The organism is Maridesulfovibrio pacificus (SeqCode) (assembly GCF_048612815.1).
Classification (GTDB): domain Bacteria; phylum Desulfobacterota; class Desulfovibrionia; order Desulfovibrionales; family Desulfovibrionaceae; genus Maridesulfovibrio; species Maridesulfovibrio pacificus.
In genome coordinates, this window is the sequence record NZ_JBLZNE010000001.1 from 3,685,377 (window position 1) to 3,742,401 (window position 57,025).

At 48.9% G+C, this 57,025-nt stretch carries 55 protein-coding genes and 3 pseudogenes (2 of these 58 only partly in view); 30 read left to right on the top strand and 28 right to left on the bottom strand.

Annotation, left to right across the window (positions count from 1 at the left end):
- From ACNI23_RS17085 to ACNI23_RS17095, 3 genes are all read right to left on the bottom strand, one after another.
- Positions 1 to 19, bottom strand: the 5' portion of a protein-coding gene (locus tag ACNI23_RS17085; protein ID WP_420250488.1) for a tyrosine-type recombinase/integrase. Its footprint begins 1,295 nt before the window's first position; only the first 19 of its 1,314 coding nucleotides appear in the window; the start codon lies at positions 17 to 19; its stop codon lies off the left edge, out of view.
- A gap of 504 nt (positions 20 to 523) precedes the next feature.
- Positions 524 to 1,147: a response regulator gene (locus tag ACNI23_RS17090; RefSeq protein WP_420250489.1), complete on the bottom strand. Its 624-nt coding sequence runs from the start codon at positions 1,145 to 1,147 to the stop codon at positions 524 to 526.
- On the bottom strand, positions 1,137 to 3,068 hold the full coding sequence (locus ACNI23_RS17095) for a sensor histidine kinase (RefSeq protein WP_420250490.1): 1,932 nt from the start codon (positions 3,066 to 3,068) through the stop codon (positions 1,137 to 1,139). Before ACNI23_RS17095 ends, ACNI23_RS17090 begins: the two co-directional genes overlap by 11 nt.
- Before the next feature lie 308 nt (positions 3,069 to 3,376).
- Between ACNI23_RS17095 and ACNI23_RS17100 the strand changes: the two genes are divergently transcribed.
- Entirely contained in the window at positions 3,377 to 3,880 is a 504-nt protein-coding gene (locus tag ACNI23_RS17100; protein WP_420250577.1) for a C40 family peptidase, read from the top strand.
- 23 nt (positions 3,881 to 3,903) lie between these two features.
- On the opposite strand, the gene ACNI23_RS17105 is transcribed toward ACNI23_RS17100, so the two are convergent.
- The 8 genes from ACNI23_RS17105 to ACNI23_RS17140 all read right to left on the bottom strand — a co-directional run bounded on the left by ACNI23_RS17105 (position 3,904) and on the right by ACNI23_RS17140 (position 11,574).
- Positions 3,904 to 5,109 carry a tetratricopeptide repeat protein gene (locus ACNI23_RS17105; protein ID WP_420250491.1) on the bottom strand — a complete coding sequence of 402 codons (1,206 nt, stop codon included), beginning with the start codon at positions 5,107 to 5,109 and terminating at the stop codon, positions 3,904 to 3,906.
- A gap of 30 nt (positions 5,110 to 5,139) precedes the next feature.
- Positions 5,140 to 6,474, bottom strand: a complete 1,335-nt coding sequence (locus tag ACNI23_RS17110; RefSeq protein ID WP_420250492.1) for a hypothetical protein — start codon at positions 6,472 to 6,474, stop codon at positions 5,140 to 5,142.
- 38 nt (positions 6,475 to 6,512) lie between these two features.
- Positions 6,513 to 7,451 carry an LURP-one-related family protein gene (locus ACNI23_RS17115; RefSeq protein ID WP_420250493.1) on the bottom strand — a complete coding sequence of 313 codons (939 nt, stop codon included), beginning with the start codon at positions 7,449 to 7,451 and terminating at the stop codon, positions 6,513 to 6,515.
- 279 nt (positions 7,452 to 7,730) lie between these two features.
- Complete coding sequence (locus ACNI23_RS17120) at positions 7,731 to 9,794, bottom strand: AsmA family protein (RefSeq protein WP_420250494.1); 2,064 nt, start codon at positions 9,792 to 9,794, stop codon at positions 7,731 to 7,733.
- Positions 9,795 to 9,832: 38 nt separating this feature from the next.
- Entirely contained in the window at positions 9,833 to 10,177 is a 345-nt protein-coding gene (locus tag ACNI23_RS17125) for a hypothetical protein (protein WP_420250495.1), read from the bottom strand.
- 84 nt (positions 10,178 to 10,261) lie between these two features.
- On the bottom strand, positions 10,262 to 10,621 hold the full coding sequence (locus ACNI23_RS17130) for a DUF805 domain-containing protein (RefSeq protein ID WP_420250496.1): 360 nt from the start codon (positions 10,619 to 10,621) through the stop codon (positions 10,262 to 10,264).
- Positions 10,622 to 10,749: 128 nt separating this feature from the next.
- The gene (locus ACNI23_RS17135; RefSeq protein ID WP_420250497.1) at positions 10,750 to 11,130 is read right to left on the bottom strand and encodes a septal ring lytic transglycosylase RlpA family protein; all 381 of its coding nucleotides are present in this window, start codon (positions 11,128 to 11,130) and stop codon (positions 10,750 to 10,752) included.
- A 78-nt stretch (positions 11,131 to 11,208) separates the two neighbouring features.
- Complete coding sequence (locus ACNI23_RS17140; protein ID WP_420250498.1) at positions 11,209 to 11,574, bottom strand: hypothetical protein; 366 nt, start codon at positions 11,572 to 11,574, stop codon at positions 11,209 to 11,211.
- A gap of 1,501 nt (positions 11,575 to 13,075) precedes the next feature.
- Between ACNI23_RS17140 and ACNI23_RS17145 the strand changes: the two genes are divergently transcribed.
- From ACNI23_RS17145 to ACNI23_RS17195, 11 genes are all read left to right on the top strand, one after another.
- A complete protein-coding gene (locus ACNI23_RS17145) occupies positions 13,076 to 14,212 on the top strand; it encodes an MFS transporter (RefSeq protein ID WP_420250578.1) in 1,137 nt (378 codons plus the stop codon).
- A gap of 274 nt (positions 14,213 to 14,486) precedes the next feature.
- On the top strand, positions 14,487 to 15,827 hold the full coding sequence (locus ACNI23_RS17150) for a Na(+)-translocating NADH-quinone reductase subunit A (protein WP_420250499.1): 1,341 nt from the start codon (positions 14,487 to 14,489) through the stop codon (positions 15,825 to 15,827).
- 5 nt (positions 15,828 to 15,832) lie between these two features.
- Positions 15,833 to 17,032: an NADH:ubiquinone reductase (Na(+)-transporting) subunit B gene (locus tag ACNI23_RS17155; RefSeq protein WP_420250500.1), complete on the top strand. Its 1,200-nt coding sequence runs from the start codon at positions 15,833 to 15,835 to the stop codon at positions 17,030 to 17,032.
- Positions 17,025 to 17,804 (top strand): Na(+)-translocating NADH-quinone reductase subunit C, encoded by a 780-nt coding sequence (locus ACNI23_RS17160; RefSeq protein ID WP_420250501.1) that lies wholly within the window; start codon positions 17,025 to 17,027, stop codon positions 17,802 to 17,804. Before ACNI23_RS17155 ends, ACNI23_RS17160 begins: the two co-directional genes overlap by 8 nt.
- Complete coding sequence (locus tag ACNI23_RS17165; RefSeq protein ID WP_420250502.1) at positions 17,797 to 18,414, top strand: NADH:ubiquinone reductase (Na(+)-transporting) subunit D; 618 nt, start codon at positions 17,797 to 17,799, stop codon at positions 18,412 to 18,414. The genes ACNI23_RS17160 and ACNI23_RS17165 overlap by 8 nt, the downstream gene beginning before the upstream one ends.
- Positions 18,415 to 18,428: 14 nt before the next feature.
- Complete coding sequence (gene nqrE / locus ACNI23_RS17170; protein WP_420250503.1) at positions 18,429 to 19,037, top strand: NADH:ubiquinone reductase (Na(+)-transporting) subunit E; 609 nt, start codon at positions 18,429 to 18,431, stop codon at positions 19,035 to 19,037.
- A 60-nt stretch (positions 19,038 to 19,097) separates the two neighbouring features.
- A complete protein-coding gene (nqrF, locus tag ACNI23_RS17175) occupies positions 19,098 to 20,324 on the top strand; it encodes an NADH:ubiquinone reductase (Na(+)-transporting) subunit F (RefSeq protein ID WP_420250504.1) in 1,227 nt (408 codons plus the stop codon).
- A gap of 92 nt (positions 20,325 to 20,416) precedes the next feature.
- On the top strand, positions 20,417 to 21,463 hold the full coding sequence (locus ACNI23_RS17180; protein ID WP_420250505.1) for an FAD:protein FMN transferase: 1,047 nt from the start codon (positions 20,417 to 20,419) through the stop codon (positions 21,461 to 21,463).
- A gap of 11 nt (positions 21,464 to 21,474) precedes the next feature.
- Entirely contained in the window at positions 21,475 to 21,678 is a 204-nt protein-coding gene (locus ACNI23_RS17185) for a hypothetical protein (RefSeq protein WP_420250506.1), read from the top strand.
- A gap of 20 nt (positions 21,679 to 21,698) precedes the next feature.
- Positions 21,699 to 22,160 (top strand): ferritin family protein, encoded by a 462-nt coding sequence (locus ACNI23_RS17190; RefSeq protein ID WP_420250507.1) that lies wholly within the window; start codon positions 21,699 to 21,701, stop codon positions 22,158 to 22,160.
- Between the two features lie 149 nt (positions 22,161 to 22,309).
- The gene (locus ACNI23_RS17195; protein WP_420250508.1) at positions 22,310 to 23,209 is read left to right on the top strand and encodes a TIGR02285 family protein; all 900 of its coding nucleotides are present in this window, start codon (positions 22,310 to 22,312) and stop codon (positions 23,207 to 23,209) included.
- Positions 23,210 to 23,317: 108 nt separating this feature from the next.
- Here ACNI23_RS17195 and ACNI23_RS17200 read toward each other — a convergent pair whose 3' ends face one another.
- The 6 genes from ACNI23_RS17200 to ACNI23_RS17225 all read right to left on the bottom strand — a co-directional run bounded on the left by ACNI23_RS17200 (position 23,318) and on the right by ACNI23_RS17225 (position 31,372).
- Complete coding sequence (locus tag ACNI23_RS17200; RefSeq protein ID WP_420250509.1) at positions 23,318 to 26,314, bottom strand: hypothetical protein; 2,997 nt, start codon at positions 26,312 to 26,314, stop codon at positions 23,318 to 23,320.
- Positions 26,315 to 26,374: 60 nt separating this feature from the next.
- Positions 26,375 to 27,316, bottom strand: coding sequence for a glycerophosphodiester phosphodiesterase (locus ACNI23_RS17205; RefSeq protein WP_420250510.1), 942 nt, complete (start codon positions 27,314 to 27,316; stop codon positions 26,375 to 26,377).
- Positions 27,317 to 27,425: 109 nt separating this feature from the next.
- Positions 27,426 to 28,706 carry a TRAP transporter large permease gene (locus ACNI23_RS17210; protein WP_420250511.1) on the bottom strand — a complete coding sequence of 427 codons (1,281 nt, stop codon included), beginning with the start codon at positions 28,704 to 28,706 and terminating at the stop codon, positions 27,426 to 27,428.
- A 3-nt stretch (positions 28,707 to 28,709) separates the two neighbouring features.
- On the bottom strand, positions 28,710 to 29,207 hold the full coding sequence (locus ACNI23_RS17215; RefSeq protein ID WP_420250512.1) for a TRAP transporter small permease: 498 nt from the start codon (positions 29,205 to 29,207) through the stop codon (positions 28,710 to 28,712).
- A 59-nt stretch (positions 29,208 to 29,266) separates the two neighbouring features.
- A complete protein-coding gene (locus tag ACNI23_RS17220) occupies positions 29,267 to 30,268 on the bottom strand; it encodes a C4-dicarboxylate TRAP transporter substrate-binding protein (RefSeq protein ID WP_420250513.1) in 1,002 nt (333 codons plus the stop codon).
- Between the two features lie 66 nt (positions 30,269 to 30,334).
- On the bottom strand, positions 30,335 to 31,372 hold the full coding sequence (locus ACNI23_RS17225) for a LacI family DNA-binding transcriptional regulator (RefSeq protein WP_420250514.1): 1,038 nt from the start codon (positions 31,370 to 31,372) through the stop codon (positions 30,335 to 30,337).
- A gap of 207 nt (positions 31,373 to 31,579) precedes the next feature.
- On the opposite strand from ACNI23_RS17225, the gene ACNI23_RS17230 reads away from it, so the two are divergent.
- Positions 31,580 to 32,869 carry an MBL fold metallo-hydrolase gene (locus ACNI23_RS17230; RefSeq protein ID WP_420250515.1) on the top strand — a complete coding sequence of 430 codons (1,290 nt, stop codon included), beginning with the start codon at positions 31,580 to 31,582 and terminating at the stop codon, positions 32,867 to 32,869.
- A 35-nt stretch (positions 32,870 to 32,904) separates the two neighbouring features.
- On the opposite strand, the gene ACNI23_RS17235 is transcribed toward ACNI23_RS17230, so the two are convergent.
- From ACNI23_RS17235 to ACNI23_RS17275, 9 genes are all read right to left on the bottom strand, one after another.
- Entirely contained in the window at positions 32,905 to 33,432 is a 528-nt protein-coding gene (locus tag ACNI23_RS17235; RefSeq protein ID WP_420250516.1) for a TonB family protein, read from the bottom strand.
- Complete coding sequence (locus ACNI23_RS17240; RefSeq protein WP_420250517.1) at positions 33,429 to 33,863, bottom strand: ExbD/TolR family protein; 435 nt, start codon at positions 33,861 to 33,863, stop codon at positions 33,429 to 33,431. Before ACNI23_RS17240 ends, ACNI23_RS17235 begins: the two co-directional genes overlap by 4 nt.
- Before the next feature lie 12 nt (positions 33,864 to 33,875).
- Positions 33,876 to 34,466, bottom strand: a complete 591-nt coding sequence (locus ACNI23_RS17245) for a MotA/TolQ/ExbB proton channel family protein (protein ID WP_420250518.1) — start codon at positions 34,464 to 34,466, stop codon at positions 33,876 to 33,878.
- Positions 34,463 to 36,289, bottom strand: a complete 1,827-nt coding sequence (locus ACNI23_RS17250) for a CobW family GTP-binding protein (protein ID WP_420250519.1) — start codon at positions 36,287 to 36,289, stop codon at positions 34,463 to 34,465. The genes ACNI23_RS17245 and ACNI23_RS17250 overlap by 4 nt, the downstream gene beginning before the upstream one ends.
- A gap of 71 nt (positions 36,290 to 36,360) precedes the next feature.
- Complete coding sequence (locus tag ACNI23_RS17255) at positions 36,361 to 37,530, bottom strand: MBL fold metallo-hydrolase (RefSeq protein WP_012765949.1); 1,170 nt, start codon at positions 37,528 to 37,530, stop codon at positions 36,361 to 36,363.
- A 24-nt stretch (positions 37,531 to 37,554) separates the two neighbouring features.
- Positions 37,555 to 38,958, bottom strand: a complete 1,404-nt coding sequence (locus ACNI23_RS17260; protein WP_420250520.1) for a hypothetical protein — start codon at positions 38,956 to 38,958, stop codon at positions 37,555 to 37,557.
- A gap of 87 nt (positions 38,959 to 39,045) precedes the next feature.
- Complete coding sequence (locus tag ACNI23_RS17265) at positions 39,046 to 39,240, bottom strand: hypothetical protein (RefSeq protein WP_420250521.1); 195 nt, start codon at positions 39,238 to 39,240, stop codon at positions 39,046 to 39,048.
- Positions 39,241 to 39,259: 19 nt separating this feature from the next.
- On the bottom strand, positions 39,260 to 39,937 hold the full coding sequence (locus ACNI23_RS17270; protein WP_012765952.1) for a FadR/GntR family transcriptional regulator: 678 nt from the start codon (positions 39,935 to 39,937) through the stop codon (positions 39,260 to 39,262).
- A 292-nt stretch (positions 39,938 to 40,229) separates the two neighbouring features.
- Positions 40,230 to 41,507 (bottom strand): diguanylate cyclase, encoded by a 1,278-nt coding sequence (locus ACNI23_RS17275; RefSeq protein ID WP_420250522.1) that lies wholly within the window; start codon positions 41,505 to 41,507, stop codon positions 40,230 to 40,232.
- 277 nt (positions 41,508 to 41,784) lie between these two features.
- Here ACNI23_RS17275 and fdhF point away from each other — a divergent pair, with 277 nt between their 5' ends.
- The 12 genes from fdhF to ACNI23_RS17335 all read left to right on the top strand — a co-directional run bounded on the left by fdhF (position 41,785) and on the right by ACNI23_RS17335 (position 51,566).
- A complete protein-coding gene (gene fdhF, locus ACNI23_RS17280) occupies positions 41,785 to 43,902 on the top strand; it encodes a formate dehydrogenase subunit alpha (protein ID WP_490722702.1) in 2,118 nt (705 codons plus the stop codon).
- Positions 43,887 to 44,489, top strand: coding sequence for a 4Fe-4S dicluster domain-containing protein (locus ACNI23_RS17285; RefSeq protein ID WP_420250524.1), 603 nt, complete (start codon positions 43,887 to 43,889; stop codon positions 44,487 to 44,489). Before fdhF ends, ACNI23_RS17285 begins: the two co-directional genes overlap by 16 nt.
- Positions 44,489 to 45,877 carry a [Fe-Fe] hydrogenase large subunit C-terminal domain-containing protein gene (locus ACNI23_RS17290; protein WP_420250525.1) on the top strand — a complete coding sequence of 463 codons (1,389 nt, stop codon included), beginning with the start codon at positions 44,489 to 44,491 and terminating at the stop codon, positions 45,875 to 45,877. Before ACNI23_RS17285 ends, ACNI23_RS17290 begins: the two co-directional genes overlap by 1 nt.
- 2 nt (positions 45,878 to 45,879) lie before the next feature.
- Positions 45,880 to 46,389, top strand: a complete 510-nt coding sequence (locus tag ACNI23_RS17295; RefSeq protein WP_420250526.1) for a 4Fe-4S dicluster domain-containing protein — start codon at positions 45,880 to 45,882, stop codon at positions 46,387 to 46,389.
- A 112-nt stretch (positions 46,390 to 46,501) separates the two neighbouring features.
- A complete protein-coding gene (locus ACNI23_RS17300) occupies positions 46,502 to 47,644 on the top strand; it encodes a PAS domain-containing sensor histidine kinase (protein WP_420250527.1) in 1,143 nt (380 codons plus the stop codon).
- A complete protein-coding gene (locus ACNI23_RS17305) occupies positions 47,619 to 47,870 on the top strand; it encodes a response regulator (RefSeq protein WP_420250528.1) in 252 nt (83 codons plus the stop codon). Before ACNI23_RS17300 ends, ACNI23_RS17305 begins: the two co-directional genes overlap by 26 nt.
- A gap of 177 nt (positions 47,871 to 48,047) precedes the next feature.
- On the top strand, positions 48,048 to 48,953 hold the full coding sequence (locus ACNI23_RS17310) for a sigma 54-interacting transcriptional regulator (RefSeq protein WP_420250529.1): 906 nt from the start codon (positions 48,048 to 48,050) through the stop codon (positions 48,951 to 48,953).
- A complete protein-coding gene (locus ACNI23_RS17315; RefSeq protein ID WP_420250530.1) occupies positions 48,902 to 49,066 on the top strand; it encodes a helix-turn-helix domain-containing protein in 165 nt (54 codons plus the stop codon). The genes ACNI23_RS17310 and ACNI23_RS17315 overlap by 52 nt, the downstream gene beginning before the upstream one ends.
- 35 nt (positions 49,067 to 49,101) lie before the next feature.
- Positions 49,102 to 50,511 (top strand): [FeFe] hydrogenase H-cluster radical SAM maturase HydG, encoded by a 1,410-nt coding sequence (hydG, locus tag ACNI23_RS17320; protein WP_420250531.1) that lies wholly within the window; start codon positions 49,102 to 49,104, stop codon positions 50,509 to 50,511.
- 36 nt (positions 50,512 to 50,547) lie between these two features.
- Positions 50,548 to 50,976, top strand: coding sequence for a radical SAM protein (locus ACNI23_RS17325; RefSeq protein ID WP_420250532.1), 429 nt, complete (start codon positions 50,548 to 50,550; stop codon positions 50,974 to 50,976).
- A 1-nt stretch (position 50,977) separates the two neighbouring features.
- A complete protein-coding gene (locus ACNI23_RS17330) occupies positions 50,978 to 51,244 on the top strand; it encodes a biotin synthase BioB (RefSeq protein WP_420250533.1) in 267 nt (88 codons plus the stop codon).
- Positions 51,245 to 51,275: 31 nt separating this feature from the next.
- On the top strand, positions 51,276 to 51,566 hold the full coding sequence (locus ACNI23_RS17335; protein ID WP_420250535.1) for a hypothetical protein: 291 nt from the start codon (positions 51,276 to 51,278) through the stop codon (positions 51,564 to 51,566).
- Between the two features lie 100 nt (positions 51,567 to 51,666).
- Here ACNI23_RS17335 and ACNI23_RS17340 read toward each other — a convergent pair whose 3' ends face one another.
- Both ACNI23_RS17340 and ACNI23_RS17345 read right to left on the bottom strand, forming a co-directional pair.
- Complete coding sequence (locus ACNI23_RS17340) at positions 51,667 to 52,128, bottom strand: tRNA-dihydrouridine synthase (RefSeq protein WP_420250536.1); 462 nt, start codon at positions 52,126 to 52,128, stop codon at positions 51,667 to 51,669.
- Between the two features lie 68 nt (positions 52,129 to 52,196).
- Positions 52,197 to 52,643: pseudogene (locus ACNI23_RS17345) on the bottom strand (tRNA-dihydrouridine synthase); the annotation flags it as partial.
- 366 nt (positions 52,644 to 53,009) lie between these two features.
- On the opposite strand from ACNI23_RS17345, the gene ACNI23_RS17350 reads away from it, so the two are divergent.
- The 5 genes and pseudogenes from ACNI23_RS17350 to ACNI23_RS17370 form a co-directional block, all read left to right on the top strand.
- Positions 53,010 to 53,333 (top strand): c-type cytochrome, encoded by a 324-nt coding sequence (locus tag ACNI23_RS17350; RefSeq protein WP_420250537.1) that lies wholly within the window; start codon positions 53,010 to 53,012, stop codon positions 53,331 to 53,333.
- Positions 53,334 to 53,415: 82 nt separating this feature from the next.
- Positions 53,416 to 55,627, top strand: a pseudogene (locus tag ACNI23_RS17355) (molybdopterin-dependent oxidoreductase).
- Positions 55,624 to 56,381, top strand: a pseudogene (locus ACNI23_RS17360) (4Fe-4S dicluster domain-containing protein). Before ACNI23_RS17355 ends, ACNI23_RS17360 begins: the two co-directional pseudogenes overlap by 4 nt.
- A complete protein-coding gene (locus tag ACNI23_RS17365; protein WP_420250538.1) occupies positions 56,381 to 56,653 on the top strand; it encodes a hypothetical protein in 273 nt (90 codons plus the stop codon). The pseudogene ACNI23_RS17360 and the gene ACNI23_RS17365 overlap by 1 nt, the downstream one beginning before the upstream one ends.
- Positions 56,617 to 57,025: the 5' portion of a cytochrome b/b6 domain-containing protein gene (locus tag ACNI23_RS17370; protein ID WP_420250539.1), read on the top strand. It continues 74 nt past the right edge of the window; the window shows 409 of its 483 coding nt (coding positions 1-409); the start codon lies at positions 56,617 to 56,619; its stop codon lies beyond the right edge, outside the window. Before ACNI23_RS17365 ends, ACNI23_RS17370 begins: the two co-directional genes overlap by 37 nt.

The window sequence follows — 57,025 nt, forward strand, 5'->3', positions numbered from 1 at the left end:
GTTTGGCTGTAAAAATCATCTTAAACCCCCTCAAAATTTGGTGACGGTTTTGGTGACGGTATGGCAGCGAATTTACCCTGAATGACCTCTACGTCACTGGAGTATTATTTTACGGATTTGAAAGAGATAAATCAAGTATTCAAAAGGTTTTAAGTGTGCGTGTAGGTACACTCTGTGATGGGGTGTGAAAGTATGGAGTTCTTCATTCGTAACCAGCAGGTCGTCGGTTCAATTCCGATCGTTGGCTCCAGTTAAATCAATGGTTTACGTCTTATGGATGTAGGCCCTTTTTTCATTTCTGCTACCCTATTGCCCAAAAGGTAGCCGGGTGTAATTTTATTTTTGTGCGGGTAGCTTTTATTGCGTTTGAAGTGCCCTTATAGATGCCCGGCGTGGCTTGCGGGAGGGCTACAGTGCGTCCGAGACTTAAAATAATTGCAGATGGAAAAAGATTCAGCCTGTGCGCTCGTACCCTGCACAGCCAATAGAAACAATACTTCGTAAATGGTTACAGCAAATCAAATCATGAAGCTGAAATAGCGTATTTGCGTAATTCCTTTCTTCCATTCAAATCAAATTTCCTAGCCATTCGATTGCAGTATGTCTCTATAGTTCGGCGGCTCAGTCCCAGTTCGTCCGCAATCTCAGTATTTCCGAATCCCTGTCCCATCAAGGTGAAAATCTGTCTTTCCCGATCACTCAAGGACTCTTCTAATTTTTCCTCTTTCTCGCTTTGGTCCAAGCAGTGCACAACACAGGGACTGAGGTATCTTTTTCCTGCGGCTACAGTACTTATAGCTTCAAATAGTACATCCGCGTCTTCCTGTTTGGATACGTAGCCAAGAGCCCCGCAGCGAAATGCGCGATCGATCAGTCCGGCCTCTTCGTGCATTGAATAGACCAGTGCTGCGATATCAAGCCGCTCAAGATCAGGAAGCAATTCCAGTCCGCTTCCATCCTTAAGAGAGAGGTCGAGCAGGGCGATATCAAAATTCTGATTATTTAATACCTTCCGGGCCTCGGCGAGACTATTAACTTCTGCTGCTATCCGATGCTGACGTGTGCCCAGAAGAATTCCCAGCCCTTTTCGGATAGCAGGATGATCGTCAATGAGAATAAATTTTAGGGCGGAAGGATTATCTTTCATTGTCCACTTCTTTGTTTTTGTTTGATTTAATGCAGGGGGCTGTGCATCTGACAACGGTACCGCCTAAGGGGCCTTTTCCTATTGTCAGTTGTGCACCTATGACCTTTGCTCTGTGGTGCATGATACTTGTCCCAAGTCCACCGTCTTCATTTTTCGAAGCTCTTCGTCCTACCCCATCGTCAGTTACTGTCAGGGTAATGCTGTCGGCTTTGCAACAATTTAACTGAACGTGAATATTTTTGGCCTCTGCGTGTTTCGCTGCATTGGTCAGAGCCTCCTGAGCGACACGATACAAGGCAGTGATGTTTTCATTCATACATTCGTCGCATGGGCAATTCTGGTTGAAAGTGACCCGTATGCCTGTAGCCTTGGCTATGCTGCGGACCAAAGCCTCAAGCGAAGGTCCGGAATTCCCATGTTCAACAGGCCATAGTCCCCGGGCTATTTTATAGGCCTCCCGAGTTGAGGTCTTTAGTATTTCCGCCAATTCCGCTAATTCTGGGCCATCTTTATCTTCTACATGCCCATGTGACATAGCTGTTGCACGTAATCGGGCTCCAGTTAATTGTTGGCAAAGGCTGTCATGCAACTCGTGGCTGAGTTGACGGCGTTCTTCTTCGCTGATGCTGACAATTTTTTTCTCCAGCCTGTTTCTTTCTTCCATTTCTGCATTCAGTGACTGGTTTTTCTGCTCTAATTCAATGGAAAGGCGCTCAACAGAACTAAACGCATTGGAGAAGAGTTTGGATAATACCAGCGATTGAGAAAGTATAAATAAGCAAACAGCAGGCTCGACCAAATATACGGATTTTATGATTCCCATATGGACCAAAGGATCGTTAATACCTGCGATAAATTGGATAATTAATCCGGTTAACAGGATTCTTGCGCCGGTCCGCTTCCGTTTCACACACAGGAAAACCCGGTGCAGGTAATATGCAGCATAGAGAAAAGTCTGCAGCAGACAGACTGCAATAAACCAGTACAGTGGTAGGCCGGGAGCAAAGATAAGCAATACCGAGAAAATAACGATTCTGGCATCCAGTAAGTAGACGGGGAAAGAATGAAATTCATTCGGGTATATAGTCTTCAGAAAACGGTATAGTAGTGATGCCCAGCATACAAAGCAGGTTAGCGAGAAAATTTCCATGGACACCGAATTCCATCCGGGGAGCAGAAGGGAAATAACCCAGCGGGATGAGTTTGAGGTTACGCTGTAGCCGACTACCAACAAGCAGTATATACCGAAGTATAAGGGTGCTACGTCGCGTTTACGCCAGAAGTAAAGTACAAGATGATACACCCCCATAACCAGCATGCATCCGGCGAAAAACAATGAAATGGCCCAATCCCGTGTCTGCATCGCTTCTAACGGTCCGGGACTGGCAATGAGGATCGGTTCTCCAATCCCCCCTCTGCGAAAATGATAATTGGAGACCTGAAGAATCAGGTCGACAGGCTGTCCCCGCAGATGTACTTCCGCCAGTTTTAGTGAACGGGCAGGAGTTTCAGTTTCAGCCGATTTTCCCGGCAGTCCACTTTGTGCTATCAGCTTGCCATTGGCCCATAATTTATAAGCCTCGTGGATGTCGAAAATACGAAGAGTCAATCGCTCAACAGATTGATCCGTCAACAATCTCAGCCGGTATGTGGCCTGCCCGGTACTGCCAAGACGTTCTCCATCAATACTATGTCCACGCCATGTTCCGGGTAGAGTAAATAGTCCGGACAGTTCGGGTGATTTACTTCCTGAACTGAATTTCTCCGGCGTAAGTAGCCTGTCCCAATAAAATTCCCATTCTCCGTTAAGGGCGAATATCCGGCCTTTTGAAAAATCCTGCCCACGCAGGTCGATTACGCCACGCTTCGCGTAAGGTTTGTTTTCAGGTCTATCGACAGCGCAGCCTGTTAAACTCAGCACTAGCGCGACTATTAAAAAATATACGATCTTATGGTGTTTCAATTTTAGAATAGGAAACAAACTTTTTTTCACAACATGATACCCTGAATGGATTGCTAATGACTGAGTCTTGGAACAGCATTTCTTGTAAAGGTGACCATACAAAAGCAGAGCTTAACAGACAACTTCTATATAAAAGCAGGACAACGTCCGTACTTTGACGGACAGACACGTGCACAGTTCTATGTTATTTATTTATTCTGTTTTGATAAACTGAAAATCCTTAATTTCTGTTTGGAGATTTTATAATGAAGCTCCCATTAGTGTTTATGCTTCTGCTGTTCGTAGTAAGTGGTTGTGCCACTACGTCTGATCCATCGCCCAAACGTCAGGCATATGAATCAGCAAAAATCGTTTCAGCAACCAAGATAGGGCGGGCAAGCAAAGTCACTAGGACGTCAAAAGGCTCCAGCATCGTCAGCACAGCCAGATCCCTTCTCGGTATACCCTATCAATGGGGAGGCCGTTCTCCTGAAACCGGCTTCGATTGTTCGGGTTTCGTCTGGTACGTGTTCAATCAGTACGGGATCAACTTACCTCGTTCCTCATCGCAATTATTGTCTGTAGGTAGACCGGTTAATAAATCTTCTGTTCGTCCCGGTGATATTCTTATTTACAAGGTAAGCAAGAAAGGTAAATCTCTTCACGCTGCGATTGCTACAGGAAGCGGTACCTTTGTTCATTCACCCAGTTCTGGTAAGACAGTAAGCGAGGTGTCGATGTCGGGACCGTATTGGCGTGGACGTCTTATCGGAGTTAGACGCGTTCTTTAGACAACCTGACACGAGATGATTCCTCAATTTCCTAGGGCGTTAATCCTTTTCGTGATTTCAGAAACATCCTGCTGTAATTGGGACTCTTCGGGAGTGTTTTCTATCATTTCCTTTGCGAGCGACAAGGCGGATTTATATTCCTGCAAAGCTGCTCCGGTTCTGCCACTGGCTTCATGAATTTTTCCTATTTTGTAGTGTGTAACGATAGGATCACGTCGAAAATTATAATTATCAGGAACGGATTCCACCAACTGCTTTTCGATACCCAGAGCCCGCTCGTAAGCGGCTATTGCGTCATCGAATTGCCCTAACTGCGCATGCGCTTTGCCGAGATTTCGAAGCACAGACGACAATTCCCATTGATACTTGATGCTTGTGGGGTCGTCATGCAGCAAAGAATTGAGCAGATCAAGACTTGTGTGAAAAGTTGTAATGGAGTCAGCCCACTGACCTACCAGATCATATTGCTCTCCAAGAAGCTTGTAGCTGAGAAAAACAGCTTCCTTTCCTTTATTTGCGTCCAGTGAGAGAACAGCCTCTCGTGCCGCCATTTCATAACTGCGGGCTGTTTCAGCCTTATCAGCCAACCCAAGTTTATTAAGCAGACATCCATGTCTGTACCAAAGAAGGCATAGATTCCGGCGGACATCAATGTTTTCAGGGAAAACAGAGAATGACTTTTCACAATACTCAACACCCTGTTCATACGCTGTAGCAGCTTTCTCTGCCTTGCCCAACCAGACATACAGGTCCCCAAGCTTCAAATTTCCCACTACAATGCTCTGCAGCAACCACACATCGGCAGGATTATTGTTATGAAGTTTCTCTAATATACTGGTGCTTCTTACGTATGCGAAATGAGCCTTAACGCCTTTCTCCATGCGAACATAAAGGTCTCCGAGCCGCTCATTGATTACTGCCAGATCTTTTTGTGCCTGAAGATCTGAAGGATTATCATCTGCACGGGCTTGGAATATTTTTTCCGCAGTAGAGTAATTCACATAGGCCGTATCTACATCACCATTCAGGAAAGCTTCGTTAGCATTACGGCTTAATTCAACAGCCTGATCTCTGGAATTTGGTGTAGAATCGGCCAAGGATGTTCCCATCATGCCAAATGATAAAATCAACAGAAGAACCATAAATTTCAATGCGGCTTGCCACATACTCACCTGAACCACACTTACAATGATAGCCGGCTTGCTATCGTGCATCGCAACGGGCTTCAAAATAGTCACTCCTGATAATTGTTGATTCAATTAATTGTAGAGATTGCGAAGCGGCAATATTCCGGCTTCACGGGCTCCATTTATACTGATGTAGGTGACAGCCGAGGGTTCGTCTTTATATTCATTGATCGTTTTGAGGCCGGACCCCTGAGCCTGATCAAGGTCAGCACATGCAAGCAGAGTGGTTTCGATGGGGATAATCGGAGCGTCTTTTTCCGCGTTGCTGGAAACTCCAACCATCATATGACTTGGTAGGAGAATCAGATAGGCATTCAAGCCGATTTTTCTAAAAATAGAGGCAAGCAGCACAGCCCCGTCTGCACAATTTGCCTGTGCTCCACGAGTAGAATCTCCCACAAGGCGTACATGTTGCGCAGCTACCACAGCAGATTCCACAGACGTCGTCGAGATGGAGCTATACCTGAACCCTTTGTCTTTCAGAACTTTCCAGATCGCTTCCATTTGGAGAGCCACGTCCATTTCGTCTCCCTGGTAGCCTATAAATGCGTCTACATATCCTTTGCGCAGAGCCTCACTGAGTATTTCGTCTATGATGGGATCTCCCTCGTTAACGTAGGCAGCAAACATCTCTGACCAATCCTCAAAGTTTTTGCCTTCGTTAGTGTATAGTCCAAAAAAACAGTCATTTACTGAACGAACAATAACGGTTTGTGTATGCTCGCCGACTTCCTGGCCATTGACGAACACTCTTGCGGTAACGTCCTCAGGGTAGGGCTGGCGAATGGAGAGTAATTTTTCATATTCGTAGCGTAGATGCGGGCTTATTTCATATACCTTGTCTGCATCGGGAAGAGTCACTGTCATCTTCGAGGGGCGAATGAGTTTGGTGCTCGTAATTTCCACAGTTACCCTGTCTCCGGGATTCACTGCACGGATGAAAACAGAGGCCATAGCTAATGGTGAGCCGAATGTATTTTCTTTACGATTGACCCCGATATTTTCCGGATCAAGGGTGGATAGGGCGATAATAGCTGCAGGAAAGATCTGATCATCTAGCCCGAAAGCAAGAAGCCAGTCCCCCGGTGCAAAGCCTTCATCTTCATTGCCGGTTTCCGGCTGAGGTTCAGGCGTGGTTGCAGCATCTACCTCTTTATCATCAGTTTGAGCTGTTGGAGTTTCAGTCTGTCTGGATGATCTGGTTAAGTCAGTATCGGTGAACAATTCACCTGCAACGGTTTTATGTCCATCGGTTTCCCTTTGGTTGCTGACATCCCAGCCTGCCATCGCCTCACTGGAAATGAAGAGCAGCAACCCGATCAGCATGGCACACATTGCCGCACTGATTTGGCTATTATGATTTACGACTTTGTTCGATTGCCGAAGGTTGTTGAAGAGAAACCCCATTTTACACTCCATCAATTAAAATCATATCAATGCGCGATCTAATCATCTGCCAGCGTAACGACCGTCTCTACCTTGTCTCTCTGCGCTTGACGGGCGACCATCACAGCCATCCCAGCCATGAGCGGCAGGTATTCTGGAGCTCTGGACGATATAATAAAGTTATCGAAAATTACGTTGCCTAAATCAATATTCAGCTTTCTGGCAACGGTCCCAATTTGCTTACCATCAAGCTTTACCTGATAGTTGGAACCAAGGGTTGCGTTCATGCTGCGCAACTCCAACAGGCCGAGGGCAGTGTCGCCGACAAAATGGACATGATGAAAGATGAATCGTTTCTTGAGCCGACCTATTATATGGCCTTTTTCAAATAGATCGTACGTAGGCATGAAATGGAAAATTCGCTTGGTCAAACCGAAAAGTTCTTCTTCGCTGCCGGGCTTTGTGATGGAAAAGGTTTTACAGGGGACCAGTGCTTTTACTTCCAGCATTTCATTTTCATCTACATCGAACAGGGTAAACTCCTGTCCTTTCCAGCTGAAATCTTCATCAAAAATATAAATTTTTTCATCCTGATCGATACCGAGCGGGGTTATATCCACCTCTCCCGTATTGACAAACTCCTGAACTCGTTTTGCCAATTCGGGAAGAATACAGGCACTGACAAATGAATAGCGGATGACGTCTTCTAAGGTTTCAGGTTCCGGCTGGGAATCCAATCGCCATTTATCTTCTTCGCCAAACCTTATAAATGATGGCCTGTCGCTGAAGGCTACGTTGATGCTTCCTTTTCCGAACGTGTCGATATAAATGTATTCTCCATACACGTTTGGACCAAAGATAATTACCTTATTTCTAATACTTTTTATTTTACCGATCCAAGGCTTGCCGAGAATCGTCTCCAGCCCTTCAAAGGCGTTAAAAACGGCATCCAGCCCGACTTCTTTCGGGTTGGTAACCATTTTAACAGTATCATTCATGGAGTTATAAATGCTTGCGCAAGCAAATTGCAGACAGGTGAAAGATGTAATGAGTAGAAGTGTTGCATATGTGGTGTACAGAGTCATCTCTGAGTCTGTATCGACAATAAATGCAAGATAGAAATAGTAACAACAGAAGATAAAAGATCCAAAGGTAGCGGCCCACAACAATATTTTAATTAGAATTGATTTTAATAAATGCATGGCTTGTTAGCTGTCTGCAGCAGGTTTAATTGTTTTTTTTAATTTTTAATGTTTTCCAGGGACCACATGCTATAATCAAAACAAATCTCCAAATAAATCATCACCTTCGTCGTCATAATCATCTGAATCATCAGATCCGGCTTCGTCTGCGTATGACTCATCTTCGTCCATATCCCCCAACAGCGAATCGGCAAGTGTATCCAGTCCGACACTGATACCGGCAGTCACCAGCAACTGGGCCATTGCATCCTCGTCCAGACCGATGGAAGGATCATTTAGTTTTCCCTTCACATGCAAGGGGAGAGGGATGTCCTTGACGGTTTCCAGAATTTCGCCCTCGAGTCCGTCAAGAGAGCCCACTACGGTGACCATTGCCTTATAATCAATTCTGTCATCAGGAAGATCAGCCCAGCCGGCTCCAGTGGATTCCACCAGTGGGGAATCAAACAACAGATCATTATTAATGATATGCCCGTTCTTCAGTGTCGCTGAAGCTTCAAGGCTTGAAAAATTGAAGTTGCCTGTTTCGTTTCCTTCTTCATCTGCCCCCATAATTTTGTTCCAGCTATCACGGATCATCTTGGCAACATCTACGCCTAGAACCGCTCCTTCTGTAACAGCAAAGGCAGCAGTTCCACTCACGGTTTTCTTAATTCCATCAGGTGTTAATCCTGATCCTGTAAGGTTATATTTAATAGAGGCGGTGCCGCTTATCACATCCTTACTGAGCAGGTCATGCAGCAAAGATCGGGTATCAAGTTTCTGCAATGTGCCGCTTCCGCTCCAAAGGGGAGTTTCGCTATTTGCGTCAAGCCGGGTTTGGGCTTCAAATTTTCCGTTATAGAGATTTAAAAATGGAGCCACGGACAGAACTCCGTCATGAGCATCGACCTTGATGAAAATGTCTGTGGTTCGAATATTCTTTACTTTAAAACGACCTATTTTAAACTGAGCATCCAGAATCAGATTACGAAGTGCATCCAGATTCGGTTCCGTCACAGGTTGGGCAGAATCAGGGGATTCAGTTTCCTGTTCAGGCTTGTTCCCTGATTCCGGTTTTGTTTGCGAAGGCAGGTAACGGTCGGCATCAAAGGCATCAACCATAGCGTTTATGGAAATCTGAGGTGTGGCGAAATCAACAATTTTCCCATTAGCTGTAAGCGTGCTGTCGTCGAGTCTGAGTGTTAGGGCTTTCAATTCAGCAGAATTGTCCGTTCCACCAAATTCTATTTCAGCTGAAAACCGTTTCAACGCGTCGGAATCCGACATGTCGGAAATGTTTGCTCCAAATTTTGTTATTAATTCGCGTAGAGATGTTTCCGCCAATTGTACGCTTCCGGAGAAAGAAGGGGGCCCGTTCTGAGCTACGGCATGAACCTGCCCTGTAATACTCAGGGCAAGAACTGACAAAGCAAGGTTATCAACGGCCACTGTTTTTGCTGCAGGGTTTAATTGGATATTGCCTGAAAGCTGTGGCTGGAGAGTAATATTCGGCTGATCCAATTTGAATTCAAATCCGAGTTCGAATGGAAAGCTGGAAGTTCCCTGAATAGCGCCTAATTTTAGGTTGAGATTGCCGATGGATGTCTTGGAATCTTTCTGTAAATCCGTGTAAAGCAGGTTGGCGTTGGTAATCTCGACGCCTTGAACAGAAATATCTTCAAAGTTCAAAACGCTGCCACCGTTTTCAGGATCTGCGGGAAGATCAGCAGAAGCAATATCTGCTTCTTTACTGTTACCAGCCAGATCATCCCAATTGGAGATTCCCTGCGAATTTTTCACAAGGTGCAAAGAAAGGCCATCCAATATGACTTTGCCGACAGACACCTTACCGGACAGGAGCGGTATCAAACGCAGAGAAATTTCCGCATTCTCTATGCGGGCCATATCATGGTCAGGAAATCCCGGAGCATTACCCAAAGCTACGGCTCCGACTTTAAAACCGATATACGGATAAAAACTCAGTCCGATGTCGCCATTAAAAGTTAACTCACGTTCGGTTTTTTGCCGGATCAGTTGGACTATTTCATCCTTGTATTCATTGGGATCAACTATGAGCGTGACCAGTAAGATACCAGCTAGGCAAAGGGTCACAACAGCGGCGCAAGCAGCCAGTATGATTTTGACGATTTTCTTCATAGCCCGGAATTCCTTCTTGCATTGAAATGAAGGGAACCCTAATCGAAACGACCGGTTCCATCAGTAAAGAGCGTGAGTGAATCAAATTCTCTAAAATCAAGTTCCATGAGAGCCAATTCCTGACCTTCGTCATCAATGAGAGCTAAATCCAAATCTTTGGGGGCGCCGGATACGGATATTTTCAACCCCTCACCGGGGCGCAACACATCATCGTCCAGCAGATTGTCACCCCACCATTTCTCTTCAGCGGAAGACATGTAAACCGCGCGTATTTCGAAATTAGTTTCATTAAAAATAACGATATCCTTTGCTAGAGCTGCCCCCGTCAACAGTACGGAAAAAGCCAATGTCGCGGTCAGGGTAATCCACTGCCTGTTCTTCACGATCTTTTCCTCAATATCTGTTTTGTGTGCTGGTTTTAAAAGATTGGCTGTTACTGATGATTGTCATGGCACTATTGGGTGCTTTTAAACAGAATCAACAAGCCGATTGTTCTTGCTTGGGCGGACATACCAGTAGAGCAGCAACAATGCTCCAATTACGGTAAATGTAAGCAGGAACCACCAGCCGGAACGCCCGACATCATGCAGGCGCCGAACGCTGACAGCCATGGTAGGAATAACGGTGATAAAAATGACTATATTTGAGGCAAGCAATGACCGGGTCAGGGGATCGGTACTGCCGGAAATAGCTGTGTCGATTGTGTAGGCGATCATGGAAAGAATCCATGTAAAGAGCACCCAGTACCAAAACTCCGGCCTAGCTGCACGACCCTTAAATGTCGCATATTTCCGTATGCATATCTTAACAGCTTCCATGAATTCCATTCTATAAATCTCCTTGGATTTGCATCTCTACTTATTAAAAATCAAAAACAGTGTCTGTCCGCCAAACTGCGTACAGGGTAGGCTTACTTTCTGCTTTTTCATGATCTTTGGATTTCCGAGGGGGAGAGCTAATCAAGAACAACAACGGTAACAGAAAGGATTCCTGCAGCCGTGTTGCCAATCGAACTGAAAGCAGCGCGCGAGAGGTCAATGATGCGTCCTTTCGTGAAAGGACCGCGATCATTTATCCGTACGATGACGCTTTTCCCATTTGCCACATTTGTTACCCGTACCCGTGTTCCGAAAGGCAATTTTCGGTGTGCGCCAGTCATCGCTTTTTTATCGTACAGTTCTCCGCTGGCCGTCGATCGTCCTTGAAATTTATCAGCGTAGTATGAAGCTTTCCCTGACTGAGTATAGCTTGATGATTTTTTTGCCTGTACCGGAGCTGAAGCGCAGCCGAAACAGATCAAGCTCAACACGACAAGAATTGCTGGGAGTATTCGCATTAGATAATCCTTATTGAGATTATTGCTTGTAGGAAGAATAGTAGGGGCTCCCTACTATCCCTCCGTAGCGAGTAATTGTTATTCGTTGAGTGAGTCTTTAAGGATTTCGTTGACTTCCGGAAGGTTTGCTTCAAATTCCTGTTTTTCGCCGGTCTTTGTGTCAACAAATACCCATTGAATTCTGTCCTGGCCGTCACCGATTTCTTGGCAGGTAAATGTAAGTCCTACCATGTCTTCACCTTGGGCATCGTTGGAAATAGTGATGTGGTAGCATGAGTTATTGTCGCACATGCCCCCTAAGTAATAGTTGCCGAAATTAGGATCTTGAGCGGGGGGACTGATCCAGAGTCCTTCCTTTCCCTGACACAGACTGTTGGCTTGGGCGACAGAAACAAAGAGTATGCATACCAGTATTGCCGAAAATATTGTTGTAAAAAATTTCATCATATCTCCTTACTGCAATTCAAGGTTATGGACCCGCCACTCCAAGTCCAAATAAAGGTTATGAATCTTTTCCAAAAAACAACCTAATCTTCCAGTGGCCTTATAGAGGACTAATAGATTACAATTCTGCTTCTGTCTGTCCGTCAAAAGACGTACATTTGACTATGGTCCTGCTACAAGATCGTGAACACACGGTTATGCCGTGGTCCTTACTTTCACAGGAGAACCGAATGACCAAATCAAAACGTCATCTAAACGTTAAAGGCTGATGGTCAGTTTGATGTTGCTCAAGCAACATCAAAACCTGAGTGATGAGTGGGGTGTAGAGGTCTGGACGCAGAACACTTCACAAGGAGGAAAGGAGGCTTCGTTTTTTCTGTCCGCAAAGTGTACGCAAATCTGCGTACAAAACTCGGTAGTTTTAGGTAGTTTTCGGCAGGTTTGAAATTGATCTGAAACAGCGGTAGCAAGATAAATAAAGGGTTTAAGGACGTTATCGGCTGTGAATTTTCGGAAAAGTTGTGCAATGAAAACGTAGATAGACGCGCGAAGGATTGGTGACGGGCAAAAGTGGGAAATAGCCGGAATTCAGCATAGTTGTATATATGACTGAACTCCGGCCACTTTCTTTTTTAATATTTCCTTTCATGTCTTGAGGAAATTTATCCGTAGACTGTCTTTGAAAGATAATAAAGAAGCACAGAAATCTGTTTTCAACCAAATAAATGTAATCCGATGTTTGGTAACATTTTGTTACTCGAATAACGTCGGTATTCTTTTAGCTGATTCCATCTGACTTTTGGGTATTATGAATCCTTGCCAGTTTAAGGCACAGGTATATATTTATCGTATTTTAAATGGTTTATGCCAACCTCCAATTGTCACATGGTTGTTTGAAAAACATCCCCACGATGTTTTCAATAAAAAACCACCCAATACAGGATACGTGTTTAATAGCAAATAATAAGCCAAAGAGTAATAATCTTTTATGTCGGCAGTTTGCCTATTTGAGAAAAAGTTTCTAGTGGTTCATGATTGAACCACTAACATTAAGTTGTTTGTGATTTATTGGACAATTAAGCCTGATTTTGATCCATCACCCCTTTATTTCAGCATGTTGTGAAAGTAGAAGGACCTTCTGACACACTGTAAATGTTAAATAGTCATAATGACACTCATGTTCATGGTGATTTGAATTGAAGAGGGTTGCTTAAGCATGTTACTACGGGTGGAATAATTATAAAATTCATGTTTTACAGTTAATTATGATTATTTATTTACGGTGCTCAAGGGTAAATGTTTAGGTTGAGTCTCATTCCTTAGGTGTGTTGCATTCAATCGAACCACTGGTGCGAAAAGGAACCAGCTTGCATTAATGTTGGCCCGGTAGTTTATTGTTATGTGAGAATCTTATGGCAGATGCTGTATGGTGAGGAAGACCATTATGAATTTGAGGCTTAAGGTATTGAGTGAATCCATTGATACAAAGCAGGGGACCGTTATGGCGGTTCTTGCTACTGCTTTTTTTTCAACTTTCGGGGTTGGAGCATATACTTTTTCTTTGTCTTTGAGCACAGAGTCTATTGGATTATCCGCATCCTGGCTTGGTCTTGCCTTCTCCGGATATTTTTTGGCCCGTCTTGTTCTTGCGCCACTGGCAGGGTGTAGTGCGGATTATTTTGGCCCAATCCCTCTGCTGCGATGGGCTTGCGGGGTCGGAACTGCTGTTCCGTGTCTTTATCATTTTTTCCCAATGGTGGAATCACTTGGCATAATTCAGATTTGTCTTGGATTCTGCGCGGGTATAGTTAAGCCGGTGAGTATGTCCCTACTTGGTCAGTGCGCTGGGCAAAAGGAGAGAGGACGCTTTTTTGCCCTATATAATACATGTTTATACTCTGCATTCATCATTGGTCCAATTGCCGGAGGAGCCGGGATCGGGCTTCAAGGGAAGCTGGGATTTCTATCCTTGATGTGGCCCGCGCTGGGGATGGGATTATCATTTGTAGCGCTTTTAATGAGCAAGGCCGAAAACACTCCAGTTTCGACTGAAAAACAAAAAGAAAACGAAGGATTGCCGTGGCGTAAAGCCGGTTTTATTTCTCTTCTTCTGGCCGTGTTGGGTAGAACGGCAGGAGCTTCCGTTGTAATTACTTTTCTGCCCCGGTTGATCAATGAACATTTTGGCTTAAGCGGATATTTTGCCGGGTTTCTCTTCGCTCTTCCTAATCTGGCTATCATTTTGGCAATGCCCGTAACAGGACGCTGGGCTGATTCGCGTGACCGTGCCGGGTTGACTTTTTTGGGCATGGGATTTTGTGCCGCCTGCCTTTTTGGTCTGGGACAGCCTGTTTCGTTGTGGATTTTTTGTCTGCTTGTTGCGGGTATGGGATTCGGGTCAGCATTGTCGCTTCCGGCTTCCATGTCTTTGGCTGCTGACATGGGAGGAGCGAAAGGGCGCGTTATGGGTGTTTTTTTGGGAGTATCTAATCTCGGTTTTGTTCTTGGGCCGGGGATAGCCGGATTTGCTGCCGAGGCTGGCGGCATGGCCGATGCTTTTGAGCTAACAGCCCTGTTTGGTGGATTATGTCTGCTGCCCACGTTTATTTCCATGAGTAAAAGGCTATATGCTGTTTGATTTTAACGTATTGATGCTATTTTAAAGAGGTATGCAGTAAATTTTACTAACTGGTTGACCTTGTTTATTTCTTTAGATATGGAATAAGTCCAATACAAAAACTTCGTGCGTAATTCCCCACACTTTCCGAGAAATCTACTCGGAACGCATTGAAGCTTAATTTAGTCCCCACACCACCCATCAAGGAGACGTCTTGGCGCATGCGCTGAGACGGGTTGTACTGTTGCACCCGTTTTTAAGTCCGTTAACCCTTTAGGGACAAGGTGTATTCTCCATGATAAAACTCAAAAAAGGACTCGATATTCCTATCTCGGGCGAGCCCGCACTGGATATTTTCGAAGAAAAATCTCCCAGTACCGTGGCTGTCCTCGGTGGCGACTATGTCGGAATGAAACCGAGCATGGCCGTTGCGGAGGGAGATACGGTCAAGCTGGGACAGCCCATCTTTGCGGATAAAAAGATTGACGGCGTCGTCTTTACCGCACCGGGAGCCGGAAAGGTCCTTGCTGTTAACAGAGGTGAGCGCAGAATTTTACAGTCTGTGGTCATCGAGCTTGATGACGCTGCCGGCGAAGTGGAGTTCCCGGCATATGATTCAGACAAGCTGCTCGGTCTGGACCGGGAAAAGGTTGTCGATAATCTAGTGAAATCCGGTCTTTGGACCGCGTTTCGTACGCGTCCGTTCAGCAAGACTCCGGCCCCGGAATCCGAACCGCGTTCAATCTTTGTCACAGCTATGGATACCAATCCTCTGGCTATGGACCCCGCTCCCGTTATTTGGAAAGAATCCGACGCCTGGTTGGATGGTTTGCGTGTACTTACCTGCCTTAACGATACAATTAATGTCTGCGTTACCGGCGGAACTGCGCTGCCCCTGATTCAGGAAGTGAAGATGCATATGTTCTCGGGGCCGCATCCTGCCGGTCTTCCCGGAACCCATATTCATTTCGTTGATCCCGTAGGCCCTTCCAAGACGGTTTGGCACATCGGCTATCAGGATGTCATTGCCATAGGTAAGCTCTTTACCTCAGGCAGGCTTTCCACCGAACGTTATGTCGCTCTCTCCGGGCCGATGGTTAACCGCCCGCGAATCATCAAGACCCGTTTAGGCGCGAATCTTGATGAAATGCTGGCCGGTGAACTTAAGGGCGGGGCTGTCCGGGCCATTTCCGGTTCAATTCTGACCGGGACAAAAGCAGAGGGCCCGCTGGCCTTTTTAGGCCGTTTCCACAATCAGGTCTCAGCCCTTACCGAAGGCGGGGAAAGTGAACTCTTGGGCTGGTTGGCTCCGGGATGCGATAAATTCTCCGTCAAATCCGTATTTGCCTCGGCTTTCAGTAAAAAGAAAAAGCGTTTTGATATGAATACGCTTTTGGGAGGCAGCCACCGCGCCATCTTCCCCACCGGCGCTTATGAGCAGGTAATGCCGCTGGACATCCTGCCGACTTATCTGGTCCGGGCTATGGCAGTCATGGATACGGATGAAGCACAGGCTCTCGGGTGTCTGGAGCTGGATGAGGAAGACCTCGCCCTGTTGTCCTTCGTGGATTGCGGCAAGAATGATTTCGGGCTCATGCTGCGCGAAGTCCTCACTCAAATTGAGAAGGAAGGGTAAGGCATATGAGAAAACTGCTTGATAAAATGCATGGTGCCGTCACCGGGGATGGGAAATACAAGAAGTATTATCCGGTCTACGAGATGGTGGACACCTTTTTATATTCGCCGACCGAAACCAGTTCCGGATCGCCCCACGTGCGCGATGCCATTGATCTGAAAAGGGTCATGATTACCGTGGTTTTTGCTCTGATTCCCTGTTTTTACATGGCAATGTGGAACACCGGGTATCAGGCTAACGCCGCTCTGGCTTCCATGGGACTAGAAGCGGGTACCGGCTGGCGCTGGAGCGTCATGAGCGGACTCGGATTGAGTGCCAATCCTGAAAGTTTCGGGGCCAACATCATGTTGGGTGCTCTTTACTTCTTCCCCATTTATATTGTCTGCAATATCGCAGGTGGATTCTGGGAAACCCTGTTTGCGGTTATTCGTAAACATGAAATCAACGAAGGCTTTCTGGTCACCGGTTCGCTTATTCCGTTGATTGTTCCTCCGCATATTCCGCTCTGGCAGGTCGCTCTGGCAACCAGTTTCGGTGTGGTTATCGGTAAGGAAATCTTTGGTGGAACAGGCAAGAACATCCTCAACCCGGCTCTTCTGGCCCGCGCCTTTCTCTTCTTCGCTTATCCGGCGCATATCTCAGGTAACAGTGTCTGGGTTCCGGTCGACGGATTTTCCGGTGCCACTCCGTTGGCTCTGGCTGCCGAAGGTGGAATAAATGCGGTAGTTGCCAAATATTCATGGTGGGACTGCTTCATCGGAACCATTCCGGGATCTTTGGGCGAAACTTCAACCCTTGCCTGTCTGATCGGCGGGGCCGTGTTGGTCTTCACCGGAATTGCTTCATGGCGGATTATGGTTTCACTGCTGGGCGGGGCCTTTGCAGTTGCGATCATTTTCAATGCCGTAAGCAGCGGTTCCAATCCCATGATGACTATCAGCCCGCTCTGGCATCTGGTCATGGGTGGATTGGCTTTCGGAATGGTCTATATGGCCACTGACCCGGTTTCATCGTCAATGACTCATAAAGGGCAATTCTATTACGGTGCCCTTATTGGAATCATGATTGTCCTGATCCGTACGGTCAACCCGGCCTATCCAGAAGGAGTCATGCTGGCGATTCTGTTCGGTAACGTGTGTGCCCCATTCATAGACAACCTCGTGATGCGGGCCAACATCAAGCGAAGGACGGTGCGCAGTGTCTAACGATTCCACAAAGAAAGTATTTACTGTGGCGTTTTCCCTGTGCCTGGTCTGCTCGCTGCTTGTCTCGACTGCAGCGGTTGGGCTGAAATCAATTCAGGAAGATAATAAGGTCAAGGAACGCAAGGAAAATATTCTCAAGGCTGCGGGCATCTACAATGAAGATGTATCCGTGGATGAACTTTATAAACAGATTGTGCCCAAGGTTGTTGATCTTGCCACAGGCGAATACGTGGAGACTGATGCCGCGGCCTATGATCAGCGTAAAGCGGCCAAGGACCCGGCTTCAAGTGTAGCCATTCCTTCTGAAAAGGATCTGGCCGGTATCGGACATCGGGCAAAGTACGCAAGTGTCTACCTGCTTATGGACGGGAACAAACTTAAGCGCGTTGTCCTGCCTTTGCACGGCAAGGGATTATGGTCGACCATGTACGGTTTCATCGCGCTTGCTCCGGACTTTAACACAGTCAAGAACTTCGGTTTTTATGAGCATGCTGAAACTCCCGGTCTGGGCGGGGAAGTCGACAACCCCAACTGGAAGATTCTCTGGGTGGACAAAAAGGTCTACAGCGAGAGCGGCGATCCGGTTCTTGACGTTATCAAGGGGGCAGTAAGCGCGGAAGATCCTAAGGCTCAATATAAAGTTGACGGTCTTGCCGGAGCCACCCTGACAGCTAACGGTGTTGAGAATCTGGTGCGCTACTGGCTGGGTGAGGGCGGTTTTGCCCCGTACCTGAAGCGGCTAGCTGCCGAGGGAGGAGAACAGAATGGCTAAGTTCAAAGAAGTATTGCTCAAGCCGCTTCTGGAGGACAACCCCATCGCGGTCCAGATCCTCGGTATCTGCTCAGCGCTTGCGGTAACCACCAAGCTGGAAACGGCCTTTGTTATGAGTCTTGCGGTTATCTTTGTTACTGCGGCTTCTAACGTTTCGGTCAGTTCCATCAGGAAACATATCCCTTCGAGTATTCGTATTATTGTCATGATGACCATTATCGCCACGCTGGTAATCATCGTGGACCAGTTCCTCAAGGCCTTTGCTTACGGAATAAGCAAGCAGCTTTCGGTCTTTGTCGGACTTATCATCACCAACTGCATTGTCATGGGGCGTGCAGAGGCTTTTGCCATGCAAAATACCCCCAAGATGAGTCTTGCCGATGGTATCGGTAACGGATTGGGATATGGTTTGATTCTGATCATCGTGGCTTTTCTGCGCGAGTTCTTCGGTTCGGGCAAGATTTTCGGTCTCAGCGTTTTTAAGCTGACATCGGAAGGAGGCTGGTATGAAGCTAATGGCCTCATGCTCTTGCCGCCCAGCGCGTTCTTCATCATCGGGCTGCTTATCTGGTCAGTGAATGTCTATGAAAAGCGGAAGAACAAACGCTAAGCAAGGAGTGAATCGTGGAACATTTAATCAATATATTCGTTAAATCGATCTTCATCGAGAACCTTGCACTGGCCTTCTTTTTGGGTATGTGCACCTATCTCGCAGTATCCAAGAAAGTTCAGACTTCTATGGGGCTGGGTGTGGCCGTTATCGTTGTTATGACGATCACTGTCCCGGTTAACAACCTGCTCTACAACTACTTCCTGCGTGAAGGAGCTCTGGCATGGGCCGGATTTGGCGATACTGACCTTACTTTTGTCGGTCTCATTTCCTACATCGGTGTCATCGCGGCGATTGTCCAGATTCTGGAGATGACCCTCGATAAGTACGTGCCGTCCCTGTACAATGCGTTGGGGATTTTCCTGCCGCTGATCACGGTTAACTGCGCCATTCTCGGTGCCTCCCTCTTTATGGTGGAGCGTGATTACAACTTCGTGGAATCCGTTACTTTCGGTTTCGGTTCCGGTGTCGGCTGGGCTCTGGCTATCGTTCTTCTGGCCGGTATCCGTGAGAAGATGAAGTACTCGGATGTACCGGAAGGACTGGATGGACTGGGGATCACCTTTATTGTGGTCGGACTGATGTCCTTCGGATTCCTGTCCTTTTCCGGAATCCAGATGTAGGCGGGCCGGACGTTTCAAGCGTCCGCTGATATACGAACCGTTAAACTGTGGGGTAAAACCATGGTTGAAATAATACTCGGTGTTGTGATGTTTACCGGCGTGGTTCTTGCGCTGTGCGTGTTCATCCTTCTAGCCCGGGCCAAGCTTGTCCCGAGCGGAGAGGTGAACATCGAAATTAACGATGATCCGGAAAAAACAATTGAAGTTCGTCCCGGAACCAAACTGCTTAGTGCGCTGGCGGAAAAGGAAATATATGTTCCTTCGGCCTGCGGTGGCGGTGGTTCCTGCGGCCAGTGCAAATGTAAGGTTTTTGAAGGCGGCGGAGATATTCTGCCCACTGAAACCTCCCATGTCAGCAAGCGCGAAGCCCGCGAAGGCGTCCGTCTTGCCTGTCAGGTCAATGTTAAACAGGACATGAAGATTGAGGTTCCGGCTGAAATCTTTGATATCAAGAAGTGGGAATGCACAGTTAAATCCAATATCCCGCGTGCAACCTTCATTAAGGAACTCACCCTTGAGCTGCCTGCAGGTGAAAATGTGGATTTCCGTGCCGGTGGTTACATTCAGATCGAAGCCCCGGCCCACACCGTTCACTATAAGGACTTTGAAGTCGGCGATAAATTCAGGGAAGACTGGGATAAATTCGACCTCTGGAGATACACTTCGGTGGTTAAAGAACCCATTGTCCGGGCCTATTCCATGGCCAACTACCCTGAGGAAGAAGGCATAATCATGCTTAACGTGCGTGTCTGCCCACCGCCTCCGTTCGCTCCTGATTCCCCCCCCGGACAGATGTCCTCATTCATCTACAGCCTTAAGCCCGGAGACAAGGTCACTATTTCCGGACCTTATGGTGAGTTCTTTGCCCGTGATACCGATGCCGAAATGATTTTCATCGGTGGTGGTGCGGGTATGGCTCCTATGCGTTCACATATCTTCGACCAGCTCAAGCGCCTTAGCACAACGCGTAAAGTCAGTTACTGGTACGGAGCGCGCAGCTTGCGGGAGATGTTCTATGTAGAGGAATTCGACAAGCTGGCCGAGGAATGCCCGAACTTCAATTGGTATGTGGCATTGTCCGATCCTTTGCCTGAGGACAATTGGACAGGTTATACCGGATTTATTCATCAGGTCCTGTATGAAAACTATATCAAGGATCATCCAGCCCCTGAAGATTGCGAATTCTATATGTGTGGACCGCCGATGATGGCTTCCGCAGTAGAGAAGATGCTTATGGATCAGGGCGTTGAGAAAGAAAATATAATGTATGATGACTTCGGCGGATAAACCTGCTGCATCAGGTTATCTATAGGGAGTCCTTTGCCGGGGACTGTTTCCCCGGCAAAGGTTCTCCAGAAAAAGAAAGTAAGGATGAAGGTATGAAGTGGTTTTCAGGGACATTGGTTAAAGTGATCGGATTAGTTGTCCTGTTGCTTCTTTCGGCCCTTATGCTGGTCGGATGCGAGAATTCGTCTGAACCCGTCAGAATTCAGGGTAGGGCCATTGGCACTACGTATTCAATTACCGCTTACGGTCTGCCGGAGAATCTTTCCCCTGAAGATTTGCGTAACGGAGTAGAACAGGTTGTGGCTGGAGTAAATTCGGCTATGTCCTTATTCAAACCTGATTCCGAACTGTCTCGTTTTAATGCCTACCGCAAAGAGGACTGGTTTCCAGTATCCAAAGAACTGGCTGGTGTGGTGCATACGGCTAAAGCCGTTAACCGTATAACCGGCGGTGCTTTTGATATTACCATCGCACCATTGGTCAACCTTTGGGGATTCGGACCTGATAAAAGACCCGAGATCATCCCGACTGAGGACGAGATTAAAGAGGCTAAGGCAAATGTCGGATCAGATTTGATAGAGGTCCGTTTTGATCCTCCTGCCCTTAAAAAACTCACCCCGGCTATAACCCTTGATCTGGCAGCCATTGCCAAGGGCTATTGCGTGGATGCTGTCAGCTCCTGGCTTAAAGCCAGCGGTATATCCAGTTATATGGTTGAGATCGGTGGAGAGATAAGGACCGGCGGAGTTAAGCCGGACAATGCCCCATGGCGTATTGCGGTTGAAAAACCGGTAAGCATGGAGCGTTCAGTGCAAGCCCTGATCAGTCTTTCCGGTGAGGCCATGGCAACATCAGGTGACTACCGCAACTATTATGAGATAGAAGGTAAGAGATATTCACATATAATTGATCCCGGTACCGGACGGCCCATTACGCACACACTCGTCTCGGTAAGTGTCGTGGATGAAACCTGCTCCCGTGCCGATGCTTTTGCAACAGGTCTGACAGTGCTTGGACCGGAAAAAGGCATTGCGTTGGCTAAGGAATGCAACCTGTCCGCTTTTTTCATTGTGAAAACCCCGGATGGATTATCAGAAATTGCCACTGGCGATTTCCCTCAACACGAAAAATTGAATTGAGGAGATATTTCATGGAAACTGTTTTGATGGCAGCAGCTGTTTTCGGTCTTGTGTTTTTAGCATTGGCTATCGGAGTTATTTTTAAGCGAAACTGCATCCGCGGTTCCTGCCAAGGGTCCATTCAGGCCGGAGACGGTTCCGGTTGCAGGTGCGGAAAATATGATTTTGATAAGAAGCTTATAGATAAAAAACATTCATCACTTAAGCCGCTGTAACAGCGTTCAGGAGTATTGATATGATGGCAAATGTCCAGACCGCAAAAGATGTGATTGAGCAGACCATGGCCTTTCACAAGAGGCTCGGTTCTTTCTATAAGGAACTTTCAGATACTGCTGAAAAGGAACGGGTTAAGCTCCTGTTGGACTACATGAGTCGTCACCATGACCGGCTTGCTGCTATAATGGATGAATATGGAGACGGGTTGTCCGAACGCGTTTTGAAAACATGGTTCATGTACGTGCATAAGGAGTGTGATCTTTCTCCGTTTTTCAGTGCAAAATTAGGCCCTGACATGACTACTCAAGAGGTAATGAAGGTCGCTATTGATTTGGATAAGTGTCTGCTGGAAACCTATGAAGCTATGATTCAGAATGATGTCCCTGACGATGTCAGTGAAGTCTTTCAGGGCCTTCTCGATATGGAGAAGCGTGAAAACATAAGATTGGCTAAGAGTGCTTTGAGAATCGAAACGCTGTAAGGGTTTGTAAACAGTAAGCTTCCGGCTCAAAGAGTCTCGTTGGCTCCTGTTAAATAAAGGGTTTACACCTTGCGGTGTAAACCCTTTTTTCGGTACTAAGAATTGGAGCCTGTGCTATAATCAGTCAAATTTTGATTAGGAGAGATCAGATGAAGACAAAGAACACTAACTTCAAGGTAGTCTGGAAGGTAATTCTTATAATCATACTTACCAGTACTTGGATTGCGGTTACTGTTTGTGCCGGCTTTTCTGGAAACAAACATATTGATTGGTATCATGCTGATTTTCCACCTGGATTCATTTCTACTGGTGAAAGCACTAATGACGGATATGAGAATTATCTTGAAAAGATATTGCGTGAAGGGCTTCCCGAGTTTTCGCATTCATATCACTCAGCAAATTATTCAAGAATTCTCCAGCAAATTAAAACAAGCAATGCCTGCTGTGTAGCCTTGGTACGTACTCCTGATCGGGAAAAGTATATCGAATACAGCCGTCCTACGATGATTGCTCTTCCAAATGGTGTTATTGTTCGCAGTGATCGGATTGATGATTTTAAGCCATTTATTGATAGCAACGGCTACATATCTATTGAAGATGTTTTCAATAATTCTACATTTATAATGGGCGTTTCAAAGGGGAGAAAGTATAAAGGAGATATAGACAAGTTGCTGGTAGAGAATAAAGGGTCTCCTAAAATTGTTGTCCGTGAGGGCAAAGACGTTCTTAGAGGCATGCTGGCGATGATGGCTAGGAACAGGCACATAGACTATACAATCGGATATGCACATGAATTGAAGTGGCTAAACTATGTAAAAAAGATTAGTGCGGATTTTGTGTTTATTCCCATTAAAGAAGTTCCTAAATATGTAGTTTCTCAGATCGGATGTACTAAAAATTATTGGGGTAAGAAAGTAATCAAAAGGATTAATGCTGTTTTAGATGAAAACTATAATCCTGAATACAAAAAAAGATATCAAAAATTTCTCACTCCTGAGGCAGTTATATTACATGAAAAGTATATTAAAGAAGTATTCCCTACTAAATAGTAAAGCTGCAACTGTTGCTAAAATTAAAAGGGTTAACTCGTTTTTGAGTTAACCCTTTCTTATGCGTGTTTTTGGGCTGCCATTGAGGACATCTCAATGGAGCAATCCCTATTTTTGTCCCAGTTTTTCCATGTCTGCAAGGTATTGCGGCGACTGATCCAGATAGAAGGAAAGGGCTTTGGAAAAATCCTTACCTACTAATCCGTCCACAAAGACCTGACTGATTTCCTTGTGCCGCTTCAGGATCAGCTGTGAGCGGTAGAAAATCAACCATTCCTCGCGGGACATGCTTTGCAGGACTGCGGATAATGCTTTGCGTGATCGCGGTTGGTAAAGCCAGAAATACATAAGATCAAGAGCGTTTACGATGATCAGCTTTTCCAAGTCTCTTGCTTCTTTGCTCAGGGTTCGCATCATGATTTTCGGACTTTGCAGCATCTCAAGTACATCCTCTTCCGGGAACATGAGATCCAACTTCGAGAAGACCGAGAATAACTGCGTAATTTTCATTTTATAGCCGGCAATTCTGGCTTTGATGTTGGCCTGCCTGTCGGCAATCCCTTCGATAAAGGCTGCAACACCGTCCGATGCGAATTTGGAAATGATCGCCGCCCATTTCTGGAGTATTCCGGTAGCGTCCGGTATACCGGCCATACCCAGCAGGGCTCCGATCAGTCCGCTTAAGGCTACCGCGACGGGAATGGCAAGAATGGACCTGAAAAAGTTGCCGACAGTTGCCCCTTTGGGCAGTCCACGGATGGCGTTATGGCTGGAGAGGTATATGCCGTTGGCCAGTCCCATTACTGAGTAGAGAAGTATGGGGTTGGTTGAAGTGGTCACCCCGAAGGTGTTATCCAGCAGCAGGGTTTTGACCAGATAGTCCAGCAGCGGAACGCTGAATCCGGTATAAAGCAGGGAGTCTGAAATACGGCTCCAGCTGACTAGTGAGTTCCACGGTAAAAGAGGAGAACGACGCAATCCCCCGCCGCCGAGCACCGACTGGATTATGTTGCGTGATCCGGTGATGGCAAACCAGATTACCGCACCGAAATATGACAGCAGCCACCAGTCCTTGGTCAGGAAGAAGGTCAGGAAAGCGGGTATAAACCCCAGCAGGACCTTGGCGGTATTCTTGATGTTCGTATTCAGGTAATTCCATGAATTGCCCAGTGAATCTGCATCCTGTCTGCCGTCAGCACTGTTGTCGGGCTGGATATTCAGTCCGCCCAATGTACCAATATTACCCGGTTTGCCTGCGTGTATCTTGAGGGAATCGAGGGTCCATTTTACCTGACGTCCGGCTTTGTCTTCAGGAAGTCGCGATAATTCCCGGCGGCTGAGGCCCACCTTGCTATTGACGCTCTTGGTCATCAGGGCACTCACCGGAATACGGTTGCACCCTTCACCGCAACTGTTGCGATAAAAGGGTTTGCGTGCCCGGACCGGGAGAGTGTCTAAAACCACAAAGCCCATGCCGTGTCTGTGCTCTGCCTGTCCTGTAGATCCTGATCCTATGTGGGATCTCAGGCTGCGCTTGCGGTAGATAGTATGAAATTTTTCAAGGTCTGACAGGATGGCAACAAGCTCCGGCTTGCGCTTTTGCATGGCTTTGAAAGCTTCTGCTTCAGAGTCAGCTTGTATTTTTTCAAGCTGGTCATCGTAGTCATAAATAATCTCACGGATGGCGCTTTTAAGTGTGATAACGCTATCTTCATTGAGAGCTTTTTGTAATCTGCCGATGAGTTTGTAATGTTTTTCCTGTCCGGTGAGTTGGGTTCTTTGTTCCTCTACGCAGACATCCTTAAGGTTATAGGCTTCAATATGGGTGATCATGCCGCCACCGTCGTAGAGCAGTTCCAGAGTATCCTGAGCGGTGAGGTTGGCAAGATTGAGGGTGAATTTTGAACTGGAGTGAAGACGCAGCAAACGGGTCATCAACTCATTGATATTACAGCGCAGCAGTTCCGGAAGTTCGGTATCTTTATGCGGTTCAGCAGGGTCATGCAGCTGCGGATTCTTTGCCGGGGCCAGATATTCATCAATGATGATTCGTACGGTCAGAGTACGGAGCAATTCTTTTTGCTCAGGAGTGAGTTTGGTCTCCTCCTTATCCTCGGCATATATTGCGAGTTTATTGTGGATGAATCGCCCAAGATGCAGGATTGAAGGCTGACCCGTTCCTACGAAACCGAGGAATTCATCCTGATCCAGCACGGGAAGTTTTAAATCCAGCTGGTTACCAATGTCATTACGGTGTCTGCTGTTAAACTCATTTAGTACGTCAAAAACGTACTTTTGCTGGTAACGTGAAACCTCTCTTCCTTCTTCAAAGAGTTCAATAACACGCTCCTTTTCCATAAATTTTTGGAAAGAGGTCGTGTCGGAAAGGACATTGGGTTCCCATGTGAAGCGGATGAATTTATTACGGAAGCGTGCAGAGAGTTCAATGCCTACATGGACTTTAATATCAAGTATGTTGCCTGCTTCAAGCAGTTCTTCAATAACCTGCGGCCGCACGTAGTTGTAGTAAACAACAGTAATTTCGCGGATGCCTTTAATCCATGCATCCATGATTAGGTGGGTAGGGGATTTGCGGCCTTTGGTGTTGGCATCGTGAACATGATCGTCAAAAGCGTACTGATTCCACTCCTCGGGCATTTCAACCAGATGATATTTAGCCAGCTCTTTTCTGATCTTGCGTGGATTTCCCGCTGAAACCATTCGGAAATCATGGGCCAGCTTAAGCCTGCTAAGTTCACTGTTACCGGGGCGGACCAGTTTTTTCATGATCTGCAGCAGCACCCGGGCGGTATTTTTACGGTAAAATCCGGAAGAAGAGAGAAATACTTCATCGCGCAGGGAACGCAAGGCTTTCAGGCGGTCATGAGCCATGCCGTTTTCAAAGCTGCCCAGCAGGCTGATTACGGCATAAGCAATACGCAACCCTTGCGGGGCGGCCATTTCCTTAATCCCGTGAGGATGCATGTATTCAACAAAAAGGGAGCGGAAAGCGCGGGATCTATTACCGCGCTTGAGGACGTCATCAACAATCTGCAGCAGCTGATAGTCGAGTTTATCGAAGAAAAGAGAAGATATTCTGGTCATAGCATGGAGTTGGTTCGGGGTCGGCGGAAGCCGAAAGCCCCGTGCCTGACCCCATATCGGTTAAATTTTATAATCAGTCAGCGTGCGTGCGGCCTCCGCATAAAAATCAGTGAAGATTCCGTCAACTCCTGCTTTTGCAAGAGCTTTCCATTCTTCAGGCTGGTTGGCGGTATAAACAAAGACAGCAAGATTGCGTGCATGTGCTTTTTCAATGAATTCCGGCACAATGGTCCGGTACCAGAGGTTCACTGAAGTGGCATTCATTGCTGTGGCATTATCCAGCAATTCGTCAGTGTAGTAGCGACCGTCGAGGCAATCCTTCAGCTCCTGCTTAAGAAGGCTGTGGATCTCTAGATCTTCACAGATTTTATCAAGAAGTACCAGATTTTCCGTCAAGGCAGGAAAACGCGGGAGCATGTAGTCTTCATTGCCATATGCGAAAAGCTCGGCAAAGTATTTCTCTGCTTCCGGCCCGGTCTTTTTCAGCAGCAGATTGCGGCGGATTGCTCCATCAAGCAGGGCAATCTTGGCTTCGGGGCATACTTCGCGCAGAGCTTTCAGTTCCTCCCAGTTGAAGGAGCTGACCAGCAGATCGGACATGTTGAGTTTGCCGGCAGCAACATACTCATTAAAGAGTTCTCCGGCCTGTCTTCCGGTATTGTTGCCCTTCAGTTCCATATGGATGGAAGGACGGCTATCCTCAGCACATGAGGCAAAGAAGTCGAATACTTCCGCAAGAAATGGAATACGGTCTTCGCCTTGTGTTGGGTCACCGGCAAAGAGGGATTTCAGGGTAGCGGAATCTGTGCTGGATACCTCACCCCTGCCAGTGGAAACCTCTTCAAGGTCAAGGTTGTGGACGACTACCAGCTCTTTGTCGGAACTGAGCTGCACATCAAATTCAATGGCCGGAACACCTTCGGAAGTTACTTTTTCAAAAGCACGAATGGTGTTCTGGTTGTATCCTGGGTACTTGCAACCCCGGTGTCCTATCAACATCATGTCTGTAAATCTCCGTATTAATCTAATAGGGATTCCAAAGGGGATTATCCCCTTTGGCCACCGGAGGCGAAATCACCTATCAAAAGCGCGAGAGCGCATCATATCTATTCTATATCAAATTGGGCAGGAACATAACTACCGCAGGCATGTAGGTAACAATTACCAGCACCGCCAGCAGAGCCAGAATAAAGGGCCATATTTCACGACAGAATTCGCCCACCGTCGATCCGGTAATGGCACATGTCGTGAACATCATCGATCCGAAGGGCGGTGTGATGCCTCCGATCATGATGTTTACGATCATAATCAGGCCGAAGTGAATCAGGTCGATCCCCATTCCTTTAACCAGCGGAACCAGAAGCGGAGCAACAATAATCAGCAGTGCGCCGCCCTCAAGGAACATACCGAGCACGAGGAGCAGGAAGTTGATGACTACCAGAATTAACCAAGGGGAATCGGATATAGCCAGAATCGCCTTGGTCAGCTGATGGGGGATTCGTTCCCAGCTCATGTACTGCCCGAAAACTGATGCAGCGATAATAATCAGCATGACCGAACTGGTGCCCAGAATGGTGTTTTTCATGATGATGGGAAAATGTTCCCATCTGAGCTTTTTGTAGAGGAAAGCTCCGATGATGATGCAGAAAAGTACAGCCATAGCTCCGGCTTCGGTGGGAGTGAATACACCGAAACGGATACCGGCAATGATGCCCAAAGGCAGGAGCAGGCCCCATATGGATTCACGGAACTGGGCTAAGATTTCCTTGCCGGTGGCCATTTTTTCACGGGAAGGCTTGTAGTCTCTTTTGCGGGCGATGAAATGTACGGTGAGCATCAGGCCGAGGCACATGAGTATGCCCGGAGTGTAGCCGCCGATAAACATCTTGGCCACGGATACCTGTGCAATGAGAGCGTAGATGATCAGGTTGATGCCCGGAGGGATTACCGGCGCAATTGCGGATGATGCGGCGGTGATGGCTGTGGCAAAAGGCGCACTGTAGCCGCGCTTGGTCATCTGCGGGACGATGATCTTGGACTGCATTGCTGCGTCCGCATTGGCAGAACCGGAGATGCCGCCCATGAGTGTGGAGAGCAGAACGTTAACCTGAGCCAGCCCGCCGCGCAGGTGTCCGGTCAGTACTTCCGCCATTTTCATGAGGCTGGCACTGATTCCTGAGAAGTTCATGATCTCACCGGCCATGATGAAAAACGGAATGGCCAGTAAAGGAAAGGAAGCGGTGGATGTGATGAACTTCTGCAGGATCAGGTCCGGCGGTGTGCCAACATCACCGAAAGTGAAATATGCGAGACCTGCGGCCAAAAGGGCAAAGGCAATGGGAATGCTGGTAAAATACAGCGCCATTACAATGGTTACGGGAAATGTAAGCATGGTTTATTCTCCTTCTTCTGCCTGTTTGCCGAAAAGTTTTCCTAGATCCTGATACAGGAAAGCCAGTGCGTAGACAGCCATCAGGGAGAAACCGACCGTAAGTGCCAGGTTCACGTAAATGGCGGGAATGTCGAGAACAGGTGTGCGTTTCAGCTTGTTTGCCTGAATGTAAAGAATGCTGAGATAGACAATGTAGCCGTTGATGATGAGCATCAGCAGGTCGATGACCACAGCAATGAATTTGCGCCAGATGTGGGGACCGACCTTGCTGATCATGTCAATGCCGATGTGCATTTTGTAGCGGTATGCAGCAGCGGAACCAACGAAAACGGACCAGATGAATGCGGTTGTAGCCACTTCTTCGGCCCAGAAAAGCCCGCCCTGAAAAAGATAGCGCAGCCCGACATTGATGATGACCACCCCAACGGTAATGCAAAGGAAAAAACCGCTGATGATAAGGTCGAAATTTTTAAATAGAAATTTGGATGCTGTAGTAGACATTATTCACCACCAAAAAGCAGGGCACGGGAGCACAGGCTCCCATGCCCTGAATTAATTGTTTATCTCATTGCGTCGAGTTCTTTGAAGATAGACTGGTAGATACCGGGAGTCATACCTTTCTGTTCTTTGTAGAGAGGCTTGAGAGCAGCGCGGAAAGCGTCGCCGTCAACTTCGTTGAACTTTACACCGTAGGATTCCAGCTCCTTAACAACACCACCGTGCTGGGATTTGAGCAGGTTAACCATGTGGTTTGCACCGTTGGTGAATTCATCCTGAATGATTTTCTGGTACTTGGCAGGAATTTCACTCCAAACCTTGGTGGAGATGTACACACCGCAAGTTCCGAGGATGTGGCGGGTGTTGGCTACGTTCTTGGTCGGGCCTTCGTAGACTTTGGTGCCGATGTTGGTGAATTCGGAACCTTCGAGGCCGTCAACAACGCCCTGCTGTACTGCGGAGAGGGTTTCGCCCCAAGGCAGGGGAGTAGCAACAGCGCCCATGGCGGTGAGGGTGTCGATGTAGGATTTGGAACCGGGAGTACGGATTTTCATACCTTTGAGATCAGCAGGAGTCTTGATGACTTTCTGGGTGATCAGGTTACGGAAACCGTAGATGTAGTCGAGAGCAAGAATTTTGATGCCCTGTTTTTCAGCTTCAGCCTGCATTTTTTTAACGAGGTCGGACTGGGTCAGGTTAACGTACTCGTCAAAGCTGCGGTAAAGCATGGGAGCGTAAAGAGCCTTGAAATCGGGAACATAGTCACCGATGAAAGAGGGGTCTTCAACGGAGATGAATTTAGCTCCGCGAACAACCTGCTCCACGCCTTCCTTGTATGCGGGCAGCTGTGCCTGCGGAAAAGTCTGGATGTTGATTGCACCGTCGGTTTTTTCGTAGATGGACTCGGCCACAGCATCCATGGATTTGGAAAGCTGCTCAGCGGGGCTGAAAACGTGGCTCAGTTTCAGGGTCAGTTTGTAGTCGTCCGCCATACAAATTGTGCTCATGGACAGGATCAGAACAGCTCCTGCACAAAGCACGGAAAAGGTTTTCTTGAAGCTCATTTTACTCTTCCTCCTAAAGGTTCCTTACTTATCAGAATTACAGCAACAATTGCAGTAATCCTTTTGCTACTGTCTGTCCCCGCCATCCTCTGCTTCCGTGTCATATTGGACGGCGGCAGTAGATTCGCGGACAATCAGTTTGGTCTCCATCATATGTTGTTCCGGTTTTTCCGGATTATCCATCTTTTGCAGCAGAAGTTCACAGGCGCGTCTGCCCATCTCATAAGCGGGCTGACGGATAGTCGTCAGGGCCGGTACCATGTATGATGCCGTCGGCATGTCATCAAAGCCCACTATGGACAGGTCTTCGGGTAGGGACAGTCCGGCTTCACGCGCACCTTTGATTGCTCCCAGGGCAATGTAGTCATTAGAACAGAAAACCGCGCTGGGCGGAGAGTCATGTTTAAGGAGCTGTTTGATCGAGTCCCGTCCCCCTGAAAGGGAGTACTCGGTCTGGACCAGCAGGTCTTTGTCGTAGGGAAGACCGTGATCCTTGAGGCATTGGCGATATCCGTGCCAGCGGTGGTAAGATCTGTCTGTCACGGTAAAGCTACCCGCGATCATACCTATTCTGCGGTGCCCGAGGGAAATAAGGTGTTCAGTGGCAACGTATCCGCCGCGATAGTTATCAACTCCGACAGCAGAAACAGGGCCGTTTTTGACCGTGCTGAAGAGCAGCACAAATGGAATCCCCTCATCTGTAAGAGATTTGATTATTTCGCCTTTGGGATTGGTCGTGGTGATGATCAGTCCGTCCACCTGACTTTCGCGCAGAGCTTTGATCAGGCTTTCTTCCTGTGATATTTTGTAGGATGTGTTGCCGAGGATTACTTTGATTTGTTTTTCTTCGGCATATTCCTGAACCCCAAGAGTGGATTCGGCAAAGACGGGGTTGTTGATGTTGGGAATTATCAGTCCGATGGTGTTGGACTTTTTGGTGGCAAAGCCGCGTGCGAGGGCATTGTATTTGTAGTTGCACATCTTCATGGCCCGCAGAACTTTCTCACGGGTTTTCTCTCGCACGGAATCCGGGGAATTGATAACCCGGGACACCGTGGCGGTGGAAACTTGCGCTAAGCGGGCAACATCACGAATAGTACTCACAGACAACCTCACCATGTAAACGTTTACATTTTTCTATCAGCTTGATAACAATTATGTCAACAGATTGCTGAATAATGAAATTTTAGCTTGTTTTTATTAAGTTTTTAGTTTTGAAGATATGGAAAGTTAACAGTTTGAAGTGACATAATGATCTCGCTTGTGTCATTTAAATGTAAACATATACATTGTGAGTGAAGGGAATATCGGATGACTACCAGTACCTTACGAAAGCTGACAGAACAGGTTCAGCGTATTGAATACTGCGGGATGTATGTTGATCTTGTGAGCACTTCAGCAGGAACAGTGCGGGTCGGCAGTATGCCTGATGTAGCAAAATTCGTTACCGAGCACGGTTTTCGTGAGGAAATCGTTGTAGTGACCCCGTGGGAAGTTTCTCTTGCAGGTGACAGCCGCACCGGAGAGGAATTCGTACTATGGCAGGCTCAAATCAGAGGTGGGATTCTCAAGGAATACGTGGGTCTTAAGCGGGATGTTGAGCTGCTGCACGGTAATCTTGAGTCTATTTTTCCGTACTTTTTTGATGATGAAAACATCAAGGTAGTTCGCAAGGATTGGCTCTGCAAATGGTTTAATCACGATATTGCCGATCCCTTTTACCGCAAGGGCTCTCTGGAAATCTGCTTCGAAGGCGGCAATGTAGTTGTTTCTGATGATGGAACTGTTTTATATGATCGCAACTCGCTTGCTTCCGGTGTCCATCCCGATAAGGAAATAGAGGCTTTGCTGGAAGATATCCCCAGAGACGGCAAAGTCCGGGAAAATTTAGAAGTTATTCCTATCGGCTGCGGAAACGGGGTTTACGGAACGGTCGCCAATACCATTGTGCGCTACGGTGAATATGTAATCTGGATAGATCCCTGCGGATATCCGGCCCAGACTCTCGCCCGTTACGGTATACATTGGGATGATGTTACTCACTGTCTATTTACCCATAATCATGAAGATCATGTACAGGGTTTCACTGCCTGCATGTATCGTGCACGTAAGTATAACCGGAAGTTGAAGCTGATTCTTGCCGACAACGTCTTTCGGGTGCTGGCAGATCTTTACTCCCCGCTTTTTCCAGATATGAAAGGTCAGGTGGAGGTCTTCTCATTAAAACCCGGAACTTCTTTGCAATTAGGTCCAATTCAAATAGACAGCCGCTGGAATCATCATATTCTGCCTTATGGGACTATCGGTCTTAAAATCTCTGCCGGAGGCAGCAGTTTCGGCTATTCCGGGGACACGAAGTACGACGAGGAGATCAACCAAATCCTGAACCGTCCTGAGCTTGAAGCCGGATGGTTTGCATCCTGTGATCTGGTTTTTCATGAAATAGAATTTGATAATCCGGACAGTGTGCATACCCACTGGAAACAGGTCGAGTCTTTGCAAAGTAAAATAGAAGGCAAAGTGCTCGGATATCATTGCCCTTTTCTGGCGAACAGTCCTTTCCCTCTGGCTGAAGAGGGGAGATGTTATGTACTTGATTAATCGTGGATGGTGTCTGCTCATTTGCTTATAAATATTCACATATTGCGTTGATATTTAACGGTAATGCGTATGTTAAAGGACTGTCCGCGGAGTATGCCGGGTCTTTTGACTACCCCGCTTGCTGCGGCAACGGCTCTGCCTGCGGCTGTGTCCAGAAGGGGATTACCTGAGGAACGAATCAACCTGATGTAGGTAAAGGAGTCGTCTTTGCGGATGTGAAAGGAATATTGAACATTGCCGATAAGCCCGGAAAGGTCCCCATTGCCCGGAAGAAATTTACGTTGTTCCACTGCTTCACGGACCTTCACCAGATAACATTTTCTGGCCAGACGTTCTAATTTTCTAGCCTGCTCTTCGGCCTGTTTTTCATTACTGCTGTCCGCAACTTGTTGTCCGAGCGCAGTTTTGTCGGCTGATCGGATAGGGGGAACATCGAAATTTACAGGTATTGCGATCTGAGTGTCGCCCGCTTCCGGCTCGGAAATCCATTCAAAATTTACCAGCCAGAGATGAACGATGATAGAGACTGCAATGCAGGAACATGTAAGCTGCTGTGAAGTCATCTGGACTTCCTGCCGCTGTCTTCCTTTTTGTTCGCTGTGACGATTACCAGATTGCTGAATCCTTCGCTTCGAACAATGTCGACAATACGGATAAAGTTTTCCACCCGAGCCTGCGGAACGGATTTGAGCAGGATGTTTTCGGGCTGCATGGCAGATGGTTTCCTTGCCACGGTGCGCAATTCATGAGCCAGTTCATGAAGGGTTACCGACTGCATATTGCAAAGGATTTCCCCGTCTTCTTTGAGTTCTATCTCCAATGATTTCCCGGAAACCGGTTTCGATGTTTCGGCCGGGGGCAGGTCCATGTTCATGCCTTTGGCGGTATAAACAGTTGAGACCACGAAGAAGATCAAGAGGATGAAAACAACATCCAGCAGGGGAGTAAGGTCCGGACTGGCCGGTTTGAGGGTGGATTTGGTGAAAGAAATCATAGCTGCAAGGCTCTAATCTTTTTGAATTTCCAGCAGCATGTTTGCGGTATGCTGCATGGCATAGGCAGCCTTTTCGTGCTGACGACAGAACCAGCGGTGGGCGATGAGAGCCGGAATGGCAACACTCAACCCTGCGGCGGTGGTCAGCAGGGCCTGCCATATTCCTCCGGCAAGCATGGTAATGTCGACGTTTCCAGAGGCTGAAAGCCGTGAAAAAGCTTTGATCATACCGAGGACGGTACCTAAGAGCCCGATAAGCGGTGCGGCGGTGGCTACTGTTGCCAGAAAATCCAGACGGCGGTTGAGTGAAAAGAGGATTTCCTCCCCGGCCAACTGGACTTCATGTTTTTTCTCCCTGTCCGGGAGCGGGCTGAAAAGAGCATTGAAAATCTTAAGGTAGAGGGGCGAAGTCTCTTCTACCAAATTTAGGATTTTTTCGTTTTTATGCTGACGGGCCAGATTCACTAGCTCGTCAAGCCGTTCAGCTTTGGGGAACCGGTTGGTGCTGAAAACAAAAAATCGTTCCCCCATGACCGCTAAGGAAGCAATCGAAAGAATAAAGAGCGGCCACATAATGAGGCCGCCCTGTTGTAGAATATTCATGAGTAATTCCGTTCAAGTTTTTCAAGAATTTCCAGCCCCATGTCTCTGCCGATGGCAACGAGGAATCCGTCATCATCAAATTCCCCGCTGAAGCTTGATAATTCATATCTTCCTGACACGTATTGAACTACTTCAGGGGCGTTGTTACCGGATACTTTCACAATTCCCTTGAGCCTGAAGACCTCTTTCGGGAGTGAGGTCATAAGGTAATTAAGATCTTCACGACTCAAGGGTTTGTTGAAGGCAAAACGTCGGGAGGTGAACCCTTCCATAGCGTGCGTATGCTGGGGTGGTGTAAGGGGACAAAGCGAAATCCCTCCGATGTGGTGTGTTCGGGGGTCGGAATCATATATGGTTCCGGGATTAATCGCACTGTTAATTGTGTTGACCAGCAAGGCACGTTTATTCAGTGTGGTGAGGAGTTTTGCCAGAGATTCCTGTTCTTCCTGTGAGACGAGGTCGCATTTATTGAGAATGATGACATCTGCCGCCTTGACCTGATTACGGGCGATATCACTGTCGGCAAGCAATTGTGGGCCGTTTTCAGTATCCACCAGTGTTGTCACAGAATCCAGCCGGACCAGCGGACGCAGGGTTTCTATTTCATTGAGAATATTAAAGGGGTTGGCCAGTCCGGTTGTCTCAAGGACAATTACTTTGGGATTGAAGCGGGTCTTAAGCTGCTCAATGCCTTTGGACAGGTTTCCGGCCAGTGTACAGCAGACGCAGCCTTCATCCAATTCCACAATGGAATCATCACCTTCAAGAAGTTTTCCGTCTACGCCGGTCTGGCCTATTTCATTCTGGATAATGGCAACCAGTTCATCCCGTGAAGCATGGTATTCCAGCAGTTGATTCAAAAAGGTCGTCTTTCCTGCTCCGAGGAAGCCGCTGAGCACGATAAGGCTCGGGCGTTTGTCAAAGGCATAATTGTGGTTTCCTTCAACTTCAACGGCAGCGAGGTCATGGGTTTCCCAGAAAAGAGCATCAGCAAGAGGGGCAGGCAGCTCTTTTCTTGTTTCCGCATGACCTTGGGCGCAGAAGTCGGGAATTTGCGGGAACGCGAGACTAGTGGCTGCCTCGCGTTCCCCCCAATTCAGGGCATCAGTGATGTGGGTGATTTCATGGCTGCTCGGAAATTTATTGCCCATGGAATCGTAGATAGTGGCATGGCCCTGAGCTTCGGTCCTGTAAAATCCGCAGGGCGGGACTTCAAGGCTGTTGGATACCGCTGCTGCAAGCACAAGCAGGAAATCTATAGCTATGGAGTGCGCAGGGATGTTCTCCTCAATCTCGCCGGGATTGATGATCCATTGGCCGTCTTGAGTCGCAATTCCGTCCTGAGAAATGCTGACTTTTGTTTGGTCGGCGGAAAGTTTAAGAGTGAAACAGTTTTCCTCTTTATTCAGCCCGTTAATTACGGTTGCAATGCGAAAAGGAGCCGCCCAGTTTTCGTCTGATGAAAATCGGCGGATGGATTGAATGTAGTCTTCCTGCACTGCTGAAATATTGGCTGCCAGTGACATGGATTCCAACAGTTCTTCATTTTCTTCAGGGAAGTAATACAGGCCCAATGATGCAAAGAATCCTGTGTCATTTGCATATTCATCTTCAGTGCAAATTCCGAATACCCCCGGATGGGTGCGCAGTTTCATGGTCCATGCTTTTTTGCCCTTTGGGCACACAGCCATGCCTTTCCAGCCCAGCAGTCGTTTGAATTCATCATGTTGGCAGGCTACCAGCAGGCAGTTGACCAAGACATCCGGCATGTTGATCTGGTGGTTGCTGCCCCGGCGGGGAGGGAGAATTGCGGAAAGGTTCATGATAGACACCCTTTATGAACTGCCCGGCCCGGAGGTCAGGGCCGGACAGTTTGGATATGGTTGTTCAGGCCTTAACAGCCGAAGTTAATCTTATCGCCGTTGCCGAGATAGTCCTTGGATGCGGAGCGGAAGCGCGCTGTTCCGCGTACCACCGGATAACCGGCTTCAATGAATTTCTTGGCAGTGAGATGTCCGGTGCAGTGGTTGCAGCCGATACGCTCGAAGCCCCATTCGCCGAGGGAGATTACGAGGTCATCGTATTTGGGGTCCCAGTCCTCAAAGGGTGAGATGTGCAGGCCGCCGTAAATTCCGTAGAATTTGTCGTTGTCATATTTCAGGTTGGCATAGGCAAAGTCTGCAAACTTGAGGATTCCCTGATGGCAGCAGCCGGAGATCAGTACCAGACCGTGGCCCTTTACGTTGAAGGCGAGGGAAGTCTCACCGAAGACACGGTTGATGATGGGCACATCAAACTTGAGCAGGGCCATTCCCGGAATAATGGGGGTGATGGGCTTGTCTGCGATTTTTAAATCGCCTTTGTAGCCGCAGTCTTTCACATATTGCAGACCTTCTTCGTAGAAGCCGTCATGCAGGTAGAGGGGAATGCGGTTGTCATATTTAAGGGTTACAGGCAGGCCCCAGAAGTGGTCCCAGTGCTCATGGGAGATGAACAGGGCTTCGATCTGCTGTTCTTTCAGCATCTTATCGATGCCTTCCCGCTTGAAGCTGTCATTCATCCATTCGTAGGACCATCCGGTATCCAGCAGGTATTTGTGCATGGTCCCATCCAGTTCCTCCACCTCGATAAGGCAGGAGTATCCGCCGGGGTTATCCGGGTGCAGGGACAGTTTTTTCTGGATTTCCCATGCCTTTTCCAGATCGTGGGGCAGCAGGTCCTTGATGGAGTTGATACCATCTTTGTAAGAACCTTGAGCGGAACCCTTACCGTTTCCGAAAGGGGCCCAGTTCAGGGTGTACTGGTTAACCAGCAATCCGCCCGCTTCGTGGATATCCCCGATGAGGTGGGAGTTGTTGAACCAGCTTGTTTCAGAGATATTGGTTACGCGAACACTGCGGCAGGCACCGAAATCGTTCAGTTTGCGCTGTGTTTTTGGAAGACGGTCATAAGCCATCGGGGTGTATGAATACATACCCATTCCGGCGATGGCACCGGCCACAAGCCCTGTTGCCGCGCCTTTGACGAAATCACGTCTGCTTATATTCTTTTTCTCATTGCTCATAATTTAGCTCCTTGTTCCGTACGCTTACTTGATGATGGTGAAGTTTGCGCTTACCCAGGGCAGGATGTTGATGATTGCGAAGTAGAACAGCACCCCGGCAGCAAGACCGATGAAGAGCCCTTTAGCTACACCCGGAGTCCATTTAACATCACTCGCGACCATTTCTTCCTTGACCTCTTCAAGCTCTGCCTCAGTTTTGGGCACAGCTTTCCAGCCCGGCCAGCCGTCCATGAACCATACGTTGATCAGGAAGATGTTGATCAGCCAGATCATGGGGATCATGGGGAACTGCTGGGGATGGGAGAAGCCTTTCTGGGTTCCGAGGAAAAGGTGGGAGGTCTTGTAGTAGACCACGTAGACCACAACAGCCATAACAGCGGTCAACAGGGTGCGGATGCACACGTTGACAGGACGGCTGAATTTAGTGGGCCAGTTTCCGCAGTAGAAGGTCAGGTACAAGCTGGGAACGAGCCAGAAAATAGCCATTTCACCAACGTGCAGCCAGCGCCAGTCAGGAGCCATGAGACGGCGGGTTCCGCGGATGGTTTCACCCCAGACAAGGTCCTGCGCGTAGTACAGGAAGAAACACAGGGCAAATGCGATACCGATGATACCGAAGAATGATGCGGTGCGGCGCAGTACGTCGTTTTTGATCAGGTTGAAGGGATAGCGTTCCCAGATACCTTCGTAGAGCCAGACAACAACGGTTCCGCACATGATCCATGCGATATGGAAGTTACCGGAAACTGTGTTGGCAAACTCTTCCCAATAGGGCGGGCAGATGGCGGTAAATTTCTGCCAGGGGTAGAAGAGGATCGCCATGTGGGAATGCATGGTCAGGAAATAGACAATCATACTGAAGAAGAAGGTTACGAGCACGATGGTGATGCCTCGCGCCGGCTGCTTCAGTTTCTGCCACGGTGCATTTTCGCAGGCTACAACCCAGCTGGGGGAAAGCCATGATGCGATTGCCGCGAACATCATGATTGCTTCTGCTGCATATTCGATTGCGTAGAAATCGGTTAAGCCCATTGACTCAAGGCGTGCAGGGTTAAAGTATGCAATCCCGAAGTTTCCGAGGATTTCAATGAAGAAGCCCTTGATGAGCAGGATCATGGCCGCAACACTGACCAGAGTCAGGACGGAGCCTTTAACCAGCGGGTGCGTTTTCTGAAGCCATGAGCGTTTGAACGGCCAGAAATCAAAAATGTAAGCAAGCCAGATAAAGAGGATCAGCAACCAGCGGCAGACCATGTACCCGACATAAGGGGTGTACATGCGCATGATTCCGCGGGGGTCCTGAAAAATCCACCATGTTAAATAAAAGAAAGCAAAAATGATAATCGTGTTGACTAAGGCCGGAATCGGTCCATTCCAGCGTTTCACCAACTTCCGACTCTCAAGGTAGCTGACACTACTGTTGTCCATGTGACTACTCCTTTGTGAGTACGCCGGGGGGATGATCAGTCCCCGTATCCCAACTGTGCTCGTATAACGTCTGTTTACAGGTTTCCGTCAGGAAACCAGTTCCTCCAATTGCCCGGGCGTAACAGTAGCCGGATCGATTCCCTTCGCCATTGCGAGCAGGAACAGTTCTTTTTCTGTCAGGGGAGTCTTTTCAGACTTCTCATGTTCTTGAACTGGTCCCTTTTGTCTGTCGCGCTGACGCTTTGGTGAGACGAAACGGCTGAAAAATTCTCTGCGGTTCATAATTATTCCCTGCCTGTTTTTAGCTGTCCGGCAGAACCATCTGGCTGAAAGTCTGAAGGCAGTATTTTGCCAGTTTTTCAGCTTGTTCCGGTTGGCCGGTTTTCAGGGCATTGAATAATTCAACGTGGTAAGCGAATAGTGAATCAATCTGCACCTCAGATAATCCTGTTCCGGCATGCTCCAGATTCTTGGCCGCAAGTTCCAGTTCCTTCAGCAGGAGGATCAGGTAGCCGTTGTTGGAGACTTCCGCCAGAGACCGGAAGAATGAGATGTATACCCGGCTGATCATCGACAGGTCGAAGTTCACAATGGCTTCGCCCAGTCTTGATGTTGCGGTTTCCAGCTCGGTGATGTCGGCCGGGGAAAGGCGCAGTGTTTCAGTGCGCACAAGACCGGGAACGACCAGATAAAGGGTCTCGACCAGTTGGCGGCTTGCCTCGATGCTTTTGCGCTTGCGCAGCATTTCCCAGCTGATGCAGCCTTCCTTGTTTTTCAGGTAGCAGCCGCTTTTTTCACGGATTTCGAGATAGCCCATGCTTTCAAGGTTGCAGAGGGCTTCCCTTACCGTGTTGCGGCTGGTTTTAAACATTTCTGCAAGCCGTCTTTCTCCGGGAAGTCGGTCCCCGATGGAGAAGGATTTGCCTTGCAGCATTGCAGTAATTTTCTGACAAAGGATTGGTCGTTGTGTTGATGCCATATCTGGTCCAACCAGTTTGAGGGTTAATTGATCCGCTCTTCACTTGAAGAGGTTTTATGGTCCGTTTTTTTTGAGCACAAGGTGCTTTGTGAAAATAAGCACTTAAACTGGTCCAACCAGATGTGAAAGCCAAATATGCTAGGCTCGATCTTTTGCTGTATAAGTACTTAAAATATTGTGTTTTTGTTGTGGGTGCAGTGGTTTTGTTTTAGAAATAAAAAAAGCGCGATGAGAAACAATCTCATCGCGCTGTGTGGTAGATTTTGGCTGTCTGGTTGGACCAGATATGCAGCTATTTATTGATGCAGTGGCCTAAGGTTTCAATGAACTTATCGTGAAGTTCGTGAAGCGGGGGAGCTGCATCAGGGTCATAGCTGTGCGTTTTTGTTGAGCAGAATATCAGCACATTGGTCAGGGTCTCGTTTTCGTAGAAAGGCTGGGCATAATATGAACGTATTCCGTGGGGAATGAATAAGGCCCAGTCGATAGGTTTGATGCTTTTGGATGTTTCCATCACCACATGATTCTTAAGGTTGAAGCGGACGATGTTTTCGGCAATTGAACCTTCGTAGGGATGGGTGCGGTTTTCATCCAATCCGGCAAAAGGCTCTCCTGCAGCAGTAACTTCGACCTTGTTTTGGTCAATGAATATACGGGAAAGCATGATCGCATCCGTCGGGGATCCGAAGGGCAGCGCTTGCAGTATGGTTTCCAGCAAACATTCAATGCTGCTGCATTTATTCATTTCCTTGACTGCTGCCCCTGAAGGAACGGTTTCGTTGCCCCGGACCGGGATGCCTTTGCATGCCTGACAGTCATTACGGTGATCCATAGTGATCCAGAGAAGGTTCTCGCCGTTACGCGAAATACTCTGGATGCGGATTGAGCATTCGTGATTTTTACCCATGCTGTCCGTAACAGATAGTTTGCCATTCCAGCGGTCTGAAAAGATAAGACCTTCATATAATTTATGCAGGTCTGTATCTGTGTTGTGGCGGAAGAGATCCTGAAAGTTCATGGAGAGCAGTTCCTGCCGTTCATATTTCAGCAGAGCTCCGGCGGCATTGTTTGCAGCACATACGGATCGATCGGAAAAACGAACGAACAAGACCGGATCATCAATAAGATCAATTTTGGTAGCGAGATTCGGCCTGCCTTCCGTGGTCAGGATTTCATCAACCTGCCCGGAAATATCCATCAGCATACCGACGGAGCAAGTCTGATGCAGGGGATCGGGAATGGCCCCGAGCCTGAACCATCTGGTCGAGTTTTTGTTCAGGCGCATACGGAAAACGCAACTGGTCGGTATGCGGTTCCTTACCTGCTGCAGGCTGTTCTGGAATTTTTCCCAGTCTTCGCTCAGGATCATATCGCGGGCGAGTTGCGGGTTTTGGAGGACGGATCTTACTTTTTGATTGTCGGTTGGTATTATGTAGGAATTAAGAAAAGAGATTTCATTTTCTACAATATCAATTCGCCAAATGATGGCGGGAAGTTGGTTTAAGTAGCTCGAGAAATGTTTTTCAAAGTCAGTGAATATTTTCTCGCATCCATTGGTATGAGTAGGCATTCTGATCCTTATTAATATTGGCTTCTATAGATAAAAAGATAGCCCGTTTATACCTTCAATTACTGTCTTGGCAAACATGTTTCTATTGGTCCAGCCAGATTAACCGGGGATTCCCAAAGTATGAATTGCATGCAATTTTTGCATGATTGCATGCAATTTAAGTGTGCAAAAATAGCATTTTTCGCGAGAGTTTCTTTGTTTTAGCATGTAAAAGCTATTTTTTCAGTATGTTATGGTTTATTGTCCTGTGATTGGTTTATGGCATGTCTTATGCTAAATGGGCCGCATGCAACGTACAACTACAACATGTCCTTACTGCGGTGCCGGCTGCTCTCTTTCTTTGGAAGTAGAGGAGGGGCGCATTGTCAGTGTTTCTCCCGGACCGGAACCATCAGTCAATCAGGGCGCATTGTGCTCGAAGGGACGCTTCGGATTCGATTTTGTTCATCATAGCGACCGGCTGACTACTCCGCTGATACGCAAGAACGGCGAGCTGGTTCCTGCTTCATGGGATGAGGCGTTGGGTCTTGTGGCAAGCCGCTTAAGCTCCATTGTTTCTGAGCATGGTCCGCAGGCTGTGGGCGGTTTCAGCAGTGCCCGCTGTACCAATGAAGAGAACTACCTTTTCCAGAAAATTTTTCGCACAGGGTTCGGCAGCAACAATGTCGACCATTGCGCACGGCTCTGACACGCTCCCACTGTAGCCGGTCTGGCTACATCATTAGGAAGCGGTTCCATGACCAACTCCATCCGCGAGCTCTGGGACATGGGAAGGGGAGATTGTGTTTGCGCCATCGGGACCAATACTACCGAATGCCATCCCATCATCGGTATCGGCATGATGGAGGCCAAACGCAACGGCGCCGGATTGATTGTCATTGATCCCCGCGAGATCGACCTTGCACGTCAGGCCGATGTCTGGCTCAGATTGCGTCCGGGCACAGATACTGCGCTGCTTTCTTCCATTGCCAAGGTCATTCTGGATGAAGGGCTCGCTGACGTTGAAGCCGTTGCTGCAGCTACCGAAGATTTTGCAGCTTTCCGGGAAGGATTGCAGGCTTTCGATCCTGAAAGTGTTGCTGCCATCGCTGAAGTTCCTGCGTCTGATATACGCAAAGCCGCGCGGCTTATCGGAAAGTCAGCCAATGCTGCCTTCTACTACACAATGGGCGTGACCCAGCACACTACCGGAACCAATAATGTTCTTGCTGTTTCCAACCTTGCACTGGTCAGCGGAAATATCGGGCGGCCTAAGACTGGTGTGAACCCGTTGCGTGGTCAGAACAACGTACAGGGTTCATGTGATATGGGAGCCCTGCCTAACGTACTGACCGGATATCGTCCGGTTACTGATGATGCGGTGCGGGGGACATTTGAATCCGGCTGGGGAGTAAAGCTTCCTGCTGAACCGGGGCTGACCATTCCCAAGATGTTGCATGCTGTTGAAGAAGATCGCCTTAAGGGACTCTTTGTCTTCGGCGAAAACCCTATGCGCAGCGACCCGGATATCAATCATGTGGAACATTGCCTGCGTCACGTTGATTTTCTTGTTGTTCAGGACCTTTTCCTTACCGAAACAGCCGCGCTGGCTGATGTTGTCCTGCCCGGAGCCAGTTTTGCCGAGAAGGACGGAACTTTCACCAGTACAGAGCGGCGCGTGCAGCGTGTCCGCAAGGCCGTAGACCCCATCGGGCAGAGCCGTCCGGATTGGGAAATTCTGGCTGAGTTGCTGCGGTTGCTGGGACGTACTGAAGAGTATGCAAATGCCAGCGAGGTTTTTGATGAAATGCGGGCGTTGACCCCGACCCATGCAGGCATAAGTTATGAACGTCTGGAGGCTGGCGGTATTCAATGGCCCTGTCCTGATGAAAAACATCCGGGAACTCCAATTCTGCACGTGGGGGGCTGCATGCGCGGTCCCGGTAAATTCGTGCCGCTTGAACATCGCGAGCCTGCGGAATTGCCTGATGCGCAGTATCCGTTGACCCTGACCACTGGAAGGGTAGTTGCTCATTATCACACTGCCACTATGACCCGCCGTTGTTTCGGTTTGCAAGGTACGTGGCCGGAAGAGCTGGTGGAGATTCATCCTGCTGATGCCGCAGCATACGGTGTAGAGGATGGTGAACTGTTGGAAATCAGCTCCCGCCGGGGAACAGTCAAGGCGCGGGCATGGGTTACCAAACGGGTCCGGCGTGGGCTGGTCTTTATGACTTTTCACTTTTCTGAAAGTCCGGCCAACCTGCTGACTACTTCGGCAGCTGACCCGGTTACCGGAACTCCGCAGCTGAAAGTCTGCGCTGTTTCCATCCGCAAATTTAAGGAGCCTGAGCAGTCAGTAGACGCACAGGTTTCCGCATTCATAAAGGAAGAAATTTCATGTCATCACGTTTAAGCCCTTTTGTCCTTGCCAATGCTGCAAAGTGCATCGGTTGCCGGGCCTGTGAACTGGCCTGCGCTGCTGCTCACTTGCAGGGCGGTGTTTCTGTGGGAAGCTTGCAGGGCTCGCTTTCTCCCCGTCTTTACCTGATCCGCGCAGAAGAAGTCTGTGTCCCGGTAGGCTGTCGTCATTGCGAGGATGCACCCTGCGCCGCAGTCTGTCCCAATGGTGCTATCCAGCGCACTGATTCCGGTGTGCAGGTGGATGAAGCTCATTGCGTTGGTTGTAAGACCTGCCTTGCTGCCTGTCCTTTTGGCGCTATGGAAATGGCCCAGATCTGGAAAGATGGCCGTCCTGCCCTACGTAGGGTCGTTGATCCGCAGAATCCTGATTCCTACATTATTGAACCCGCACTTTTAGCCAGCAAGTGCGACCTCTGCCACGAACGTGAAGAAGGTCCGGCCTGCGTGGAAGCCTGTTCCAAGGATGCTTTGACTTTGATTGATCCCATGAAAATTAAGAAACGCCGCAATATAGAAGCTGCATTGGCCCTTGCCGGAGTCGGAGCCAGATCTGAAGTAAGACCCGGGGAGGAAATGTAATGATGAATTTTTCTCAAGTAGTGGCAATTGATCCCGCTATCTGTACCGGTTGCCGCCGTTGCGCCGAAGTCTGCCCTGTAAATGCTATTGTCGGTGCTGAAGGTGAAGCCCAGACCATCGATATCTCTAAATGTGTTATCTGCGGTCAGTGCGTATTGACCTGTTCCGCATTTGTTTCTCCTTTTGACGATGCGGCGGATGAAATTCCGGCCATGCGCAGAGAGCGCGGTCTTGATGGCGATGATACAGCACCTCTTTTCGCCGCTCATTTTCGCAATGATACCAAAAGAGTTGCGGAACTGCTTGCTGATCCGGCTAAGAAATCAATGGTTCAGTGTGCTCCGGCAGTACGTACTTCCATTGCTGAAGAATACGGTCTTGCTCCGGGAACCCTGACTCCGGGACAGCTTGCGGCTTCCCTGCGCCGTCTTGGTTTCGATGCTGTCTACGATACAATTTTCGCAGCGGATGTAACCATCATGGAAGAGTCTTCGGAGCTGCTGGACCGGATTAAGTCCGGCGGTCCGCTGCCCATGTTCACTTCCTGCTGTCCCGGTTGGGTACGCTACATGGAGACCGCATGGCCTGACCTGACCGATCATCTTTCCAGCTGTAAATCACCGCAGCAGATGGCTGGCGCGCTCTTCAAAACTTACGGGGCAGAAATCGCCGGAGTCGGTGCGGAGTCAATCGCCAGTGTTGCGGTTATGCCCTGCACAGCTAAAAAGCACGAGGCCGCCCGTCCTGAAATGCAGTCAAGCGGACAGCCGGACGTGGATGCAGTGCTTACCGTTACCGAACTTGCCGCCATGTTGAAGGCGAAAGGCATCAATCTTGCCGAAATTCCTGAAGAGGATTTTGACGTACCTATGGGCCTCTATTCCGGGGCCGGGGTTATCTTCGGAGCCACCGGGGGAGTCATGGAGGCTGCTTTGCGCACAGCAATTGCCGTTACCAGCGGTAAGGATGTCTGTGAGAGCGGGGTCGTATTTTCTCCGGCAGGAGAGGGCATCCGCAGGGCATCCATAGATGTTGCCGGGAAGACTGTCCGCGCAGTGATTGTTTCCGGTCTGGCTAATGCCGCACCTCTTCTTGAAGATGTCCGTGCCGGAAAGGCAGATTTTGATTTCATGGAAGTCATGTGCTGCCCCGGAGGTTGTGTTGCCGGAGGGGGCCAGCCGAAACTTCTGCCCGGAATTGACCGTGACGAGGTGATTGCCAAGCGTCGTGGCGGTTTGCATCGTCATGATAAGGAACTTCCGGTCCGTGCTTCACACAAAAATGAGGCAGTTACGGTTTTGTATGATAAATATTTGGGTGAACCTCTCGGACACAGGTCACATGAGCTTTTGCACACCCACTACGGAACCGAGAGCGGGGGACATTAGTCATGAATGCTTTTGTTCTGGCTGTGCCTTCACGTTGCATAGGTTGCCGTGCTTGCGAGATCGCCTGCGTTGACGCCCATATGAAAGCTGATATGGGGCAGGCCATGGAAAACGGCCTTCCTTTCAGCCCGCGTATTTCTGTTGTGCGCGAGTCCGGTGTTACCGCACCGATCCAGTGCCGGCAGTGTGAAGATGCACCCTGTGCCGCTGCCTGTCCGGTGGGAGCCATCGGTTACAGCGGAAAGTCGGTGGTAATAGATGCCGAACGTTGTTTCGGCTGCAAGGCTTGTCTGGCGGCTTGTCCTTTCGGAGCCATGCAGGTCGGCATAATCAATGCTGAATGTGAAGCTCCGGTAGCTCATAAGTGTGATCTTTGCGAGGGGCATCGCGATAATCCTGCCTGTGTGTCCGTGTGTCCGGCCGGGGCACTGAGTGTTTTTTCCAGCGAGTCTTTGAAAAAATTTTCAGCGAATAAGCGGCGGGAAAATGCGCGGCTCATGGCTTTGGGCTAATTAAAATCTCAGTTACCTCAAGGTAATTACAGTCAGGGATTCTAAAGGGGGGCTTCCCCTTTGGTCCCGCTGAAGGTGAAATAAATTCGGCAAAAGCGTGGGGCACATTACTATGACAGATTCCATATATCGAAGCGTGGTCGAGGACCAGACGGAGCTTATCCGGCGTTTCCGTCCAGACGGGAAGCTGACCTTCGTAAACAGTGCTTTTTGCCGATTCTACGGCATGAGTGCCGACGAGTTGCTTTCGTCTCATTTTCAGGAACTTTTGCATCCTGATGAACGCGAGAGAATTGTCCGTATGCTTTATTCACTGACACCTGAGAATCCTGAAATCGTCACTGAACCAAGTTTTACTGACGCTGCCGGAGAGGTTCATTATGTGCAGTATGTGACTCGGGCAATTTTTGATGATGATGGGAATGTTGTTGAATATCAGTCGGTAGGCCGCGACGTTACGGCTCAGCGGCAGGCAGAGGCTACTTTGGAAGAAGCACGCTCCGCCATGGCACGGGCCAGCAGGGTTACTACTTTCGCCGTTGTCGGGGGAGGCATAGCCCATGAAATCAATCAGCCGCTGAATGCAATACGTTTGCTTGCCGCATCTGCTTTGCTGCTGGCGGACCGTTCCGAGAATCCGGATAAGAAAATTGTCCGTATTTTGCAGAATATTGCCGGACAGGTGGACCGCATTGATTCCATCGTCAACCATCTGCGCGAGCACTTGCGGAATAACCAGACGGTGGCAGGTGAACTCTGCAATCTCGGAAAGGCGGTGGAGTCTGCGCTATCCCTGATGAGAGCCCAGATGGTTGCCAGAGGTATTGGATTGGAGCTTACCGTAGATCCTGAAATCAAGCTTGTGGTCGGGACCTCAATCAGGTTTGAAGAGCTGGTCATGAACCTTGTTGCCAATGCGATGCAGGCTCTGGAAACCTGCGACTACTGCCCGAAAACAATTTCCATCCGTGTTGTATCTCAAGGTTCTGACTCCGTGGAGCTGAGTGTGGCTGATAACGGTCCGGGATTTGATCCGAAATTGGCGGATGAGCTTTTTGAACCGTTTTTCTCAACGAAATCTCCGGGCTCTTCCATGGGACTGGGGTTGTCTATCGTACGCACAATTGTGCAATCCGCAGGCGGGTCGGTCATTGCGGAGAACCGTCCCGAAGGCGGGGCATTACTGCGGGTAATACTGCCCGCCGCAGATCGGGAGGAGCCTAAAGATAATGCGTATTTTACTCGTAGACGATGATGCTCCTACCCGTGATTCTCTTGCCGAATACCTGACCCTTCTTGGGCATGCCGTCACACCTAGCGCAGAGGCTGTTTCCGCTCTCAATATATGTCGCAACCATGATTTTGAAATGGTCCTTTCAGATATCCAGATGCCGGGAAGAACCGGAATGAGCTGGTGCGTGATATCAAGGGGCTTTCATTTACCACTGCGCCGGAGTGGTTCTTTACACGGGGCACGCTGACCTTGAACTTGCCATAGGTGCTTTGCGGGCCGGGGCCTACGATTACCTCACCAAGCCCATTAATCTGGAAGAACTTGCCGCGGTGCTGGATCGAGTGGCTGAACATCAGTCCCTTCTGCGGGAGAATGAAAAGCTGACGGATCATTTTGAAGAGTTGTTGCCGAAGTTACCAGTGGTGTGCGTGCTGAATTATCGCAGTTGCGCCAGCAGTTTGCTCAGCAGGCCGGACTGGATAATATCGGTTTCTTTTCCGAGGCCATGTGGGAGGTGGTCAGTCAGGCCCGTCTTTACCATGAAGATCGTGATCTGCCCGTGCTTATTCAGGGAGAGACCGGAGTCGGCAAGGCTATCGTAGCCAAGCTGATCCATTACGGTGAGGATAGTTCCCGTTCGCCGCGACCTTTTGTGGACATCAACTGTGCCGCCCTTCCGGCGAATCTTTTTGAAAGCGAGTTGTTCGGTTATGAGGCCGGGGCTTTTACCGGAAGTGCCACCCGCGGCGCACGGGGCAAGATTGATCTTGCTAAGGGCGGGACTCTTTTTCTGGACGAGATCGGCGAAATCCCGGTTGAATTGCAGGCTAAGCTTCTGCGGGTCATTGAGAATAAAAGTTTTTACCGTGTCGGCGGGCTGACCAAGGTCGAGACCGATATACGCATCATTGCCGCTACCAACCTCGACCTGACTGAACGAATTGAAAAAGGGCTCTTCCGTAGTGATCTTTATTACCGCTTACGGGTCGGCAGTATAATCGTTCCTCCACTTCGTGAACGTACTGATGATATTGTTCCTCTGGCTCTTTCGTTTTTGAGAGCTTTTGCCGCAAAACGGGGCAAGGCATTTGCTGATATCAGCCCCGAGGCAGCCGCTCTCCTGTTGGAAAAACCGTGGTCGGGAAATGTGCGCGAGCTCAAGAATGCCATGGAATGGATTTCGGTCATGCATGATGCGCAAGTGTTGCAACCACAACATTTAGCCGGTTTTTTCGGGGGCATGCAAAAGAGTCCTTCCGTAAAGGAAAGAACTTCACCATGCGGAAAACAAACCCGTCTAAAAAATCAAGACCTACTGAACAAGATATAGATGCTGCGCTGGTTGCAACCGGCGGCAATAAAACCAAGGCCGCCGCGCGATTGGGGATTTCCATTCGTATGCTTTATTACCGGCTTGCGGCCAGAGAGCAAAACGAAAGTTAAAAAGCTTTCGTAATGATTAGATAACGGAGATTTTTATGAAGCCGGATAGTACAGGATTAATAGATTTTATTGACGGTGAAAAAATGTCGGGAGATAGTGAATTCAACTACCGGACCGATGCCGCTCAAGTTTACGATATTTTGGATAAAGCCGCTCAGGCCAAGGGTCTGTCCCTTGAAGAGACCGCAAGACTTTTGCAGGTTGAGGACCCGGAGCTGAACGAGGCAATTTTTGAGACCGCACGCAAAGTAAAACAGGGCATTTACGGCAACCGTCTGGTGCTGTTTGCTCCGCTCTATGTGACCAACGAGTGCGGTAACCGCTGTGCTTACTGTGGATTTAAAGACACGAATAAGGAACTTCTGCGCCGTACACTAAGTGCTGATGAAATCCGGCAGGAAGTGACCGTGCTGGAAAATCAGGGGCATAAACGGCTGCTTTTGGTTTACGGTGAACATCCCAAATTCGGAGCTGAGTGGATAGCTGAAACCGTCCGCAATGTTTATGACACTGTTTCGGAAAAGAGCGGAGAAATCAGGCGGGTGAACATTAACTGCGCCCCGCTGGATGTTGAAGGATTCCATAAATTGCACGAGGTGGGCATCGGTACCTACCAGTGTTTTCAGGAAACCTATCACCGCGGAACTTACGCCGAACTTCATCCTACCGGATACAAGAAAGATTATCTCTGGCGTTTGCATGCCATGCATCGGGCTATGAAAGCCGGCATTGATGATGTCGGTATGGGGACGCTGCTGGGTCTTTATGACTACCGGTTTGATACCATTGCTTTGTTGGCCCATGCCGCCGAACTGGAGGCAAAATACGGAGTGGGGCCGCACACCCTCTCTTTTTCCCGGCTGGAACCGGCCCTTAATGCCGAGATAGCCTTTAATCCGCCTTATCCAATTTCCGATGCGCAGTTCAAACGGCTGGTCGCTGTACTGCGTCTTGCTGTTCCTTACACCGGACTCATTCTCAGTACCCGCGAGAACCGTGAAATGCGCCGTGAGCTGCTCGACCTCGGGATTTCGCAGATTAGCGCCGGGTCTAGAACTTATCCCGGTGCGTATAGCGACCCTGATTATGATCGCCCGGATGTGCAGCAGTTCTGCATAGGTGATAACCGCAGTCTTGAAGAGGTAATCGGAGAGATTGTGGAACATGGCTACGTACCTTCATGGTGCACAGCCTGTTACCGTGCGGGCAGGACCGGAGAACATTTCATGGAACTGGCAAAGAAAGGGTTCATTCAGGAATTCTGTCATCCCAATGCCTTGCTGACTTTTAAAGAATACCTGCTGGATTACGCCCAAACGGGAACGCAGGAGCAGGGCAATTCACTGATCAGCCATGAGCTGGAAGGACTTGCCGAGAAACGCAGGGCTGCTGTTGCAGACAGGCTTAACCGTATCGAACACGGCGAGCGGGATTTGTATCTTTGATTCACTCTCAGGCCGATTACCTCGACGATATCACTTATGACCGTAAAAGAAATATTACAAGTCCTTAAGGCGGATAATTCCGAAGCCTTATTTGCACAGGCCCGTGAAATCCGCAATTCCGTGTTCGGAAATGAGGTCTTTCAGCGCGGGGTGGTTGAATTTTCCAACAGGTGTCGAAAGAACTGCCATTATTGTGGTCTTCGTTGCTGCAACGGGCAGGTGGAACGTTATTCCCTTGATGCGGATTCAATCCTTTCAGCAGCCCGCTGCGCCATTGATGCGGGCTTGGGAACTGTGGTCCTGCAGTCGGGTGATGACAAGAGTATGGACCCGCGTTTCATCGGAGAGATCGTTCAATCCACCAAGGCTTATGCCGATGTATCGGTAACCCTGTGCCTTGGTGATCATGACCGGGATACATATAAATACTGGCGTGATTGCGGAGCAGACCGCTATCTCCCTTAAAATGGAGACCTTCAACAGTGAACTGCACGCCAGACTTCGTCCCGGACAGAGTGTTTCTGAACGTCTAGCCCGTTTGGAAACATTATGCAGCCTTGGCTATGAGGCGGGGTCCGGTCTGATTACAGGCTTACCCGGCATGACCCCGGAAATTCTGGCTGAGGACTTATGGCGGCTGAGTTTATTGCCGCTGGATATGATAGCGGTGGGGCCGTTTATTCCACATCCTGATACGCCCCTTGGACGTTTCTGGGCCGGGCAGCCTCGATGAAACTTTGCGGGCGACTGCGCTGGTGCGGATCATGAATCCGAAGGTCAATATCCCGGCAACCAGTGCTTTGGATGCTTTGGTTGCAAACGGCCGGGAGCAGGGGCTTGAGGCAGGAGCCAACGTAGTAATGCCTTCGGTTACACCTGAGTCCGTTCGTTCAGAATACAGTATTTATCCCGGGAAGAACTCATCAGCCGATTCTGTTTTGAAAAATGTTGTCCAGATGCAGCGGAGATTGAAAATAGCGGGTTTCCATCCCTCCTCCACTCGCGGCCAGTCTCCGCTGCGGACAATAAAGGACAAGGAATGTACCCATGCGTGACAAAGCCTCAAGAGGCGAGCATGGATACTCAATTAAAGATTGTACAAACTCATGTTCGGAGTCGGGCTTAACTGCATGTCCGGCTTGATGTGTTTCATTGCTAAGCGGCGGACATCGTCCATAGTCTTTGCCGTGGCGAATTTGGCTTGCAGGCTGTGTCCAAATCGGAAATTGGCTGCAAAATAGGCCATGAAAGCTTGAATCGTTTTATGCCTCTGATGGGATCGAATTCCTGCTCCAAGGCTGTAGCCAGACGCAGAACGTAGTCCTGAAAAATATTGTCGTCCGGTGTGAATCCGGTTGTCCATTGGGCAAAAATCCACGGGCGGGCCACAGCCATGCGGCCTATGGATATCCCATCACAGCCCGTTTTATCCAGCATATCCTGACAGTGCTGCGGGGTTGTTATATCTCCATTGCCAAAAACAGGGATGGAGACCGCTTCCTTGATATAGCGGATGTGGTCAATGTAGGGCGGACGGGTTCGTTTGTCCGGGGCGACTCGCGGGTGGAATACAAGACAGTCGGCTCCAGCGGCTTCAAGGTCTTTAGCCAGAGCCACTGCCGGTCCGATTCCCTGGACCAGCCGGTGCGAAATTTTACAAACACCGGAATAGACACGGCTTTACGCACTGCTTCCACTATGGCAACCGCCTTGTCCGGTGTCTTAAGCAGAGCTGCTCCTGCCTCGCGTTTGATCATTCCCCGTGCCGAGCATCCCATGTTGATATCCACGCCAAAGAATCCTTCGCGTTCCACTCGTTCTGCTGCAATCACCATTTCTTCCGGTTCTGCTCCAACTATCTGACATACAAGACTGGGAAGTTCCCATTCGTGCCAGCTGAAAACAGGCGAAATTCTGGGGTTTTCTGTCGGTACAGCCCGGGCGCTGCACATTTCAGTAAAGGCCAGTCCGCAGGAACCATAGTGTGCCAGCACCTGACGAAAGGCAGTGTGAGTCAGGCCGGCCATGGGAGCCAACCACAACCTGTTGGGGATGGATTTCCCGCCAATGGTAATGGGGGTGCCGAGCTGGTCCGCCAGTTTGGGTAAGTGGGTAGGAATTGATTCGGTCATGTAATCTGTAAGGCTGTTTTTATAGGTGTCACGGAATGCTGACTTCCGTATCCTGTTGTTGCATATCGGGCAAGTCTTGCGGTATCTGAAAAATTAACTATCACCGGTCAATTTATACTCAGTAAAAAGTTGGTAAGTTTCGTTCGTGAGTAGAGAAGAAAAGAGTCCTCACAATGTGTTAAGCCATTGTGAGGACTCTTTTTGTCAGGAAATTTTGTGTTTGTGACCGTATAATGAGTTTTTATTGACACCTATACCCCGTATGGGTATATTGACATAGAAGAGTTGGATAAAAATGTCTCTTTGCTTTCACAAAAGGTGAGGGGATGTTATGGGTTAAGAAAATAATTTTTTTGGAGGTTTGTAATGAATCGCAAGGTAATAGGAACTCTGATCTGTGTTCTTATGGTTCTGTCCATGGCCAGTATGGCTGCTGCTTTCGGTGACGGTAATGCTCGCAAGGGTAAATTCCTTTATCGTAAACACTGCCGTTCATGCCACGGCGCAACTGCATCCGACTTAAGTCCCAGCACTAAGACACAGGCTGAATGGACTGCCATGTTTTCTGACACTTCCAAGATCCCTTGTTCCTCTGATTGGAACAAAGTCAAAGAAAAAGACATCAACGATATTTTCACCTACCTGCATGATTATGCCAAGGATTCCCCGTCCCCGGCAAAGTGCAGCTAGTGTCTAGTTAACAGTAATATTTATGTGCGGCGGAAGACCTGATTCCGTCGCACTAATCTAAACTCCTTTCCACTTGATCAACATGGAGGTGGAAGTGGCTAAAGACAAGACCAGGCTTTCCCGCCGCGACTTTTTCAAGGCCTCCGGGATGCTGGCCGCTGCCGCAGCCGGGAGTGTCCCCGCACTGGGCGGACTCGAAGCGGCGTCCGCACAGACAACTAATTCATCGGGTAAATGGGAATCGGCTTTTTCGGCCTGTGATATGTGCTTCAACAAGTGCGGCTGCATCGTCCGTGTTCAGGACGGTGTGGTCAAGAACTTGATCCCAACCCTAAATTTTTGAAATCCAGAGGCATGCTCTGCGCTCGCGGCAATGCCGGTGTCGCACAAATGTACGCCCCTGACCGTCTAAAGTATCCCCTTCTGAGAAAGGGCGAGCGCGGTGATGGCAAATGGCAACGCATTCCGTGGGATGAAGCCATCGATATGATGGCGGAAAAGATGCAGGATATCCGTCAGAAGTATACCCCCTGTGGGCATCTCTTTACTGCCGGAGCCGACCTGCAATCTCAATTTGTAGGCCGTTTTGCCGAAGTCTACGGATCATACAATGTGACTTCCCACGAATCCCTCTGCCTGCTCAGCGGGAGCCGTGCCTTTCTTGATACCTTTGGCGAAGTTCCTTTCGCTGATGTTCTCAACAGCAAATATATCATCATGGCCGGAGCCAACCGTTTTGAAGCATTGGTAACTCCGGATTCCATCGATCTGATGACCGCCATGCAGAAGGGTTCCAAGCTTGTGGTGCTTGACCCGCGCTATACCAAGACCGCAGCACTGGCGGACGAATGGTATCCCATCCAGCCCGGTACGGATATGGCCTTCATGCTCGCGCTGGCGCATGTCATCATTAATGAAGATCTTTATGACAAGAAATGGATCGCCGATAAGACCTACGGCATTGAGCAGCTCCGCGAACATGTGCAGAAATATGATCCCCGTTTTGCAGCTGAAGAGTGTGGTATTCCCGCACAGGACATCGCCCGCATAGCCCGCGAGCTGGCTGCTGCCGCCCCGGCGTCCATGATCTATCCCGGCCGCCGTACTTCCGACTACAAGAATTCCACGCAGGTCCGCCGCAGCTTTGCCATTGTGAACGGGCTGCTCGGAAACTGGGACCAGCCCGGAGGTCTGCTTGCTGCACGTGAAGTGGGACTCAAGGGCGTTCCTTACGATGCTCCTTGGTACGATGATAACCCCGATGACCGCATCGATGCCCACAAGGTGCCCATGCTGTTCGAGCATGACGGCTCGTTCGTCATTACGCGCGACGCAATACTTGAAGGTAAGCCGTATCCCATCAAAGGCTGGTTCGTATACAAGACTAATCCCATGGGAACAGCACCCAACCGTGCCAAGACTATCGAGATGTGCAAGTCTATGGAATTCATGACAGTTGTGGATATTGCCATGAGCGATACCGCATGGATGGCCGATCTCGTGCTGCCTGCACCAAGTTATCTTGAGCGTCAGGACCCGGCTTCCGGTCTTCAGGGGTCGGTAGCCTGTGCTTGTGTGGTGCAGCGCGATCCTGTGGTTCCGGCACTCTATGAGTCCCGTCCGGTTTTCGATGTGCTCAAGGATGTGGCAGGCAAGCTGGAACTTGGCGAATACTTTGATTTTACCATTGAGGAATATCGTAAGCAGCAGTTGCGTGAGCTGCCCGGAGCAGCTGAAGCCTTCAAGAAAGACGGGGTCTATTACAACCCCAGTAAGGTTTACGGCATTTATGAGGACCGAGTTTACAAAACGCTGAGTAAAAAGGTTGAACTTTACAACCAGCGCTACGAAAAAATGGGCGTGGACCCCACATCCCGGTTTACACTCCGCCTGCCAAGCCGCCTAAGAACAGGTTCCGCATGGTTGTGGGTCGCAGTGCATCGGTTACCCAGACCTCATCCCAGAACAACACGGTTCTGCACCAGCTTACCGGACCGAACACCCTTTGGCTGAATACCAAGGCTGCTGACAAGCTGGGCATCATGCCCGGAGATCTGGTCGAAGTAGCCAGTTCCGTCGGTAAGGGTGAACTCAAGGTGGAAATCACTGACGGCATTCTTGAGGATACCGTGTATATGCTTTCCGGTTTTGGAACTTTGTCTCCGCAACTGAGCCTCATCTTCGGTGAAGGAGCCAGCATGGCTGCCGTATTGCAGGAAGGATATGATGAAATCTGCGGTAACGCGGCCCTGCACGAAACATTTGTTTCCGTAACAAGGAAGGTGGCCTCATGAGTAAGACAGTACAACTCGCAATGGTCATCGATTCGTCAAAGTGCATAGATTGCAAGGGCTGTATGGCTTCCTGCAAGGTCGCCAACGATGTGCCGGACGGTCAGTGGCGTAACTGGATCAAGGCTTCTGTGCCGGACTTTGCTTCCGGTAAACCGAAGACCCATTTCCAGCCCGGCGGCTGCATGCATTGCGACAATCCAACCTGTCTCAGGCCTGCCCAACCGGGGCGACATTCAAAGACAAGACAGACGGTACCGTGCGTATCGACACATCTCTGTGCATCGGTTGCGGCAACTGTATGCCCGCTTGTCCCTATGATGCGCGTTTCCGTAATGAAATTACCCGCAAAGCCGATAAGTGCGACTTCTGTGCTGATCGCCGTGCGCAGGGATTGCTCCCCGCATGTGTGGACACTTGTCCCACCAAGGCCCGGGTTTTCGGTGACATAAACGATCCCGACTCTGAAGCTTACAGACTGCTTCAGGAAAACAAGAAGGGCAAGCTGGTCCGTGTGATCAATGCCAAGTCGGATACCAAGCCGAACATGATCTATCTCGGCGAAACCGCTCCGCTGGAATGGCCAGTGGAAGCGAGAATGCCTACTGCAATGGATGTACTGACCACCATGGGCAACCCTGTGGTTAAGACCGTGGTCGGCCTTTCAGGACTCGGAGTGGCGGTTATGCTGGGCCGTCAGCTTCTGGTCGGGTCCGATGAACATGACGACTCCCGGAGCAAGGGAGGTGATGCCTAATGAGTCAGAGACAATACAAGCGGCATGACCGCTCGGACATCTTTATCCATTGGTTTAACGCAGTCTGCTGGTTCCTTTTGCTGGTAACCGGACTGGGACTTTTCGGTAACCCGGAAATTGATCCGCTTGGCTCAGGTTATCCGGCCTTTATGCGTTCATTGGTTGGCGGAGGCGGAAATCTGTTGATCATCCATGTCACCCTGGCCTCATCTGGGCTGGTGGTTTGCTTTTGTACATGCTGGTTAATTTCAAGGGAGCCATCTTCTTTTTGAAGGAAATCTTCATGGTTGATCCGGACCGTGACATAACCTGGATGATCCGCAAGATGATCCTTATGACCGCTGGGCCTAAATTGCTGGGCAAGAATTCCGAACTGCCCGATCAGGGGTACTACAACATGGGCCAGAAGGCTTTTGCACAGGCTTCAGTTGTGGGTGGTGTCGTGATCGTGGTGACCGGAATCCTCATGTTCCTGTCCGACCGAACCCTTGGTGCGGAACATATGGCTTTGGTCAGTTGGTCCATCACTCTGCATTATCTTGCCGTTGGTCTGGTCTTCGCAGGTCTGCTGGTCCACATTTACATGGCAGCCATATCACCGGAAGAAAAGCCCGGATTCCGTTCCATGTTTACCGGACATGTTC

Excerpts from the sequence above, each read along its gene's own strand:
- ACNI23_RS17090 (WP_420250489.1), bottom strand. The coding sequence starts at position 1,147 with ATGAAAGATAATCCTTCCGCCCTAAAATTTATTCTCATTGACGATCAT.
- ACNI23_RS17100 (WP_420250577.1), top strand. The coding sequence starts at position 3,377 with ATGCTTCTGCTGTTCGTAGTAAGTGGTTGTGCCACTACGTCTGATCCA.
- ACNI23_RS17110 (WP_420250492.1), bottom strand. The coding sequence starts at position 6,474 with ATGGGGTTTCTCTTCAACAACCTTCGGCAATCGAACAAAGTCGTAAAT.
- ACNI23_RS17115 (WP_420250493.1), bottom strand. The coding sequence starts at position 7,451 with ATGAATGATACTGTTAAAATGGTTACCAACCCGAAAGAAGTCGGGCTG.
- ACNI23_RS17120 (WP_420250494.1), bottom strand. The coding sequence starts at position 9,794 with ATGAAGAAAATCGTCAAAATCATACTGGCTGCTTGCGCCGCTGTTGTG.
- ACNI23_RS17130 (WP_420250496.1), bottom strand. The coding sequence starts at position 10,621 with ATGGAATTCATGGAAGCTGTTAAGATATGCATACGGAAATATGCGACA.
- ACNI23_RS17135 (WP_420250497.1), bottom strand. The coding sequence starts at position 11,130 with ATGCGAATACTCCCAGCAATTCTTGTCGTGTTGAGCTTGATCTGTTTC.
- ACNI23_RS17140 (WP_420250498.1), bottom strand. The coding sequence starts at position 11,574 with ATGAAATTTTTTACAACAATATTTTCGGCAATACTGGTATGCATACTC.
- ACNI23_RS17145 (WP_420250578.1), top strand. The coding sequence starts at position 13,076 with ATGGCGGTTCTTGCTACTGCTTTTTTTTCAACTTTCGGGGTTGGAGCA.
- ACNI23_RS17150 (WP_420250499.1), top strand. The coding sequence starts at position 14,487 with ATGATAAAACTCAAAAAAGGACTCGATATTCCTATCTCGGGCGAGCCC.
- ACNI23_RS17155 (WP_420250500.1), top strand. The coding sequence starts at position 15,833 with ATGAGAAAACTGCTTGATAAAATGCATGGTGCCGTCACCGGGGATGGG.
- ACNI23_RS17165 (WP_420250502.1), top strand. The coding sequence starts at position 17,797 with ATGGCTAAGTTCAAAGAAGTATTGCTCAAGCCGCTTCTGGAGGACAAC.
- nqrF (WP_420250504.1), top strand. The coding sequence starts at position 19,098 with ATGGTTGAAATAATACTCGGTGTTGTGATGTTTACCGGCGTGGTTCTT.
- ACNI23_RS17180 (WP_420250505.1), top strand. The coding sequence starts at position 20,417 with ATGAAGTGGTTTTCAGGGACATTGGTTAAAGTGATCGGATTAGTTGTC.
- ACNI23_RS17185 (WP_420250506.1), top strand. The coding sequence starts at position 21,475 with ATGGAAACTGTTTTGATGGCAGCAGCTGTTTTCGGTCTTGTGTTTTTA.
- ACNI23_RS17190 (WP_420250507.1), top strand. The coding sequence starts at position 21,699 with ATGATGGCAAATGTCCAGACCGCAAAAGATGTGATTGAGCAGACCATG.
- ACNI23_RS17195 (WP_420250508.1), top strand. The coding sequence starts at position 22,310 with ATGAAGACAAAGAACACTAACTTCAAGGTAGTCTGGAAGGTAATTCTT.
- ACNI23_RS17200 (WP_420250509.1), bottom strand. The coding sequence starts at position 26,314 with ATGACCAGAATATCTTCTCTTTTCTTCGATAAACTCGACTATCAGCTG.
- ACNI23_RS17205 (WP_420250510.1), bottom strand. The coding sequence starts at position 27,316 with ATGATGTTGATAGGACACCGGGGTTGCAAGTACCCAGGATACAACCAG.
- ACNI23_RS17210 (WP_420250511.1), bottom strand. The coding sequence starts at position 28,706 with ATGCTTACATTTCCCGTAACCATTGTAATGGCGCTGTATTTTACCAGC.
- ACNI23_RS17215 (WP_420250512.1), bottom strand. The coding sequence starts at position 29,207 with ATGTCTACTACAGCATCCAAATTTCTATTTAAAAATTTCGACCTTATC.
- ACNI23_RS17220 (WP_420250513.1), bottom strand. The coding sequence starts at position 30,268 with ATGAGCTTCAAGAAAACCTTTTCCGTGCTTTGTGCAGGAGCTGTTCTG.
- ACNI23_RS17230 (WP_420250515.1), top strand. The coding sequence starts at position 31,580 with ATGACTACCAGTACCTTACGAAAGCTGACAGAACAGGTTCAGCGTATT.
- ACNI23_RS17235 (WP_420250516.1), bottom strand. The coding sequence starts at position 33,432 with ATGACTTCACAGCAGCTTACATGTTCCTGCATTGCAGTCTCTATCATC.
- ACNI23_RS17240 (WP_420250517.1), bottom strand. The coding sequence starts at position 33,863 with ATGATTTCTTTCACCAAATCCACCCTCAAACCGGCCAGTCCGGACCTT.
- ACNI23_RS17245 (WP_420250518.1), bottom strand. The coding sequence starts at position 34,466 with ATGAATATTCTACAACAGGGCGGCCTCATTATGTGGCCGCTCTTTATT.
- ACNI23_RS17250 (WP_420250519.1), bottom strand. The coding sequence starts at position 36,289 with ATGAACCTTTCCGCAATTCTCCCTCCCCGCCGGGGCAGCAACCACCAG.
- ACNI23_RS17255 (WP_012765949.1), bottom strand. The coding sequence starts at position 37,530 with ATGAGCAATGAGAAAAAGAATATAAGCAGACGTGATTTCGTCAAAGGC.
- ACNI23_RS17260 (WP_420250520.1), bottom strand. The coding sequence starts at position 38,958 with ATGGACAACAGTAGTGTCAGCTACCTTGAGAGTCGGAAGTTGGTGAAA.
- ACNI23_RS17265 (WP_420250521.1), bottom strand. The coding sequence starts at position 39,240 with ATGAACCGCAGAGAATTTTTCAGCCGTTTCGTCTCACCAAAGCGTCAG.
- ACNI23_RS17270 (WP_012765952.1), bottom strand. The coding sequence starts at position 39,937 with ATGGCATCAACACAACGACCAATCCTTTGTCAGAAAATTACTGCAATG.
- ACNI23_RS17275 (WP_420250522.1), bottom strand. The coding sequence starts at position 41,507 with ATGCCTACTCATACCAATGGATGCGAGAAAATATTCACTGACTTTGAA.
- ACNI23_RS17285 (WP_420250524.1), top strand. The coding sequence starts at position 43,887 with ATGTCATCACGTTTAAGCCCTTTTGTCCTTGCCAATGCTGCAAAGTGC.
- ACNI23_RS17290 (WP_420250525.1), top strand. The coding sequence starts at position 44,489 with ATGATGAATTTTTCTCAAGTAGTGGCAATTGATCCCGCTATCTGTACC.
- ACNI23_RS17295 (WP_420250526.1), top strand. The coding sequence starts at position 45,880 with ATGAATGCTTTTGTTCTGGCTGTGCCTTCACGTTGCATAGGTTGCCGT.
- ACNI23_RS17300 (WP_420250527.1), top strand. The coding sequence starts at position 46,502 with ATGACAGATTCCATATATCGAAGCGTGGTCGAGGACCAGACGGAGCTT.
- ACNI23_RS17305 (WP_420250528.1), top strand. The coding sequence starts at position 47,619 with ATGCGTATTTTACTCGTAGACGATGATGCTCCTACCCGTGATTCTCTT.
- ACNI23_RS17315 (WP_420250530.1), top strand. The coding sequence starts at position 48,902 with ATGCGGAAAACAAACCCGTCTAAAAAATCAAGACCTACTGAACAAGAT.
- hydG (WP_420250531.1), top strand. The coding sequence starts at position 49,102 with ATGAAGCCGGATAGTACAGGATTAATAGATTTTATTGACGGTGAAAAA.
- ACNI23_RS17325 (WP_420250532.1), top strand. The coding sequence starts at position 50,548 with ATGACCGTAAAAGAAATATTACAAGTCCTTAAGGCGGATAATTCCGAA.
- ACNI23_RS17330 (WP_420250533.1), top strand. The coding sequence starts at position 50,978 with ATGGAGACCTTCAACAGTGAACTGCACGCCAGACTTCGTCCCGGACAG.
- ACNI23_RS17335 (WP_420250535.1), top strand. The coding sequence starts at position 51,276 with ATGAATCCGAAGGTCAATATCCCGGCAACCAGTGCTTTGGATGCTTTG.
- ACNI23_RS17350 (WP_420250537.1), top strand. The coding sequence starts at position 53,010 with ATGAATCGCAAGGTAATAGGAACTCTGATCTGTGTTCTTATGGTTCTG.
- ACNI23_RS17365 (WP_420250538.1), top strand. The coding sequence starts at position 56,381 with ATGAGTCAGAGACAATACAAGCGGCATGACCGCTCGGACATCTTTATC.